The sequence below is a fragment of the Ruminococcoides intestinale genome, from assembly GCF_040095935.1.
Taxonomy (GTDB): Bacteria; Bacillota; Clostridia; order Oscillospirales; family Acutalibacteraceae; genus Ruminococcoides; species Ruminococcoides intestinale.
On the sequence record NZ_JBBMFQ010000002.1, the window covers coordinates 57,672 to 115,342 of the forward strand.

General features: G+C 46.3%; 56 protein-coding genes, 3 tRNA genes and 3 pseudogenes (2 of these 62 cut by a window edge). 11 read left to right on the forward strand and 51 right to left on the reverse strand.

What is annotated here, in order from left to right; all coding sequences use genetic code 11:
• The 6 genes from WMO31_RS03990 to WMO31_RS04015 all read right to left on the reverse strand — a co-directional run.
• A protein-coding gene (locus WMO31_RS03990) for a CD1845 family protein (protein ID WP_367999252.1) crosses the window boundary here: on the reverse strand, window positions 1-76 show its 5' portion. The gene continues 224 nt to the left of window position 1, outside the view; the window shows 76 of its 300 coding nt (coding positions 1-76); it begins with the start codon at window positions 74-76; the stop codon falls past the left edge of the window.
• Entirely contained in the window at window positions 73-375 is a 303-nt protein-coding gene (locus WMO31_RS03995; protein ID WP_007045794.1) for a hypothetical protein, read from the reverse strand. The genes WMO31_RS03990 and WMO31_RS03995 overlap by 4 nt, the downstream gene beginning before the upstream one ends.
• A 151-nt stretch (window positions 376-526) precedes the next feature.
• A complete protein-coding gene (locus tag WMO31_RS04000) occupies window positions 527-871 on the reverse strand; it encodes a plasmid mobilization protein (protein ID WP_425518628.1) in 345 nt (114 codons plus the stop codon).
• Window positions 868-1,686 (reverse strand): DUF3849 domain-containing protein, encoded by an 819-nt coding sequence (locus tag WMO31_RS04005; protein ID WP_367999253.1) that lies wholly within the window; start codon window positions 1,684-1,686, stop codon window positions 868-870. Before WMO31_RS04005 ends, WMO31_RS04000 begins: the two co-directional genes overlap by 4 nt.
• Before the next feature lies 1 nt (window position 1,687).
• Window positions 1,688-9,232 carry a helicase-like domain-containing protein gene (locus WMO31_RS04010; RefSeq protein WP_498371335.1) on the reverse strand — a complete coding sequence of 2,515 codons (7,545 nt, stop codon included), beginning with the start codon at window positions 9,230-9,232 and terminating at the stop codon, window positions 1,688-1,690.
• A gap of 110 nt (window positions 9,233-9,342) precedes the next feature.
• Window positions 9,343-9,699, reverse strand: a complete 357-nt coding sequence (locus tag WMO31_RS04015) for a TnpV protein (protein WP_081016879.1) — start codon at window positions 9,697-9,699, stop codon at window positions 9,343-9,345.
• Between WMO31_RS04015 and WMO31_RS04020 the strand changes: the two genes are divergently transcribed.
• Window positions 9,686-10,453 (forward strand): hypothetical protein, encoded by a 768-nt coding sequence (locus WMO31_RS04020; protein ID WP_367999254.1) that lies wholly within the window; start codon window positions 9,686-9,688, stop codon window positions 10,451-10,453. The genes WMO31_RS04015 and WMO31_RS04020 overlap by 14 nt on opposite strands.
• A gap of 96 nt (window positions 10,454-10,549) precedes the next feature.
• Here the strand turns inward: WMO31_RS04020 and WMO31_RS04025 are convergent, their stop codons facing one another.
• The 24 genes and pseudogenes from WMO31_RS04025 to rplM form a co-directional block, all read right to left on the reverse strand.
• Entirely contained in the window at window positions 10,550-10,765 is a 216-nt protein-coding gene (locus WMO31_RS04025) for a transposon-transfer assisting family protein (RefSeq protein ID WP_002576226.1), read from the reverse strand.
• Between the two features lies 1 nt (window position 10,766).
• Complete coding sequence (locus WMO31_RS04030; RefSeq protein WP_367999255.1) at window positions 10,767-14,051, reverse strand: YodL domain-containing protein; 3,285 nt, start codon at window positions 14,049-14,051, stop codon at window positions 10,767-10,769.
• Window positions 14,052-14,057: 6 nt separating this feature from the next.
• On the reverse strand, window positions 14,058-14,336 hold the full coding sequence (locus WMO31_RS04035; protein ID WP_004798047.1) for a hypothetical protein: 279 nt from the start codon (window positions 14,334-14,336) through the stop codon (window positions 14,058-14,060).
• Complete coding sequence (locus tag WMO31_RS04040) at window positions 14,333-16,441, reverse strand: type IA DNA topoisomerase (protein WP_367999256.1); 2,109 nt, start codon at window positions 16,439-16,441, stop codon at window positions 14,333-14,335. Before WMO31_RS04040 ends, WMO31_RS04035 begins: the two co-directional genes overlap by 4 nt.
• Window positions 16,428-16,631: a hypothetical protein gene (locus WMO31_RS11285; RefSeq protein ID WP_118077803.1), complete on the reverse strand. Its 204-nt coding sequence runs from the start codon at window positions 16,629-16,631 to the stop codon at window positions 16,428-16,430. The genes WMO31_RS04040 and WMO31_RS11285 overlap by 14 nt, the downstream gene beginning before the upstream one ends.
• Window positions 16,628-17,392: pseudogene (locus tag WMO31_RS04050) on the reverse strand (DUF4366 domain-containing protein). The gene WMO31_RS11285 and the pseudogene WMO31_RS04050 overlap by 4 nt, the downstream one beginning before the upstream one ends.
• Window positions 17,382-17,639: a DUF4315 family protein gene (locus WMO31_RS04055; RefSeq protein WP_002576231.1), complete on the reverse strand. Its 258-nt coding sequence runs from the start codon at window positions 17,637-17,639 to the stop codon at window positions 17,382-17,384. The pseudogene WMO31_RS04050 and the gene WMO31_RS04055 overlap by 11 nt, the downstream one beginning before the upstream one ends.
• A gap of 28 nt (window positions 17,640-17,667) precedes the next feature.
• A complete protein-coding gene (locus WMO31_RS04060) occupies window positions 17,668-19,404 on the reverse strand; it encodes a C40 family peptidase (RefSeq protein WP_066562193.1) in 1,737 nt (578 codons plus the stop codon).
• Window positions 19,397-19,780, reverse strand: a complete 384-nt coding sequence (locus tag WMO31_RS04065; RefSeq protein WP_040005130.1) for a DUF3851 domain-containing protein — start codon at window positions 19,778-19,780, stop codon at window positions 19,397-19,399. Before WMO31_RS04065 ends, WMO31_RS04060 begins: the two co-directional genes overlap by 8 nt.
• Window positions 19,777-22,176 (reverse strand): VirB4-like conjugal transfer ATPase, CD1110 family, encoded by a 2,400-nt coding sequence (locus WMO31_RS04070; protein ID WP_367999257.1) that lies wholly within the window; start codon window positions 22,174-22,176, stop codon window positions 19,777-19,779. The genes WMO31_RS04065 and WMO31_RS04070 overlap by 4 nt, the downstream gene beginning before the upstream one ends.
• Window positions 22,133-22,588, reverse strand: a complete 456-nt coding sequence (locus tag WMO31_RS04075; protein ID WP_367999258.1) for a PrgI family protein — start codon at window positions 22,586-22,588, stop codon at window positions 22,133-22,135. Before WMO31_RS04075 ends, WMO31_RS04070 begins: the two co-directional genes overlap by 44 nt.
• A gap of 20 nt (window positions 22,589-22,608) precedes the next feature.
• Window positions 22,609-23,478 carry a VirB6/TrbL-like conjugal transfer protein, CD1112 family gene (locus tag WMO31_RS04080; RefSeq protein WP_367999259.1) on the reverse strand — a complete coding sequence of 290 codons (870 nt, stop codon included), beginning with the start codon at window positions 23,476-23,478 and terminating at the stop codon, window positions 22,609-22,611.
• Between the two features lie 68 nt (window positions 23,479-23,546).
• On the reverse strand, window positions 23,547-23,765 hold the full coding sequence (locus WMO31_RS04085; protein ID WP_003525154.1) for a Maff2 family mobile element protein: 219 nt from the start codon (window positions 23,763-23,765) through the stop codon (window positions 23,547-23,549).
• A gap of 216 nt (window positions 23,766-23,981) precedes the next feature.
• Window positions 23,982-25,016 (reverse strand): annotated as a pseudogene (locus tag WMO31_RS04090) (VirD4-like conjugal transfer protein, CD1115 family); the annotation flags it as partial.
• 134 nt (window positions 25,017-25,150) lie between these two features.
• Window positions 25,151-27,058 carry a group II intron reverse transcriptase/maturase gene (gene ltrA, locus WMO31_RS04095; RefSeq protein WP_195509585.1) on the reverse strand — a complete coding sequence of 636 codons (1,908 nt, stop codon included), beginning with the start codon at window positions 27,056-27,058 and terminating at the stop codon, window positions 25,151-25,153.
• 706 nt (window positions 27,059-27,764) lie between these two features.
• Window positions 27,765-28,562: pseudogene (locus tag WMO31_RS04100) on the reverse strand (type IV secretory system conjugative DNA transfer family protein); the annotation flags it as partial.
• Window positions 28,559-29,059 (reverse strand): PcfB family protein, encoded by a 501-nt coding sequence (locus WMO31_RS04105; protein ID WP_007886614.1) that lies wholly within the window; start codon window positions 29,057-29,059, stop codon window positions 28,559-28,561. The gene WMO31_RS04105 and the pseudogene WMO31_RS04100, both read right to left, overlap by 4 nt.
• A gap of 98 nt (window positions 29,060-29,157) precedes the next feature.
• Window positions 29,158-29,469: a DUF5720 family protein gene (locus tag WMO31_RS04110; protein WP_008728385.1), complete on the reverse strand. Its 312-nt coding sequence runs from the start codon at window positions 29,467-29,469 to the stop codon at window positions 29,158-29,160.
• 50 nt (window positions 29,470-29,519) lie between these two features.
• The gene (locus WMO31_RS04115) at window positions 29,520-30,380 is read right to left on the reverse strand and encodes a DUF6017 domain-containing protein (RefSeq protein WP_007886611.1); all 861 of its coding nucleotides are present in this window, start codon (window positions 30,378-30,380) and stop codon (window positions 29,520-29,522) included.
• Window positions 30,381-30,447: 67 nt separating this feature from the next.
• Entirely contained in the window at window positions 30,448-30,738 is a 291-nt protein-coding gene (locus WMO31_RS04120; RefSeq protein WP_118217502.1) for a DUF5720 family protein, read from the reverse strand.
• Window positions 30,739-30,750: 12 nt separating this feature from the next.
• Window positions 30,751-31,680, reverse strand: coding sequence for a ParB/RepB/Spo0J family partition protein (locus WMO31_RS04125; RefSeq protein ID WP_367999260.1), 930 nt, complete (start codon window positions 31,678-31,680; stop codon window positions 30,751-30,753).
• Window positions 31,637-32,458, reverse strand: a complete 822-nt coding sequence (locus WMO31_RS04130) for a ParA family protein (RefSeq protein WP_367999261.1) — start codon at window positions 32,456-32,458, stop codon at window positions 31,637-31,639. Before WMO31_RS04130 ends, WMO31_RS04125 begins: the two co-directional genes overlap by 44 nt.
• A gap of 467 nt (window positions 32,459-32,925) precedes the next feature.
• Window positions 32,926-33,327 (reverse strand): 30S ribosomal protein S9, encoded by a 402-nt coding sequence (gene rpsI, locus WMO31_RS04135; RefSeq protein WP_015522999.1) that lies wholly within the window; start codon window positions 33,325-33,327, stop codon window positions 32,926-32,928.
• 19 nt (window positions 33,328-33,346) lie between these two features.
• Window positions 33,347-33,775, reverse strand: coding sequence for a 50S ribosomal protein L13 (gene rplM / locus WMO31_RS04140; protein ID WP_015523000.1), 429 nt, complete (start codon window positions 33,773-33,775; stop codon window positions 33,347-33,349).
• A 316-nt stretch (window positions 33,776-34,091) separates the two neighbouring features.
• Here rplM and WMO31_RS04145 point away from each other — a divergent pair, with 316 nt between their 5' ends.
• Window positions 34,092-34,505 (forward strand): adenine nucleotide alpha hydrolase family protein, encoded by a 414-nt coding sequence (locus tag WMO31_RS04145; RefSeq protein ID WP_046432338.1) that lies wholly within the window; start codon window positions 34,092-34,094, stop codon window positions 34,503-34,505.
• A 274-nt stretch (window positions 34,506-34,779) separates the two neighbouring features.
• On the opposite strand, the gene WMO31_RS04150 is transcribed toward WMO31_RS04145, so the two are convergent.
• The 7 genes from WMO31_RS04150 to guaB all read right to left on the reverse strand — a co-directional run bounded on the left by WMO31_RS04150 (window position 34,780) and on the right by guaB (window position 38,614).
• The gene (locus WMO31_RS04150) at window positions 34,780-35,304 is read right to left on the reverse strand and encodes a GNAT family N-acetyltransferase (RefSeq protein WP_337606641.1); all 525 of its coding nucleotides are present in this window, start codon (window positions 35,302-35,304) and stop codon (window positions 34,780-34,782) included.
• Window positions 35,286-35,447, reverse strand: a complete 162-nt coding sequence (locus WMO31_RS04155; RefSeq protein ID WP_021883900.1) for a hypothetical protein — start codon at window positions 35,445-35,447, stop codon at window positions 35,286-35,288. Before WMO31_RS04155 ends, WMO31_RS04150 begins: the two co-directional genes overlap by 19 nt.
• 245 nt (window positions 35,448-35,692) lie before the next feature.
• Window positions 35,693-35,780, reverse strand: a tRNA-Leu gene (locus tag WMO31_RS04160).
• Window positions 35,781-35,789: 9 nt separating this feature from the next.
• Window positions 35,790-35,864, reverse strand: a tRNA-Glu gene (locus WMO31_RS04165).
• A gap of 5 nt (window positions 35,865-35,869) precedes the next feature.
• Window positions 35,870-35,946: transfer RNA gene (locus WMO31_RS04170), tRNA-Met, on the reverse strand.
• Between the two features lie 183 nt (window positions 35,947-36,129).
• The gene (locus WMO31_RS04175) at window positions 36,130-37,080 is read right to left on the reverse strand and encodes an ROK family protein (RefSeq protein ID WP_367999262.1); all 951 of its coding nucleotides are present in this window, start codon (window positions 37,078-37,080) and stop codon (window positions 36,130-36,132) included.
• Between the two features lie 55 nt (window positions 37,081-37,135).
• The gene (guaB, locus tag WMO31_RS04180; protein ID WP_337567072.1) at window positions 37,136-38,614 is read right to left on the reverse strand and encodes an IMP dehydrogenase; all 1,479 of its coding nucleotides are present in this window, start codon (window positions 38,612-38,614) and stop codon (window positions 37,136-37,138) included.
• 235 nt (window positions 38,615-38,849) lie between these two features.
• On the opposite strand from guaB, the gene WMO31_RS04185 reads away from it, so the two are divergent.
• Window positions 38,850-39,665, forward strand: a complete 816-nt coding sequence (locus WMO31_RS04185; protein WP_117931264.1) for a hypothetical protein — start codon at window positions 38,850-38,852, stop codon at window positions 39,663-39,665.
• Window positions 39,666-39,780: 115 nt separating this feature from the next.
• Here the strand turns inward: WMO31_RS04185 and WMO31_RS04190 are convergent, their stop codons facing one another.
• From WMO31_RS04190 to rpmH, 14 genes are all read right to left on the reverse strand, one after another.
• Window positions 39,781-40,179 carry a DUF2752 domain-containing protein gene (locus WMO31_RS04190; RefSeq protein WP_367999263.1) on the reverse strand — a complete coding sequence of 133 codons (399 nt, stop codon included), beginning with the start codon at window positions 40,177-40,179 and terminating at the stop codon, window positions 39,781-39,783.
• 3 nt (window positions 40,180-40,182) lie between these two features.
• Entirely contained in the window at window positions 40,183-40,536 is a 354-nt protein-coding gene (locus WMO31_RS04195) for a DUF4234 domain-containing protein (RefSeq protein ID WP_155130423.1), read from the reverse strand.
• A 143-nt stretch (window positions 40,537-40,679) separates the two neighbouring features.
• Window positions 40,680-41,960: a serine--tRNA ligase gene (gene serS, locus WMO31_RS04200; RefSeq protein WP_367999264.1), complete on the reverse strand. Its 1,281-nt coding sequence runs from the start codon at window positions 41,958-41,960 to the stop codon at window positions 40,680-40,682.
• Between the two features lie 24 nt (window positions 41,961-41,984).
• Window positions 41,985-42,833, reverse strand: a complete 849-nt coding sequence (locus tag WMO31_RS04205) for a ParB/RepB/Spo0J family partition protein (protein WP_021883894.1) — start codon at window positions 42,831-42,833, stop codon at window positions 41,985-41,987.
• Between the two features lies 1 nt (window position 42,834).
• Window positions 42,835-43,602: a ParA family protein gene (locus WMO31_RS04210; RefSeq protein WP_046432327.1), complete on the reverse strand. Its 768-nt coding sequence runs from the start codon at window positions 43,600-43,602 to the stop codon at window positions 42,835-42,837.
• Between the two features lie 286 nt (window positions 43,603-43,888).
• A complete protein-coding gene (locus WMO31_RS04215; RefSeq protein ID WP_367999265.1) occupies window positions 43,889-44,710 on the reverse strand; it encodes a ParB/RepB/Spo0J family partition protein in 822 nt (273 codons plus the stop codon).
• Window positions 44,711-44,870: 160 nt separating this feature from the next.
• On the reverse strand, window positions 44,871-45,584 hold the full coding sequence (rsmG, locus tag WMO31_RS04220; RefSeq protein WP_367999266.1) for a 16S rRNA (guanine(527)-N(7))-methyltransferase RsmG: 714 nt from the start codon (window positions 45,582-45,584) through the stop codon (window positions 44,871-44,873).
• A complete protein-coding gene (gene mnmG / locus WMO31_RS04225) occupies window positions 45,584-47,458 on the reverse strand; it encodes a tRNA uridine-5-carboxymethylaminomethyl(34) synthesis enzyme MnmG (RefSeq protein WP_367999267.1) in 1,875 nt (624 codons plus the stop codon). The genes rsmG and mnmG overlap by 1 nt, the downstream gene beginning before the upstream one ends.
• A gap of 8 nt (window positions 47,459-47,466) precedes the next feature.
• The gene (gene mnmE / locus WMO31_RS04230; protein WP_303806752.1) at window positions 47,467-48,834 is read right to left on the reverse strand and encodes a tRNA uridine-5-carboxymethylaminomethyl(34) synthesis GTPase MnmE; all 1,368 of its coding nucleotides are present in this window, start codon (window positions 48,832-48,834) and stop codon (window positions 47,467-47,469) included.
• A gap of 42 nt (window positions 48,835-48,876) precedes the next feature.
• Window positions 48,877-49,686, reverse strand: a complete 810-nt coding sequence (jag, locus tag WMO31_RS04235; RefSeq protein ID WP_242956369.1) for an RNA-binding cell elongation regulator Jag/EloR — start codon at window positions 49,684-49,686, stop codon at window positions 48,877-48,879.
• A gap of 4 nt (window positions 49,687-49,690) precedes the next feature.
• Entirely contained in the window at window positions 49,691-50,698 is a 1,008-nt protein-coding gene (locus tag WMO31_RS04240; RefSeq protein WP_015523011.1) for a YidC/Oxa1 family membrane protein insertase, read from the reverse strand.
• Window positions 50,699-50,707: 9 nt separating this feature from the next.
• Window positions 50,708-50,947 (reverse strand): membrane protein insertion efficiency factor YidD, encoded by a 240-nt coding sequence (gene yidD / locus WMO31_RS04245; protein ID WP_015523012.1) that lies wholly within the window; start codon window positions 50,945-50,947, stop codon window positions 50,708-50,710.
• A gap of 4 nt (window positions 50,948-50,951) precedes the next feature.
• Window positions 50,952-51,293: a ribonuclease P protein component gene (rnpA, locus tag WMO31_RS04250; RefSeq protein WP_015523013.1), complete on the reverse strand. Its 342-nt coding sequence runs from the start codon at window positions 51,291-51,293 to the stop codon at window positions 50,952-50,954.
• Between the two features lie 66 nt (window positions 51,294-51,359).
• Complete coding sequence (gene rpmH, locus WMO31_RS04255; RefSeq protein ID WP_015523014.1) at window positions 51,360-51,494, reverse strand: 50S ribosomal protein L34; 135 nt, start codon at window positions 51,492-51,494, stop codon at window positions 51,360-51,362.
• 407 nt (window positions 51,495-51,901) lie between these two features.
• Here rpmH and dnaA point away from each other — a divergent pair, with 407 nt between their 5' ends.
• The 8 genes from dnaA to gyrB form a co-directional block, all read left to right on the forward strand.
• Complete coding sequence (gene dnaA, locus WMO31_RS04260; protein ID WP_015523015.1) at window positions 51,902-53,260, forward strand: chromosomal replication initiator protein DnaA; 1,359 nt, start codon at window positions 51,902-51,904, stop codon at window positions 53,258-53,260.
• 229 nt (window positions 53,261-53,489) lie between these two features.
• Window positions 53,490-54,596, forward strand: a complete 1,107-nt coding sequence (dnaN, locus tag WMO31_RS04265; RefSeq protein WP_015523016.1) for a DNA polymerase III subunit beta — start codon at window positions 53,490-53,492, stop codon at window positions 54,594-54,596.
• The gene (locus tag WMO31_RS04270; RefSeq protein WP_015523017.1) at window positions 54,586-54,798 is read left to right on the forward strand and encodes an RNA-binding S4 domain-containing protein; all 213 of its coding nucleotides are present in this window, start codon (window positions 54,586-54,588) and stop codon (window positions 54,796-54,798) included. The genes dnaN and WMO31_RS04270 overlap by 11 nt, the downstream gene beginning before the upstream one ends.
• Before the next feature lie 20 nt (window positions 54,799-54,818).
• Window positions 54,819-55,916, forward strand: a complete 1,098-nt coding sequence (gene recF, locus WMO31_RS04275; protein ID WP_295245449.1) for a DNA replication/repair protein RecF — start codon at window positions 54,819-54,821, stop codon at window positions 55,914-55,916.
• The gene (remB, locus tag WMO31_RS04280; RefSeq protein WP_015523018.1) at window positions 55,916-56,188 is read left to right on the forward strand and encodes an extracellular matrix regulator RemB; all 273 of its coding nucleotides are present in this window, start codon (window positions 55,916-55,918) and stop codon (window positions 56,186-56,188) included. The genes recF and remB overlap by 1 nt, the downstream gene beginning before the upstream one ends.
• A 26-nt stretch (window positions 56,189-56,214) precedes the next feature.
• Entirely contained in the window at window positions 56,215-56,946 is a 732-nt protein-coding gene (locus tag WMO31_RS04285) for a hypothetical protein (RefSeq protein WP_046432312.1), read from the forward strand.
• 11 nt (window positions 56,947-56,957) lie between these two features.
• Window positions 56,958-57,353, forward strand: a complete 396-nt coding sequence (locus WMO31_RS04290) for a hypothetical protein (protein WP_101105802.1) — start codon at window positions 56,958-56,960, stop codon at window positions 57,351-57,353.
• 149 nt (window positions 57,354-57,502) lie between these two features.
• On the forward strand, window positions 57,503-57,671 hold the 5' end (the start) of the coding sequence (gene gyrB / locus WMO31_RS04295; RefSeq protein WP_242956377.1) for a DNA topoisomerase (ATP-hydrolyzing) subunit B. 1,763 nt of this gene lie beyond the right edge of the window; the window shows 169 of its 1,932 coding nt (coding positions 1-169); its start codon is at window positions 57,503-57,505; the stop codon falls past the right edge of the window.

Consider the following 57,671-nt stretch of genomic DNA (forward strand, 5'->3'; position numbering starts at 1 on the left):
AGAGCCAGACAAAAAGCGTCAACACCAAAACGACCGGTGCAGTTACGATCATCAGTAGACATTTCAAAATCTTCATTCCTGTTCCTCCTTCCAACGCTCCAGATGCCGTTTGCACAGGGCATCCGCTTCTCTCTCATCATCTTCCGTCACTTCCCGTTTTCCTTTGGTCAGTTCAATCTCCAGATAAGTCCGGTAATCATCGGCTAAGAGGTCGAACAGTTCCTTGGGAGTATGGCACACCTCGCCAGAGCAATAGTGAAAATCTTGGTCAAATTCAACTCTTACACATCCATGGCGGCTGATATAAACTTCTATGGTCTCGTCTGCGGTCAGGTAATCCGCAAAAATCTCCAGCACCTTTTCAAAGGTCAGCATCTGTTTTCACTCCTTTGCTACGCTTCTTATTCTACTCATATTATCCGGTACGGACAGGCAAAAGACAAGGATACAGACAAAAAGAAAAAGCGGAGGAAGGTGCGGCGAAGAAACGCCGTTCCTCCCTCCGCAAATGGAGTATCTATCCCTGTTATGAAAGTTTGGAGAGTTGGGTAAGGATTTCCTTTACACCCTCCCACAGTTGTTCCTGCCGCTGGGATATATCCTCCAAGTCAGCATTATAAACCCGCCCGGTCTCATGCACTTTGCGGGTCAGCTGGTTCAAGTTGTTGCTGCTTCGGCGCATCAGGGAGACCAACTCCTTCAGCTCTGGCAGTTCCAGCTTGACCACATAACCATCCAGCGCCATTTTCCGCAGATAAGCGCTCAAATTCTCTGTCCCGTATTGCTGCATCTTTTGATGGATCAGTTCCAGTTCTTCTGCGGACACCCAAAACAAAACCGGCACATCCCGCTTGCGCTTTGCCATGGTTATCGCTCCGGCTCCCGTTTTTTCGGGGCGGCAGACTTATGGGCGGGCAGCTCCTGTTTGAGCTTATCCCGTACTGAGGGACGGGACGGTTCCAGTTTTTCTCTCTGGGTACGGCTGCGCTGCTGTTCTTCACGCACCAGATCAATAAAACCATCCAGCACAGCAGGGTGGCTGTTTAAGGCATAACCACAACGGACGGTTTCGGGATTCTCATTAGGAATGGTCTTGGCCCATTCTTTGTTGCGTCGGGAGTAGCGCCCATCCCAGTCCTGAAGCTGGACGGTGTTAGCCAGAACCATAGCCACACGCTCCATGCCATAGGTCTCGATCACACCCTTTGCCGCATCGTGGCTGAGATACATTCCGTCGAAGTGTTCCCGCACCGCCGCTTCAATGGACTCCTTGCATTGGAGATTTACATTGTTGGAAGCTCGGTACTGCTCCAGCTCCCCATGTTCTCTCGCATAGGCAGCTGAATGGGGATAGACCGGTGTTGTTCGCAGTTCCTCTTTAGCTCTGCACACATCGTCGGCACGGTTCTCAATGCTGTCCCGGATCACATCCATGTGACCGGTCTCCAGCTTTTCAAAGTAGCTGTACACATCCGCCAGCGGCGAAGAAGATTCCAAAAGCGCCTGTGCCTGGGCATCGGTCAACTCCAATTCCTCCATTGCCATCACGATGTCCTCGCGGATGGTGTACTCATAGGCATGGTTTAAGACTTCTTCCGGGGACTGGCTTTTCAGCCAGTCCCGGAACTTGTCCTGTTCGGCAGTCATCTTTTCAAAAAGGGCTGTATTCAGATCGTTGGTATTCATGTTATCGCACCTCCTCATGCTGTTTTGGTTTCTTGTCTGTACTGCGGGGCGTCGCCGGACGCTTCAGGCTGTCCAGCACCGAAGTCCGTGTGCTTTTGGCAACAACAGCCTCTGCGTGCGCCTGTCCCTTTCCGTCGATGTTGAGCAAAGTATCCAGCTCCACCAGACGGGCATTTTTGCTTCGCAGTTCTTCTTCATAAAGGAATGGCTTTCCGACTTCCTCCTTTGCGGCAGCCTGCTGCTGATAGAGGTTATCCAGCTGGGCCTTTGCCGCCTCCAGACGCTGGGGCATCTGGGCGAGGGCATTGTCGATACGGGTAAGATTTCCGCGAGGGTCTATACCCAGGGTTGCCCGGTGGGTCATCTGTCCTTTCAGCAGGAGCGTATACTCCTGTTTCCATGCGGAAAATTCCACGGATATGGCATAGCCCCGGTAGCTGCCGATCTGCACTGGATCGGAGGTTTTGACCTCCTTGCAGGCATCCAGAAGTGCTGCGCCGGCATTCTCCTTATCGGTCAGCAGATCACCTCGGATTTCCATACCAGCAAAACCGTCCTCCGGGTGCGGGTGCGCTGTCAAAACCTCCAGGTCAGATTCAAAGCCCTTGATAAAACCTTTGTGCTTTTCAATCTCCTCCGGGAAGTATTTGAGCAGCTGGTCCTCCAAACGATATTGCTTGCTCTGGTGGTCGGCTTTCATCAGCTTCAGGCGGGATACCTCCACATCCAAATCCATACGCTCCTTGATGCGGGGATCTCCGGCACACAAAGCCTTGATCTCGGCAAAACTGAGGGCTGTTTCATCCACATCATCGCAGGAGCGCACCGGCGATTTAGAAGTCATGATCTGGCTGATGAATTTTTGTTTATTCTCCACCGTCTGCCAGAGGTATGCGTCAAAGGTTCCTTCGGTCACATAGCGGTACACATGGACAAGAGGATTCTGGTTACCCTGGCGCTCGATACGGCCCTTGCGCTGGGCAAGGTCTCCCGGTCTCCACGGACAGTCCAGGTCATGAAGTGCCACCAGACGGTCCTGCACATTGGTGCCTGCGCCCATCTTGGCGGTGCTGCCCAAAAGGACACGCACCTGACCGGTACGGACTTTAGAGAACAACTCCTTTTTCCGCACTTCGGTGTTGGCTTCATGGATAAAAGCGATCTGGTCGGCAGGCATTCCCTGAGCAATGAGTTTCTGACGAATATCGTCATATACCGTAAAGACCGGTTCCTGCTCCGGCAGAGGCACAGCGCCTTCCAATGCGTGAAGCAGTGGATTATCCAGCGTTTTCGCCGCCTTGCTTGCAGGAGCTTTTGCCTGCGGTGTAGAAATGTCGCAGAACACCAGCTGGGTCAGCTTGTCAGCTTTGCCATCCCGCCAGATCTGCATGATGTTGTCCACGCACTGATTGACCTTTGTGCCAGGTTCATCCGGCAGCATCTGGTTGACGATTCTCTGGTCCAGGCCCAGCTTACGGCCATCCGAGGTAATCTTGAGCATATTGTCCTGGGACGGGTCAACGGTTCCGCTGTGTACCAGCGATGCGCGCTCCGAAAGGGTCTTGACCATTTCCTGCTGATGTTCGGTAGGCTGCGCCACGATGTTGTGGTATTCCACCTCCGGGGTGGGCAGGTTCAGTTGGTCGGCGGTCTTGATGTCCGCCACTTCTTTGAACAGGTTCATCAGCTCCGGCAGATTAAAGAACTTGCTGAATCTCGTTCTTGCCCGGTAGCCGGTGCCTTCCGGTGCCAGTTCCAATGCTGTGACGGTCTCTCCAAATCGGGAAGCCCAGCAGTCGAAGTGGGTCATGTTCAGTTCTTGCAGGCGTTCATACTGAAGATAACGCTGCATGGTGTAAAGCTCGGTCATGGAGTTGCTGACCGGGGTGCCGGTGGCAAAAATCACGCCACGGTTTCCGGTGATCTCATCCATATAGCGGCACTTGGCGAACATATCGCTGGACTTTTGGGCATCGCTGGTGGAGAGACCTGCCACATTCCGCATTTTTGTGTATAGAAACAGGTTTTTATAGTTGTGGGCCTCGTCCACAAACAAACGGTCCACGCCCAGCTGCTCGAATGTCACCACATCGTCCTTGCGGCCCTCAGCCTGCAATTTCTCCAATCTGGCTTCCAGAGATTTGCGGGTGCGTTCCAGCTGCTTGACAGTAAAACGCTCGCCGCCGCTGGCCTGTACCTCTGCAATCCCCTCGGTGATCTCGTCGATCTGTTCATAGAGAAGCCGTTCCTGACGCTCCCGGCTGATGGGGATACGCTCAAACTGACTGTGTCCCATGATAATGGCATCATAATCACCCGTCGCAATACGAGCGCAGAACTTCTTTCGGTTATGGGTCTCAAAGTCTTTTTTTGTGGTGACTAAGATATTGGCGGAAGGATAGAGACGCAGAAACTCCGACGCCCACTGCTCGGTCAGATGGTTTGGAACCACAAAGAGAGATTTCTGGCACAATCCCAGGCGTTTGGCTTCCATCGAAGCAGCTACCATCTCAAAAGTTTTGCCTGCGCCTACTTCATGTGCCAACAGGGTATTTCCTCCATACAGCACATGGGCGATGGCGCTTTTCTGATGTTCCCGCAGGGTAATGGCCGGGTTCATGCCCCCAAAAGTGATATGGCTGCCATCATACTCGCGGGGACGGATAGAGTTCATTTCTTCGTTGTACTGGCGCACCAAAGTCTGGCGGCGCTCCGGGTCTCTCCAGATCCAGTCCCTAAAGGCTTCCCGGATCGCCTGCTGTTTTTGAGCTGCCAGGGTGGTCTCCTTGGCGTTCAGAACCCGGCGCTCTTTTCCGTCTGCGTCCTCTATGGTGTCATAGATGCGGACATCCCGCAGGTTCAGGCTGTCCTCTAAAATCTTGTAGGCATTGGCACGACTGGTCCCATAGGTGGTATAAGCTGCCACATCGTTGTAGGATACAGAAGATTTCCCCTTGATCTGCCATTCAGCGGTAAAGGACGAATAGTTGACCCCGATACTGCGCTGGAGATAAAACGGGGTATTAAAGGTCTCATACATAAACTGCTGGATATATTCCTTGTCAATCCAGGTAGCGCCCAGACGCACCTCAATCTCCGACGCATCCAGGTCTTTGGGCTGGGCGGCGGTAAGAGCTTCCACATTGACTGCATAAACCGGGTCCTGCTGTGCCGCCCGCTGCGCCTGACGCAGTTTTCGGCGTACATTGCCAGAGAGGTATTCATCAGCAGTCACATAATGGGGCGTTCCGTCCTGCTCCAACTGTCCCGGTACACGGAAGATTACGCCTTGCAGCTCTCCGGCCAGTTCTTCTTTTGTTTTTCTGGTAAGCTGGCTCATATAGTCCATATCCACGCAGGCTTTTTCCGAGATGGACACCGCCAGTGCTTCACTTGCCGTATCCACCACAGCCACCGCCTGATGGGGCTTAATGGTCCGCTTGGTGAACATATCTGCCTTGCGTTCCAGCTTTCCGTCCTCGTCGATGACTTCCAGCGCACAGAGCAGGTAATAGGAAGAATCGTCTGCATAGGCCAGACGGTTTGCACGGTCATTGATGAGACCGTATTTGGAAGAAAAGCTGTCATAGAGACTGTTCAGTTCCGCCTGCTTCTCCCGAATGGTGCTGTCCGGAACCGCTGCATCCATCTGAAGGTCGATCAGTTCCTGCACACAATCACGCAGTCCCACAAGACCTTTTACACGGGCTTCGGCGGTGGCGTTGAGGTCAGGGCGCACCATACGGCTGTTTTCCCGGTAGTACACCTGCCCATCTACAATGGCATAGGAATAGTTCTTCACATTGGGGTCGGCAGGAATGGAGGTGTCAATAGCTTCGCCTTCGCCCAGCTCCGGCAGCTCTGCCTCCTGATAAGTGCCATGAATGTACTTCACCGCATCATGCAGCTGGTCGGAAAGCTCCAGTCCCTCGATAGGGTTCACGGTGTAGTCCATACCATGAGCAGTGCTTACCGGTTCCTGTCGGCCCAGCACCATTTCCGGGTGGTCCAGGAAATAGCGGTTGATGGCAAAGCCGTCCTGCGTCTGTCCGGTCTGGGTCCACTCTGGTGCAATGTCCAGCGGACGGTCACGCTTTTGCAGGAAAATGATGTCTGAAACGACCTCTGCACCAGCGTTTTTCTTGAAAGCGTCATTGGGCAGACGGATGGCTCCCAGCAGCTCGGCACGTTGAGCAAGATACCGGCGCACGGTGGAATCCTTGGCGTCCATCGTATAGCGGCTGGTGACAAAGGCCACCACGCCGCCGGGACGCACCTGGTCGAGTGCTTTGGCAAAAAAGTAGTTGTGGATGCTGAAATTCAGCTTATCATAGGCTTTATCTCGAACCTGATACTGGCCGAAAGGCACATTACCAATGGCAAGGTCATAGAAATCTCGCCTGTCGGTGGTCTCAAAGCCTCCTACTGTGATGTCCGCCTTGGGATAGAGCTGCTTTGCGATGCGCCCGGAAACAGGGTCCAGCTCCACGCCGTACAGACGGCTGTTTCGCATTTTCTCCGGCAGCATACCAAAGAAATTGCCCACACCCATAGACGGCTCCAGAATATTTCCGGTCTCAAATCCCATACGGTCCACCGCTTCATAGATGGCCTGAATGACCGTAGGGCTGGTGTAATGGGCGTTGAGGGTAGAGCTTCTGGCGGCGGCATATTCCTCCGGGGTCAACAGTTCTTTTAGCTGGGCATACTCTAAAGCCCATACCGGTTTCTCCGGGTCAAACGCATCAGAGAGACCGCCCCAGCCCACATATCGAGAAAGAACCTCCTGCTGTTCGGGGCTTGCCTGCTGTCCGGCAGCTTCCAGCTCTTTCAGCAAACGAATCGCATTGACATTTGCCTGGAACTTGGCTTTCGGACCGCCTTCGCCCAAATGCTCATCGGTAATGCGGAAGTTTTTTGCATTGCGGCGCAGGTTAGCCTTATAATCCTCATAAGATGCTTCCTCGGCAGCTTTGGCATTGGGGAAGGTCTGCCACTGGCCATTGACCTGAATGGAAACCGGGTGTTCGTCCAGCACTTCTTCAAAGGTTTTCTCCGGCTCAGTCACAGGGGCTGGCGGCTCCGGCTCCTCGATATGCAGTCGTTCCACCACCACATCATAAGGCAGATTGTTCTTGTCTCCTGGATAGACGGCCACGGTCTCGGAATGGAAGGCCGGGGATTCGGCAGACGGTTGGGGCTGTTCCTGTCCAAAACCGTCCTGCTGACGGGCATACATCCCGCGCAGCAAAGGTGCAACCTCATCCCAGCGGAAATATAGCATAGCCAGACGCTTTTCCTCTGCATCCATGACTTCCAGCTCTATGCCCTGTGCCGTGGTACGGTAATCGGCAATATCGCCGGTCTCCAGATTCAGTGTCTCGATCTCACCGGAATAGGCTCTGCTCAGCCAGTAGGCAATCTCGCTGTTGCTCCTGCCGGATTGCAGCAGCGTGTAAATCTGCTTTTTATCCGCTTCATCCATCAGTCCATGAGCCAATACATCCCGCAAGTCCTGATCTGCCTTGTCCGGGTCACTGGGAAAAAATTCGGTATAGTAAGCATTGCGGCGGTCTGCCCGAAGCAGCTGCTCGAACTGTTCTTTACGCTCTGCCCGGTAGATGGGATATACCATACCGGTGGGCAGAAGCTGCACGGTGTCATTCCGCAGCTCTGTGATCTGATAGGTGGCATCCTCGATATACACGGTATCGCCCACGGCATAGACCGGGGCAGCAGGGTCATAGGATGTTCTTTGCGGAGTAGGGCGGCGAACTGCATCATATTCCTCATCGGAAATGGAAACTTCGGAAGTCTGCTCTGTCTCGGCATCTGCGATCTGCTCGGCATCTGACATCACCTGTTGGATAAACGGGGCATTGTCCAGTTTTTCCGGGTCTGCCACCTGGCCGTTGACGATCCCTCTTTCCTCCAGAGCTTCCCGGATGGCGATGGGGTCGATGTTGTCAAAACGTTCCTGTTCTTCTTCGGTATAGAACCGGTCCTCCTGAATGAGCTGGGCAATCCGGCGCTGTACCTTCGGCCAGGGCAGCTGCGTTTCCTCCGGACTTCCGGCACGGACAACGAACGGGATGTTGCTGCCACTGTATTCCTGAGCCAGCCATGCGGCGGTATCTTTTTCTCTTGCATGGTCTTTCATATAGCGGACAACAGCGTGTTTACTCTCGATATTGCCGTTCCATGCACAAAGGGCAGTATCAATATCTTCCTGAGAAAGAGGGCGCAGAAGCTCATGGAGCTTTGGATAGGTCTCGTCGATCACTTCCCGGTGTAAACGCTGACGGAACTCCGGCGCATCCGAATAGAGTCGGATCAGCTCCATATCCTTAGAACCAAGGACTGCACGGCGCACAGCGGCATTACCCTCGATGACAGCATTTTCACGGTCAGAATGACCGCAGGCATTGCGATATGCGGTATCCTCGGAAATGGCGGCAGTCACCACAGGCTTATACTGCTCAAACTGCTCCCCAAGGGTAGGCTTTGGCGTTTCTTTCTCCACCTCCGGCTGCTGTGCTTGAATGGCATCTTCTTCTGCCAGTTCCTTTTCAGCCTGGATCTTGTCATACTGCGCCTGTTCCTGTTCGGTAAGATAGCGGTCTTTCTGGACAAGTGAGGTAATGCGCTTGGCAACCTTTTCCCAGTTCAAGTGAACATCCGGGCAGTCCTGCTTTTTATAGTGCAGTCCTTTCCCATCGTGATCTTCGCCGCTGTGTGTTGCACCGGACAAGGCATGAGAGCGTCCGCCAATGCCATACTCGTCTTTGAGGAATCTTACTTTCTCCTTATCCGTATGGTTTTCCATGAAGAACGCATAGATACGGCCTTTTCCTCCGGCGAAACTGCTTCCGCCGGTCATGGCGGCGTCGATCTCATCCTCGGTAATAAAGTGCTGGACGGTTGGCACTTGGGAAAGCTCTGAAGAAAAGGTCCTGCGGGGCAGGTCAAGGTCCTTCAGGTTCTCCCAGATCTCCCTCGGTCTATGATAGTGAAAACGCAACAGGTCACGGTCCTGCTGATAGGCAGTCCAGAAGGCAGCGTATTCTTCCTTGAGGGTCTGGCGGAAAGCCGGGTCACTCAGCTGCTCCGTCAGGCGGCGGGTCTCCTCTGGGAAACCATTGCCTTTGATCTCTGACAGGCAGGACAAATATCCGGCTTTTCTGGCGTCCTCACTGAGATCGTGATACAGATGCCAGAGCTTTTCCGAGAGGAGGGAGCGTTCATAGCCTGCCGCTTCTGCAAGCTCCACATTGGAGGCAAACTGACCACTTTCCAAAAGCTCCCCGATACGCTCTGCGGCGCTCTCCCAGGAAATGACCTGGGCAGACCTGTCATAACGGACAGACTTCCCGTGGGAAAGATGGATACCATCCTCGGCATACCATGCACTCACACTGCCAAGGCCGTTGCCACCGTGGTACAGCGTTTTCAGTATCTCGGCAATCTCAGCGGTGGTTTTCTGCTTTTCAAAGGCCGCAACCACACGCTCCCTCTGACGGTCTGTATTGCCTCCCAAACGCAGCATATGGTCAATGTCATTTTGGGCAAAAGAAAAAGCAGAGGATGTATGCGCTACATTCTCTGCTTCATCTATGGATTGGATCTGTTCCGCTTCGGAGAGGAACAGGTTTAGAGTCAGCTGTTGATAAGCTCCGCCATCAGGATTTCCTCGGCCTGGGCTTTGCAGGTGTTCATCAGCCCCACCCACTTCATGGGATCGCTGGCTTTCAGTTCCTCGGTGGCTCCCGCTTCCTTCGCCAGCTGGGGCATCATCTGCTCCAGTCTGCTCTGGGCGGTCTCGTCGATCTCCAGAAGGTGCGGGTACAGCTTCTCGCTCAGCAACATCTGGTTGTAGAGGATGGGACGGTGTTCCTTCAGGTAGGTTTTCCTCATCCTTCCGTACTTGCCCAGGGGTTTCTCCGGCTGCTGGCTCAGCTTCAGGTCGGGAATCAGATAGTCTCCGTTCTGGATATAGGTCATGGGATTGTTCATCTTGTTTGCTCCTTTCTTGGTTGGCTTCGCGCTCTGCATTTCGGACGGTAACGCCGATCTGCCGCAGCACCTGCTGGTTGATCTGGCTGACCGCTGTTCCCAGCGCTCCGATGGTTGCCGGAGTATTGAAATCAAAGATCGCCATGAAATCTTCGTGGTCGAAGTAGCGTTCCGGCTCCAGTCCACAGCGGGACATCAAAGCGTAAGTGATACTGACGGTGGCTGCTGCCTTGAACTGTACTCCGATGTTAAACTCATCATATTCCTCCAAAAAGGAACCGTCAACGATATAGAAGAAGTCCTGCTGATGCTCCGTCCAGTATTCCTCAGCCAGTTTTCCGGCTACCTCGGTGAGCTGTCCGGCAAGGTCATCACCGGAAACATCATAGGTGCGCTCAAGCATGGCCTGCACCGAATCCAAATGGCGCTCCTCCAGCTGCCACAGCCAGGGAGTGCGGGAATGTTCACGGGTTCCGGTGTCGGAAATATCAAAAACATAGCGCAGGCGAGGCCTGTCCCCGGAATCGTCCACCAGAGCAATTCCCTTGGAGCCGCGCCTTACATACCGGCCCATCTTTTCATTCCACAAATCGTACTCTGCACAGGCGGTGGCGTCCGGACGCTGGGCGTAGATCATCAACTGCTCATGGAACGGGTACTTGTAAAGGCGGGAAGCAGTGGTGAGAAACCCTGCCCATTCCTGCCAGCTCCCCGTGAGCTGCGTTGTTACCTTCTCCGCCATCTGTGCATATAGTTCAGCTTTGGTTGGCATAGTGTTCTGTCCTCCTTTCAGTTTTGGGGTAAAAAGGTGGGGTGGCATATTGCCACCCCATCCCTGCGATTATAGTGTTTACTGGTCAAAATCCGGATACAACTCCAGCTCGGCAAACTCGGCATCACTCATGGCCTGGAGCTTGCCCAGTGCGCTGTCTGTCAACTCCCGCAGCTCGGTTTCCTCCGGGGCCAGCTCGCCGCGCATCTCACGCAGGCTGTCGATCAGTCCGGTGCGGCTGCCGGTATTGTAAATGCACATCAGGTTCATTTCCTCAAAAGTAAAGTTTCCCATATCAAATCTCCCTTTCCGCACTCTTTTTTGGCGCTATCTTTTTGTGTTCTGCCTTGGGCTGGCTTTTCAGCTGCTCCATGACGGACTTTTTCTTTTCCCGTTCCTCCCGATGGGCAGCGGTAGCCAAATCCATGAGGGAAATGGGCTGACCGCTACGGGCCTGCTGTTCCAGCTCTGCCACCGTAGGCTCTTTTGCGCCATTGTTGATGATACCGTCGATCATGCCGTAATCGTCCTCCACGGCCATCTCCGCATTTTTCAACGGATTTTCCGGCAGGAATCCGGGGATCTGGGTAAAACCAACACTGTCACAGTAATGACAGGATACCTTACCGTCCTGCTTGATCGCAACGATGTCACTGACACTCATAGAAGGACTGTGAAAATCCGCCGGCTTTTGCAGATTAAACTGCTCATATAGTTTTTCCAGCTGCTCCGGTACCGTGCCAGACTCCCTCAGCGGAGCTGTGTAAATGAGGTCATAATTGCTGCGGTCTATGGAAATGTCATGGGACTTTAACCAATCCAGATTCATAAAGCGCACATTCTGCGGATCGTCACGGCTCACCTGATAGATAGCAAAGCAATCTCTGTTCTGGGATAGAAATGCCTGTTCGCGTTCCTGCTGATGTTCCTGACGCTCCATGACCTTTTCGTGGAACTGAGGGCTTTTCTCCCATTCCTCACGGTCCACGCCAAAAAGACCGCCATGATCCATGATTTCCTGCGGGTCAAACACCATGCTCTCCGTATTGTCCTCATGCAGCACATAAACGGTCAAACCGGCAGCATCCAGTTCCAGCGCCCGTTCTCTGGTAACAGGGAACATCCCATCATAGGAGTAGCCGTATTCCTGCATATCTGGTGTGGAGACCTGCTCATCCGGCATGGGGTATTCATCCAGTGCCTGCTCCTGTGCTTCCGGCAGCTGGGAAGAAGCAGCCATCTGACTGGCCTCTGCCTGCATCTGCTGGTAGGCAGCTTCCTGCAAGGTCTCAATCATGGACAACGGTGCGTATTTTACCGAGTCTCTGCCCAAATCGTTGTCATCACAAATCTGGAGAACTGCCTTCATGCGGGAAATCTCCGGCATATCCAGCTGACCACCATCCAGCTCTTTCATGGATGCGGCATCGTAAAGGGTATAGTCCCAGCCGCTGTCACAGGACTGGATATGAAGATAGGTGGCATTGTCGATCAGAAACAAAGCCTCCTGCTGATTGGCGTCCGCCCCCAGCACTTCCATTTCCGGCATTGCCGCAGCCAGTTCCTTTACCGCTTTTTGCACCAGAGGATTATCACGGTAATAGTCGATTGCCTGGATGGTGTCTAGGTCAATGGTCTGGCCGGTCAAAATCGGAAAAGGTCCTTCATAGTCGCTTCCGTCTTTCAGCTCAAAACCAATGCCCTTGATCCCGTTCATTCGTTCTGCCGGAATCTCCTGATAAATGCGGATTGCTTCCTCCAAAGACAGGTTATCGTGGTATTCTCCGAGGTTTGGAAATTCCATGCACTCTGCTACATAGTAGGTCAGATCGCCGGTCTGCTGTCTATCAGATACCTTAGCGGCATCTTCTGGCTGCTCTATCGGGGCGGGTTCCGGCTCTACCTTTGCATGAGGGTCGATTCCGCGCTCTTTGCAGATTTCCTTATAGTGGCGCTCAATATCGGAGATCAAAGTGCCGGAGGTTTTGTTGATGGTCTCCAAACTGGCTCTCAGTTCTTTCAGCTCCTTGCCCTGACTCCAACTGGCAATATAGCCAAAGCTGTTTTCTCCTGTCTCAATTCCAAAATATTTGCAGACTGCATAGGAGATGCTTTCAGCCTCCACTTCTTCCGTGTGACGGTTTTTGATTGCCTGTTTTTCTGCGGTTGCATCTTCCTCAACTGCAAGACGCCATTCAAACTGATTTTCGTCCACATAGCGCCAATCCATATCAGAAGCAAACTGTTCGGCTTCTTTTTCTGTGGCAAAATCCAGCTTGAAATCATGCTTAGTTCCACCTTCACTCTCCAGCACAACCTTCCATGACGGTAGCATTTCATATTTTTTAGGGTCATGGAGCTTGCTGTGAGCAATCTCGTGAACCGTGGCCGAAACCGTCTGCACCTCGCTCATGCCCTGACGAATGGCAATTTTCTGATGATCAGCAGAAAAATAGCCGTCCGTATCGGCGGCCATTGCTTCAAAAGTAATCGGCACCGGTGCGCTGCGGCGCAGGGCCTCCATGAATGCCTCATAATTTGGCACATTGCCGGAAAGGGATGATGCAAGCTCAGGCAAAGGTTTCCCGTCGGTCTGGCTCACATCAAAGACCTTGACAGGGCGAAACATGGGAATCTCGATTTCTTTTTCCTCTGTGACGATCTTTCCGTCTTTATCCAGAATCGGAGCCTTGGTATCTGGGTCCAGCTTCTGCTCCTCGATTTTCTTCTTATACGGTGTGGGAGCGATGATGGTAATGCCATGCTCGCCCTTTTTTACATGACGCTCAAACTGGTCTTTCCACTTATTGTATCCGGCTACCAATGTGGCGTCCGGCTTCTGCATATAGATGAGCATGGTGTTGTTTACCGAATAGCGGTGGAAGCGGGACATAACGGACAGATAGCGCATATACTTTTCACTCTCAAACAGTTCTTTGATGCCCTGCTCGATGCCATCTGTGATTTCCCTTAGCCGTTCTCGGTTGGTGGGTTTGTTCTCAGCCATGATTTTCAATCTCCTTTCCAAGTGTGTGATTTCTGCTGTGTGTTCTGCAATCCATGCCTTTTGTTCTTCTTCACTTTCATAAAGAAAAAGGTCCAGCAGGTACTCTACATAGGCTTTCTTCTGGATTGCTTCCACAAAACGGGGGTGCGGTTCTTCCTCCGGTGTCCTGGGAGAACGGTCGGCTTCCCATTTTTTCAACAGATAGTAGTAATCGGACAGTACACGGTAACAGCGCTGTCGATCCTCCCGAAACTTCTGTGCCTCGGTTTTTTGCCGGACATATCTCCTGCGGGGCGGGGCCTGACTGTCATAGATCAGGCCAAAGTCCTGTGCCAGTTTCTCTGCCGCTTCTTTTGGGGAGAGGTTAAAGAGCTTTGCGGTAAAGTCGATCACATCCCCATCTGCACCACAGCCAAAGCAGTGGAACCGCTGGTCTACCTTCATGCTGGGATTCTTATCATCGTGAAAGGGACAGCAGGCCATGCCAGTTCGACTGACTTTTATCCCGTAAAACTCTGCCGCTTCTCTGGTGCTGACCGACTGCTTGACCGCTTCAAATACATTCTCTGCCATGTGCCTTTAACTGCCGGACTTTTTCACAGGGGGCTGGTATCCGGCGGCTTTTGCTCGCTCACTGGCAGCTTTGCGGCGCTCGGCGCTGTATGGCTCCCGGACTGATACACACCGCTTGGGGACAGTAAAGTTATGAGCGTCCTTTCGGGTGATCTGGTCGGGGTGCTTTTTTGCCAGCAGTTCCAGCTTCTCCATCAGACGGGGATCGTGGGTGTAGACCTCAGCCATTGGTTCTGCCTGGTTATAGAGGAGAATGGTTTCCCGTTCCACTAAAGAGAGCTTCATCGGCTGCCTCCTTTCCGCTGGTCAAATTCCAGCTTGAAGTTGGCATACTGTCCATCGTCCTCCAAAACCACAGTGGCATCGTAGGTCTTGCCGGTTTTCTCCGAATATAACCCCGTCACACGGACATGGCCATCGTTCAGCAGCGCAGACACCACAGCCTTGGTCGGCTGTTTTTTCTTGGCAGCCCACCATTTGTTGTTTTTCCAGATTGCAAATCTGCAAGAATCATTCTGACAGAAGAAGCCTTTTTGCAGTTCTGCAACTCCCCCACCGCAGCGAGGGCATTTGCCCACCACCTCGTGGGGCGGAGTGAACAGGTACTCAGTTCCCTTGATGACCTGATAAGTCCCCACCAGATCTTTCAGCATGGTGCTGATCCCGGCCAGAAACTCCTCTGGGGCAAGCTGCCCGCGCTCGATCTCTCCCAGGCGGTACTCCCACTCGGCAGTCAGAAGCGGCGATTGCAGTTGTTCCGGCAGCACTGTGATAAGGGAAACTGCATCGTGGGAAGGGAGAAGCTGCACCGTTTTCCTGCTCTTTTTTCGTTCCAGAAAACCGGCAGATACCAGCTTTTCCAAAATACCGGCACGGGTGGCCGGTGTCCCCAGACCTTTTCGCTCAGCATCCTCTGGCATATCATCTTTCCCGGCAGTCTCCATTGCGGACAATAGGGTGTCCTCCGTAAAGTGCTGAGGCGGACTGCTTTTGCCTTCTTTGACGATTGCCGCAGCAACCGAAAGGGTCTGGCCTTCGGTCAGCTCCGGCAGAGCTTTCTCTGCGCCCTCTTTTTTCGTCTCTGCATCCTTCATTTTGGCACGGTAAGCGTCCTCCAGTGCTTTCCATCCGGGATGCTTCACCGTTTTTCCTTTTGTGGTAAACTCCCCACCGGCACACGCTGCAATCACAACAGTTTCCGAATAGATATGGGGCTGGGCTACGGCGCACATCAGACGCAGGGCCACCAGCTCCAGCACCGCTTTTTCTCCCGCAGGAAGGGCAGAAAGGTCTGCATCCTTGAGATTTCTGGTAGGGATTACTGCGTGATGGTCGGTTACTTTCTTATCGTTGATGACCGTATGCGGATCACAGGTAATGGCGATCCCTTTGCGAAACGGCATAGCACTGGCAACCAGATTCACCAGCATCGGCAGGCTGTCTGCCATATCACCAGTCAGATAGCGGCTGTCAGTACGGGGATAGGTGCAGAGCTTCTTTTCATACAGGCTTTGTAGATAGTCCAGGGTCTGCTGGGCTGTAAATCCAAGCAGGCGGTTGGCATCTCTTTGCAGGGTAGTCAGGTCATAGAGGGCAGGCGGCTTTTCGGACTTTTCCTTGCACTCCACCTTTTTGATTGTGACATTTGCACCCTGACAGGTTTCTTTCAGCTGCTCAGCAGCGGCCTTATCCGCCATGCGCTCCCCGGATACGGTAAGACCGGGCAGCTCCAGCGCCACGGTATAAAAGGGAACCGGCTTAAAGATGTCGATCTCAGCTTCTCGCTGGACAATGAGCGCCAGTGTTGGGGACATCACGCGCCCGATGTTGAGGGTACGGTGATACAGCACGGAAAAAAGCCTTGTGGCATTGATTCCCACCAGCCAGTCGGCCTTGGCACGGCAGAGGGTAGCATCTCGAAGTCCGTCATAGTCCGCACCGGGGCGCAGGTTTGCAAAGCCTTCCCTTATGGCGGAGTCCTCCATCGAAGAAATCCAGAGCCTTTTCATCGGCTTCTTGCAACCTGCCAGCTCATAGACGCTGCGGAAGATCATCTCGCCCTCGCGTCCGGCATCACAGGCATTTACCACTTCCGTCACATCCGGGGCATTCATCAGCTTTTTGAGAATATCAAACTGCTTTTTCTTATCCTTTCCCACTACCATCTGCCAATGCTCCGGCAGAATAGGCAGATCATCATATCGCCACTTGGCATACTTGGGATCATAGCTGTCTGCATCCGCAAGACCGGCCAGATGACCCACGCACCAGCTGACACGCCAGCCGTTACCCTCCAGATACCCGTCCTTACGGACGGTTGCGCCGATCACCGCCGCCAAATTCTGGGCAACTGATGGTTTTTCGGCAATTACCAATTTATGTTGAGCCATGATGGTTCCTCCTCTCTTTGAGCCATCGGGACATTTCCCGGTGACAGATACCTACGCAGGGTCTTCCATAATTCCCGCAACCATAGCAGGGGTGGCTGTGGGGCAAAGAAGGAGGACGGGAAGTTTCCTTCCCGCCCTCCGGCCTGCGCGTCATCATGCGTTCATGGGGACTGTCTGTGAAACGGGTCATTTCACACTGTCCTCATCATCTTCTTCTGTGCTGCCCCCGTCAGCATCCGGTTCTTCCGACTCCTCACCCTCGGTTTCCCATTCCTCGGAATCTTCCTCTCCATAATCATAATCGTCCAGACTGTCATTGCCCTTGGTCTTAGGCTTGTTCTTAACGAGCTTCAAGTAGGCAAATACGCCACCGCCACCAAGCAGAGCCAGCAAAAGGACCAGCGCAGCCGGGTTCAATCCGGCAGGCTTCTCCTTTTCCGGCTCCGATGTTTCTGCCGGAGGTTCCGGTGCTTTGCCCGTACATTTACTCTTATCAGTTGCGCAGACCGGGCAGGCCGTATTGACTGCCCCTGCTTCACATTTTGTTGAACAGCTACACACAGCAGCCGGCTCCTCTTTGACATTTTCATCTTCCATCAGTGCCATCAAATCCGCTTCATCCACCTGGTTCAGAAAGTGAACAGCAGTCTTTTTATCCTCATTAGCCCTGTCGATCAAAATGTAAAAATAGTTGCCAGCCTTGGTGGTAACGGTAATGAGCTGCTTATTGCCACCAAAATCATCCACCAGAGCGGCATTGCCATCTGGTGTAAGTGCCGGTGCCGGTTATGTTTCTTCCACAATCACATTGCTGTCATTGGTAGAATCCTCTGCCGGTGCCGCCGGAGCCTGTTCTGACCCCTGTGCGAAAGCAGGGATCGTAAAGCCAAATGCCACAACCATTGTCAGGCAAAGGGCGGAAAGTGTTTTGCAAATTCTTTTATTCTTCATAAGCGGTAGCCTCCTGATTATTTGATTCCGACAGTGCTGTATCTCTGCCGTGGTTCATTCCACCGGAAAGCATAGCGTTCAGCTGTGCTGGAGTCATGCGTAGCGCACGAACCATCTGAACGATTTCCAGATTCTCTGCCTCCGTTTTCTGTGCTTCCAGGGTCTTGAGCTTTTCCTGATATTCCGCAATCTTCTCACGGGTTTTCTCAATTTCCTGGTCGATACGTTCAATTTTGTTTTTTGCCATAACCGTTCACTCCTTTCCACAAAGTCTGTTACCAGTTCATCAGACCATAGCCTTTAATGCTTTGATAATTCAGGTCATAACTTTTGATCTTGCAGGCATCGCCGGAATTTCCCTCCACGGTATAAACGCGGCTGCCATCCGTACCGATCACGATACCCACATGGTCTGCTGTCCCATCCAAATCCCAATCAAAGAAAATTGCATCTCCGGGAGCCAGATTGTTATAGCCTCTTGCACCCCATTGTCCATGAGACTGGAACCACGGAACACCTTGCCACTCACAGCCAGCAAAACGCGGCTCACTTTTTCCAGCCTGGTTATAACACCAGGATACAAAGCAGGCGCACCACTCCACGCGGCTGTCAAAGCCATACCAGCTCCAATAAGGATAGCCGCCCACATTGCCGACCTGACGCTTGGCCAGCTCCACCAGCTGCGGATTTCCGGGACGGGTTCCATTTACGAACTGCACACCGGTCAAGTCCTCGGAATTGCTCATGTCAGGGGAACCACCGCCAAACAACAGCGGCTTATTGCCCATGGTCTGCCGGTAAACCTGATACATTTCCATCTGCTCCGGGGTCAGTAACTCCGACGCCACAGCGGAAATGGGCTTGCTGGTGAGTTTCACATTCAAAATGTAATACTCATAGGGGACTTCTTCTGAGGTGGTCTCGCCGGTCTCCGGGTCGGTGGAGGTCTCCGTGCGGTAGCGAATCTCCACTTCCTCAGTAAGCGTCAGCTGATACTGTGCTGCAAACACACGCGCCAGCTCTGCCTGAGCGCTCTGCCGGGTGTAGCCTTGCAAAACGGCAGACAGAAATGCTGCCAGCTCATGAGGGTCATGACCGATCATACCAAGGTCATAGCGATACTCGTCATACCCTGGGTGGCTGCTTTCTATGTTGTCGATTTCCTCCTGCAACTGGGCTTCTCTGGCTGCATAATCTGCCTCCACCGCCAGCATTTCCGGGTCATCCGACGGATAGGTGGTGCCGGAGAGAACGGAACCGATGCTCTGCGCCATCATGGAGCAGGAGGACATGGTATTCATCAGCATACAGGTAATGAGGAACAAAACCCCTGCCATCAGGAAACCCTTCTTGTGGCGCATGACGAATGCCCCTGCCTGCTGTACCTTTTCTTTTACCGTCCTTGCGGCTTTTCCGGTTTTGGATGCAGCCTGGGCGGTATTTCCGGCAGTCTGACCGGCGTGTTTGGCGGCGGCATACTGCTTTTTGATGGCCTGCTTTTGCTGCCAGCGGGAAAGAGGGTTGCTGGCAAACTGGGGATTTTCCTGCAAAGATTTCTGGTACAGAACATTTACATTTGCCTTTTCCAGTTGACGCTCTGCCTGGGCTGCTTTGCGGTACGGCTTCAGCTTGTGGCTGCGATAGCCCTCCCGCACCAGATAAGCGCCGGTCTCCACCGCTTCCTCGGACTTGTGGGCGCTTTCCACGCCCACATTGTCCTGCTCTGTTTCCCGGATCTCTTTGTGGAGCTTGCCTGCGACCAGATGGACGGGAGCTTCCCTGACTCCTTGAGAAACTTTGGAAGGTGGCTTTTTCTTGTCCTCAAAGGTCAGCTTCGAGGTCTTTTTTCCGGTATCCGGGTCAATGACCGTCTGCCTGACCTTTTTCTTTGGGATATTGGCCTGCGCCTTATCTGCTCTGGCCGCAGCTTTCTCCGCTTTACGGATCGGCTTTTCCAGTGCAGGATCAGACCGTTCCTCATCAGTAAAGCGCAGGCGCGGCTCTTTATTCAAACCATTCTCCCAGCATGAGGGAGGACATCATGTAGTGCAGCTCTGCATAAATGGCCATTCCCACAGGATCGTTGAACATACAGCCGGACAGGTAGGCATAAAACTGTGCCACCACATCGGACAGGATCTTCGCCTCTGTTCCTTCCAGAATCAGGCCGCCCATACCTTCTTTAGCACGAATGGCGCTCCAGACCTCTGCCAGACGGAGAAGCCCCACCTGACCGGTCTCATTCAGTTCGGCTGCCTGATCTGCCGCCGTGCGGCACTCACTTACCGCATCGGCCATGACCGTAAGCAGCTGGCTGCGCTGGGCATTTACCGCCCTGTCAAAAAACATCAGCGGGTTTTTATTCAAAATGTTGGGGTTCATAATCATTCATCCTCCTTTTTCAATTCTTGAGGTTTGGTGGTCATAATGCGGTAAAGTTCGGTGTTCTTCGGGAAGTGGTCTACAAACGGCAGGATCGTGGAGCCATAGAACAGCAGGCCCTCGCCCTCACCGGAGTGGGTCACATAGCTAAGCTGGTGCGTGGAAATCCCCAGTTGCTTCGCCAAAATCTGACGGTCTCCGCCTGCCTGGTTAAGCATATACACGAAGTCCGAGTTTTCAAAGATGTTCTCTACCTCGCGGCTGCTCAAAAGGTCTTTGACATTCTGGGTGATACCTGTCGGAATACCGCCCCATTTTCTGAATCGCTTCCAGATTTCCACCGTATAGGCGGCGGTCTGCTCCTCCTTCAAAAGCAGGTGCATCTCGTCGATGTAGTAACGGGTGGACTTGTGGGCGGCACGGTTGATGGTAACGCGGTTCCATACCTGATCCTGAACCACCAGCATACCGATTTTTTTAAGCTGCTTGCCCAGTTCCTTGATGTCATAGCAGACAATCCGGTTATCAATGTCCACATTGCTCTGATGATTGAACACATTCAAAGAACCCGTTACATAGATTTCCAATGCCGTTGCAATGTACTGAGCTTCTTTTTCTTCCTGCTCCCGCAACAGGTTATAAAGGTCCTCCAAAATCGGCATATTCTCCGGCTTCGGGTCATTGAGATATTCGTTGTAAACCAACCGTACACAACGGTCAATAATGGTTTTCTGCACCGGCTGCAAGCCCTCCTTACCGCCCACGATCAGCTCACACAAGCTGAGGATAAAGTCAGACTTGAGTGACAGCGGGCTTTCATCATCCGAATAGTCCAGATTCAGATCCATCGGATTGATATAGTTGGTTGAAGTAGGTGAGATCTTGATGACCTGCCCATGCAGACGCTCAACAAGAGGTGCGTACTCCGCTTCCGGGTCACAGATAATGACATCATCGCTGGTAAGCAAAAAGCAGTTGGCAATTTCTCGTTTTGCGCTGAAGGACTTACCGGAACCCGGCGTACCCAGAATCAGGCCGTTGGGGTTTTTCAGCAGCTTTCTGTCCACCATGATGAGGTTGTTGGACAGAGCATTGATGCCGTAGTACAGAGCTTCTTTCCCGTTCTGGAACAGTTCCTGCGTAGTAAAGGGCACAAAGATAGCTGTGGAACTGGTGGTCAGTCCTCGCTGAATCTCAATCTGATTGAGACCCAGAGGCAAACAGCTCATCAGCCCTTCTTCCTGCTGGAAGTCCAGCCTGGTCAACTGACAGTTATACTTCTGGGCAATAGAGCCTGCCTGAAAGATGTTGTTGCCAAGCTGACGGGGATTGTCCGCTGTGTTCAGCACCAGAAAAGTCAAAAGGAACATTCTCTCGTTGCGGCTCTGCAAATCCTGCAAGAGTTTTTTCGCTTCACTGCCGTAGGTAGCAAGGTCAGATGGAATGATGTCCATGTCGTATCCGGCACGGACTGCTTTTTTCTGTTCCTCGATCTTGCTGCGGTCCAGGTCGGTAATCTTTCGCTTTACCGTTTTGATGGCTTTCACCTGATCCACCGACTGAATGTGCATACTCACAATGAGCGAGCTTTCCATATCCAGAAAATCAGCCAGCAAACGGTCATTCAGTTCCGGTGCGAGAATCTGCAAAAAAGAAACAGCCCCGTATTTCTTACCCATACGGAACTGCTTGCCGGTGCGGAACTCAAAGGAGCTTGGTGCAATAAAATCCTTTGTGGACAGACCGGAAGGAGCCAGCCAGTCCCATTCAAACTGAAACGGGAGTTGTTCATCCATGTGGAATACCGCATGAAGCTGAAAAAGCCTTTCTTTACCGTCCAGCGTTCTGGCAGCTACACCAAGACGCTTAAAGTTATTAAGTATATCGGTCTCAATACGCTCCAGACGGGGTTTGGCGGCTTTGATGCTGTCCGCGTCGATACCAAAGGTCAGGTATTTGGTCTTGATGAGACCGTTGTTACCTCTGGCCAGCTGATTTTGCAGCATTGTGGTGTATTCCTCGCGGATACTGTCAAAGGCGTCCCTCTGGGGCGGGATGGAAATGGAGTTAGCAAAGGTCTCCTCCGATGCCGCAAGGTTCAAAAAAGACAGCTGGAAATGAATCGAGCTGTCAAAATAATTGAGAAAATCACACCACCCCTCAAAGATTGCCGTCTTATCTTCGTTTTGGGAGAGCTGATAGTTGATGTCCTGAAACTGGATGGTCTTTGTGTAGTGGCTGTCCGATACGCGGCAGATTCCGTCCGGCCACATCCGTTCATAAGAGATACTGTCCTGCGCAGATTTTCCTTTTTTGTCCGTGCGGTTAGCGCGGGCAATGGCCGCTTCGATCTGCTTCTTATCGGCGCGGGACAGCTTTTTCTTTGTCTTTACCGGCTGCACAGTTTTTTCCTCGGTTTTTCCGAACATCCGATGCAGCCATTTTTTTATTGCGGTGAACAATGTCATACACCTCCTTATCGAGCATTTCCTGCCGCTTTAATACGGCATAAAAGTTGTTGGTCTGGTAAGGTCGCTGCTTTGGACGGATCACAGCTACTTTGAGAATGTTGCCCACGATCTTTTCCAGGGGCTGTCCATGCTTTTCGTACATAGCCAGCATAAAGAAGGGCAGCATAACCAGCATCATACACATAGCCGCTACACTGTTTCCGGTAGGGTTTCTGAGCAAAAAGAAAAGCGGTACGCCAATAAGCGCTCCGCCCGTGAAGCAGATAAGCTGCCGCTTGGTCAGATTGAACATGACCTTTGTTTTGACTTTTGTTAAGTCCTTGGGTACGGGTACATAAGCCAATGTGGAAACCTCCTTCCGTTTTAGTGTGCCTGAAAGACTGATTTTGCGAGACTGCCGGTTTTGAACAGCGTAAAACATAGCAGTACGGTGTAGCCCACGCAGCTCCAGATTGCCATGATGATGTCATCTTCCAGAGCGATGTTCTGCACCAGCACAGCATAAATTGCCACGCAGACGATAATGAGAAACGCCTGAAAGCCCAGTGCCAGCAGAGATCGGAGGTAATTCTGTCCCATACCGCCCCATTCTTTGCCCATTATTGCAGCCATTGGAACGGGAGCCACCGAAGTTACAAGGTAGATCTCGATCATACGGCCATAAATAACGATAAAGATACAGATATACAACGCCCACATGGTAATGCCAATAAAGAGGGATTGGAACCACAGTCCGAACAGCGGTCCCAAATCCATTTCCATCAGCCTCGGTTCCAGATCGGTCATAACTGAGGAAATGTCAATGGACGCATCCGAATTGATAATCCCTGCCGCCTGCGCCACCACGCTCTGCGCCATATCAAAGACGCCCATCACGATATTCCATGTGTTTGTGACAATGAGGATGGCGGCAGCTGATTTGAACACCCACTTGAAAATCATCCAGGTATCCACATCATGCAGGTTGTTCTTGTCTGCAATCATCTGGATCAGGTCTACGGTCATCACGATAGCCAGGATCACACCTGCAATCGGCACCATGATGGAGTTTGACAGATTCTCAATCATATTGAAAATACTGCCATTCCATCCCTGTGGGGTCTGTCCTACCTGTACGGATATATCCGCGACCTGTTGGTTTACGCTGTCAAACATCCCCGAAAGGTTACTCATAATACCGCCCACCAGCATTTCTTTCAGCCAATTTGTCAGGGCTTCAAGTAAGAAATCCATACGGTGTCAACCTCCTTTCCGCCGCCCCGCAGAACTGCGGGAGCGGCAAGGATTTCATGCAGGAACGCTTAGACAGAGAACAGCCCGGAGAGCAGAGGTACAAGAACCATACCAACAACGGCTACACCAGCACCGGCCATAAGCTGCTTCATTCCCTGAGACTTGGCGCCAGGGTTGTCGTTGCCGTAACCTTCCAACAGGTTGATGACACCCCAGATACCAAGACCAGCACCCAGAGCGATAACGAGAGTCTGAAGAACGGTAATTGCCTGTTCAAAAAATGCCATAAATAATATTAGCCGGAATCATTTGAATGATTAGTTAGGTTTGTTTCATAAGCGCACAAAAGCCGGAACAATCTGCCCTCGATATATGAGAGCCTGATTCCGGCTGTCCTCCTTTTTCATTATTTTGTTGATGATTGCCCGCTTTGTACGCCAATGGCCTCAACAGAGGCAGTTGCGGCAAATAGATACGATCACTCCTTTCTCAGCGGAACCGTATTACACACCCTCCGTGTCTACTTCATATACATCGCAGACCTCATCAGGCTTGAGTTTTAGTCTGGCAGACAAAAATGCTTCAATATCAAAGATATTTCGCTTGTCTGCATCAGCTGTGTATTTGAAATTAGGGTGTCTGGTAATGTCATACTTGTCTGAAAGAAACGGACGCACACCGCGCAACTGCAAGATGCACTTGCCGCCATCCATAACTGCCAGCTCGTCCTGGCTCATCAGCTCTTTTCCCAATTTCTGATAGTTGAGCGAGTGGGAGGTCTCCCGTCCCCGGCTCTCTCCTGTGTTGTAAGTGTCTATGGTCTCCTTTCCCAGAACAGCCGCCAGCTCTTTCAGCGTTGTTGGCTCTTTGCCACCCAGGAAGATGGAAGTATCCATATTGCCGATGATGGTATCGGCATTATCTTTGTAAATTGCCTTGAGCTGGCTCTGTGCCTGCAACACCAGACAGGCAGAGATTTCACGGCTTCGGATGGTGGCCACCAACTTTTCCAGCTTCGGAATCTGCCCGATGTTGGCACACTCATCAATCAGACAGCGCACATGAACCGGAAGCCTGCCGCCATACACATCGTCGGCCTTTTCACAAAGCAGGTTGAATAACTGGGTGTAGCACATGGAAATGAGAAAGTTAAAACTGTCATCCGTATCACTCATAATGAGGAACAGAGCCGTTTTTCTGTCTCCCAGCGTATCCAGTTCCAACTCATCGTAGGATGTAACCTCGCGCAGCTCCGCAATATCAAATACGGCAAGGCGCGCACCGCAGGAAATCAAAATTGACTTGGCTGTTTTGCCGGCTGCCAGCTTATATTTCTTATACTGCCGCACCGCAAAGTGGTTTGGCTTTTCCGATTCCAGTGCATCGAACATCAAATCCACAGGATTTTTGAACTCCTCATCATCCTCCCGGACCTCCATCGCATTGATAAACTCAATCAGTGTGGAGAAGTTTTGCTCCTCCACCGGAGCTTCATAGTGGATATATCCGATCAATGCGCAATACAGCAATGTTTCCGCCTATAGTGATAGGTAAGGTTTTGATATTATCTCCACCTTTTCCCCCACTTCACACCGGACATGCGACTTTCACCGCATCCGGCGCTCCATCGATTGTCTTCACGAGACATTTAATCAGTCACCAAATTTAAGTTTTATATTATTGCTGACAGGTTCGCCTGCTCTCGCAGACTATTGATTTTCACGAGCATCTTTTTTGTGATATTGAGTGTTTTTATCAGGTCTTTTATTACTGCTTGGGGCAGTTCTTGTAACAGAATCAGGTATTTTTTATGAATCAGAACCATGTTTTTATATCTTTCAAATCCACCAAGTGCTCTTGGTACTTTGAGCCATACAGCTACATGTTCCGCATCTGCGAATTCTTCTCCACTGATTGCACATTTTCCCTTTTGAGCAGAAAATAAAGATATTTTACTGTCATGGTATTCTGTGCTATGACCAACGGATATTTTTTCTCTCAGTCCTTTCAGAACATACTGATTAAGGTTAAGTTCTGTATGAATCGGAGCACGACCTTCTTTTGTATAACTACAAACGATTGATCTCTTCGCCATCGGTATTTTATTTTTGATGAATGCAATCGGATAGATCATCTGGTCAATTCCTGAAACATATCGAATCATTTTTGACTGTCCGAATCTTTCCTTTTCTGCTTGGGTGATAGTTCCACCCTCACGTTTTAGCATACTTCCTGTTTCTGTATTTAACCTGTTCGTCAAAACTGTCATTACTCGCCTATGGAATTCTCTGCAATCAATACTGATACAGGTGGCAAGCTGATAGTAATTCTGTATGCCTAACACCATAGAGTTATATAGCTGAATTTCTGATAAACAACTTTTTTTCTCTCGGGGTTTTGCGATGTTTTTCGCTTGTTCCACTAGCTTTGCTCTTTCAATTTCAACCTTTTTGTCACAGATTGCCGACTGCACCACATATTTATGATGCTTCAACCTTACCCTTATTTTGAATCCAAGAAACTCTGACCACCGTTTTCTGGTGTTCACAATCCTTGTTTTCTCAGGGGACACCTCTAATTTCAACCTCTCTTCAATCCACGCCGTAACCGCTTCTTTTGTCCTGACTGCGTCCTCTTTCGTTCTACAGAAAATCCTAAAATCATCCGCATACCGAATGATATGCATTTCTTTCATTTCTGTGTTTTTCATAATCCTATAACCATGGCTTTTATCAAAAACTTTAGTTTTTCCGATTATTCTTTCTCGCCCTCTGCTTATAGCAATCGGATTTTCCTCCCATTGACTAGCTATCCACCAATCCAATTCATTTAGGACGATGTTTGCCAGTAGTGGTGAGATAATTCCTCCCTGTGGTGTACCCTTGTTGGGCAGTACCGTTGTATTATCGGGCATTTTAATTGGAGCTGTTAGTATTCGCTTGATAATAAAAATCAGCGTTTTATCATGGATACCCAGCGACCATATCTGTCTGATTAACTTGCTATGATTTACGTTATCGAAAAATCCTTTAATATCAAACTCAATAACATAATGAAGGTTCATCATTTGAAGCATGGTGTAGGTTCTGTTAATGGCATGTTCAACGGATCTATTCGGACGAAATCCATAACTGTTATTGCAGAACTTTGCTTCGCAGATTGGTTCCATGATCTGCTTGATACATTGCTGTATCAACCTATCCCATATGCATGGGATTCCCAGCGGACGTGTTTTTCCGTTTGGTTTCGGGATATCTTTCCGTCTTACAGGCTTTGGTCTGTAGCCGTGTTCGCTTCCCGTAACAATAAATCTCACTCTTTTTACCACATCATCAGGAGTTTGACTCCCAATATCTGTGATGTTCTTTTTGTCTGTTCCTGCCGTGTAGCTGCCTTTGTTCGCTTTGATGTTTCGGTACGCAAGTAAAATGTTATCCCTGCTCAGTATCAAATCCATAAGATTCTCAAATACTTCACCGTTCTGACTTTTTTGATATAGTTCATCAAAAGTACCTTGCATTCCGTAGTACTCCGCATGACGCAGGTCATCTACACATAATGTTTTACTTTTCTTTGGCATAAGGCATCACCTCCTCTCGAAAGTGACCCTTTTGGTCTTACTCGTAATCCTTATCATTAGACTGAATAATGCCTGTTTATTTCAACCGACTTGTGACCATTCCTCCGAGTTCCTCTTTTTCGCAGAACTCATCATAAGTTCGATCACGGCTTTTCAGCACCAGTTCACCTGCTTATTTTCTTCGTCAGGCTATCCCCTAATGGAATCTGGTGCCTTTCCACGTTCCGATAATCCTATCTGTACATATATCCTTAGATCTCTGCTATAGTCCTGTCAGCTTGGATGTGCCTGTAACACAACATGGTCGTTCGTAGGGCGAATTTCTACTGAACCACACTGACTGCGCTTTAACGCACCCATACATTTCTATATGGTCTTCTTTTAGAACCGTACATTCGCAGTTTTCGTCAGTTTACTCGCCAAAGTAAACATTCTAATCATAGATATTTTATAGATCCTAGACCTATAGGTAGCGCACCCCACCTCTGGGGCGTTTTCGAGAATCTTTTGGCAGATTCCTACGACTACTCTCGGTCGTTGTCACGGAGCTTCTCACCCCAACCATTACAGCTGACGCAAGTCCGTCAAGGATAGACGTTTCAGGGCGTTACCCCATCATTCCACCTATCGGATTACCAGTTCACAGACTGGTTATTATTTAATAAACCAACACTGTGCGCAGACTTTTTACCGCCTGCGAACGTGTCGCACTGACCCAGAAATCATCTCCGGCCTTGCCCTCGCCTTTGGTATTAGCGATCAGCGTTGTCACCAGCTTCAAAATATCCTTTTCCGAGTGGATGTATGCAAAGGGGTTATAGTGCATGGACTTCTTGAAGTTGATGGTATTTAGAACCTTGATGCGGTAAGACTCATAAATGACCTTGCCATGCTTATCCTTCATGGGCTTTCCGTCCTTCCCCAGCTTGGGTGCACCCCTTTGGAGCATTTTTCCGCACTCCACCAGAATTGTTCCCTTCGGGTCCGTCACAACATAGGAGCTGTGCATCTGCATCAGGTTGGGTTTCAGCCAGAATCGGGTCTTACCGGAACCGGAGCCGCCAATCACCAGTACATTTTTGTTTCTGGCAGTCTTGGGGTCCTTGGGGCGGCTGTTCATGGTCAGGCTCTCCGTTTTCGTCAGAATCACATTGTTCTGAAATACAGGATCAACGTAAGGTGCAATATCCTCACGGGTTCCCCAGCGGGCCGAACCATATTCCAAACCATGTCGATATTTCTTGGCGTTCTTGCTTTTAAGATACACCGCCAGCCTCAGACCAACACCGCAGCACAGCCCTACCAACAAGTCCAATGGATGCAGGCTTGGCCAGAAACTTTGCAACGCCCCAGGCAGAACCGCAACCAGCGAAAGAAACTTTTCTGAAGCATCCTCCCCTTGTGCCATTCGCCATGCCTCTCCAAAATTGGTAGCAAACAGCCCCAGCAGGATATACGGCATATTCAGCAAAATGAGCTTTTTGATGTCCAATGTCTTTTTCATCGTTCCAGCTCCTTTCGCTTGGTGCGATCCACCACAGCATTTTTAACCATCTCTTTGAACTGGTTAAGTTTTGCCAGTACGGACGGGCGCTCTGTTTTCGTTGCCTTTTTGACCTTTTTGTTGGTGTACTCTGTAAAAGCTGCTGTCAGAGCATCTGCATCACGGCCTTTGAAAAAAATCAGGTACTTTGGCGGAGAACTGCTGCGGTCCTTTTTCACCGCATAATCCACACCATATTTCCGGGCGATTTTCTCAAACTCCTTGATAGAGGGGTCTGTGATCTCAATGTTGGATATTCCCTGATTCTGCCCGACAAGCTGCTTCACAGTCTGTTTTCCATGCGGAACAACCGGCGCATCACGGCTTCTCTGTTTTTCCAGCTTCTTTTCCTTTCGATGTGCCATGTACTTGCTTATGGCAGCCTTAAACATTCTGCCGGTAAACTTTGTTCCACTGACAACCAGCGTCAAAGTTCTGTTTTCCACTTCTTCCTGCATTTTCTCGCCTCCTTTCCACGAAGTTTGCAGGGAATCTCTTTTTTTGCTAAGGCGGAACCACCAGCCGCCGCAGAAGATAACGCTTCATACCGCCCTCCTTAGCGTAACTGGTCAGAACGGTCATAGTGCAGATTGCCCTGACGTACCTTTGCGTGGCTCAAAATCTTAATCTGCCCCTTTTCCTGACTATCCAGTGCTTTTTCATAACCGGTATCCGACAGGAACAGGCGGGTTCGTTCGCCTTTCCAGCCAACAGGGGAATCGTTCGTCAGCACATCAAAAATAATCATGTGCCGGGTGTCCTCCGCAAAACGCTGGAGATCCATATATCCATGACCGTGATAATTCTGCGCTCCTGCCTTTGCCCGCATTTCTTCCATCAGCTGCCCTATGGTCTTTCCCTCAGACATCATGCTTGCTCCTTTCTCCCGGCAGTTCCGGGCAATAAAAAAGCGACCATTTACCAGCCGCCATACAGATCGTGATTTACTTGTGAGGTGTAATGATTGCTTATCGTGGTCGGTGCATTGAACAGAACGGTCAGAAGATACTGCTTCATGTTACGAATTTCCGTGGTGTTCTTCTGTAAACAGTCCATGACAAACTCAATGTGCGAGTTATCCAGCTTCAAGAACCTGGAACGAACAATTTCATGCGGAAAATCACTTCCTGCAATACGGGTGGTCTTTCGCTTTGCACAGACCGTTTCCACGATTAGCTCCACAATCTCATCCAAATCCTCCCGATAAGTTTCATACTGCTGACACAGGTATTCATACCCGATATTCTCCTGAATCAATTCCCGATAACTCTCTATCTCTGTGAGTGACATCGCATCCCTTCCTTTCCGTTCCGGCAGACAATCTGCCGCGCAATCCCGGAAGGGAATGGAATCGGTACTTGATCCATAAATATTTTGTTTTTGAGTATTAGATTTCTCTATATTTAATTCTGCGGGCTTTTCCGTATCCGGTTTATCCATATACGGGTTTTCCGTATCTGGTGAATCCGTATCTGGTTTTCTGAGCTGTGGCTGCTCATATATGACATACTCCGTATCACTGATGCGTCCCTGGCGGTCACGCAGTTTGTGCCGCACAATGTAACCGGCAGCCTCCAATTCCCGCAACGCGGCACCTATGGCATCCACACCCTCCTTACAGATCTTTGCAAGACCACGGGTGGTGTAATTCCAGTCTTCTGGCAAAGACAGCATCATGGAAAGCAGCCCCTTGGCTTTTAACGACAGGTTTGCATTTCGTAAATGATGATTGCTCATCACGGTATAATCACGGGTCCGTTCAATGCGAAAAACGGCCATCGACCTCACTCCTTCCGAATTTTGGGTACAAAAAAAGCCACAATCCCAAATCAAAGAATTGTGGCGTTCAACTTTCTCTATATTTTCTTGTGCGTTTCTTTCCCGGCTTAAAGTCGAGGATGTGTCCCTCAACAACACGGGCATACCGCTTGATTTTGATTTTCCGGCGCTGCTGGTCTTGGAGAGCATTCTGATAGCTGTCCTCTGCAAGAAACAGACGCATTTCATCACCTCTGCTCCCGTAAGCACTACACGGATGGAGAACAACAAACTCAATCATCCATCGGGTGCTGTCCTCAAAGCGTTCCACGGCAAGAATGTTATGTCCTTTCAGCTCCCTTGCTGAAATATCTTTCATAGGCGGCTCCTTTCATCGCTCCTGGTCTCTCTGACGCTTTTTCTGCCATGCCTCCAGCAGCTTGATGATGGTTTCCTGCATCCGCTGGGGCGTATAGCTTTTAGGGAAATATTTCCGCAAGGTGTCAGAGGTAAATGTCACTCGGTCCAGATCGCTTTTCTTTTCCTCACCCATGATGACACGCATCATATCGAGGGTCAGATGCCCCTCCTGACTGTATTTTTTGAGCCGCTGGGCTTGAGAAAGAGAAGGGGTAGCCTGTTCGCTGTCCATCGCGTCCAACAGGTCTACCTGTTCCTCCTTTTTGAGAAAGGACAGCTCATAGGCGGGATTTAAGGCAATTTTCTTTTCATCCACCATGTCCAGCAGTTTGGGAATCAGCTCAGTCAAGCGAATAAATCTCTGAACCTGCCTTTGACTTTCTCCTGCTTGATTTGCAACCAGCTGAATTGATGTCTGCGACTTCTCGCCAACTTGGCGAGAAGTTAAATCTGAGCGTTCTCCCTGATGTTTTATAGCCTCCAACTTCATTTTATAGGCAAAGGCCCTCTCACTTGGAAGCAGGCTTTCTCGTTGCAGGTTGCTGTCAACCATAATGATCGTGGCGGCATCATCGTCCAGATCACGGACAATTACCGGCATGGTCTCTTTTTCTGCCAGTTCACTTGCTCTGTGCCGTCTGTGTCCGGCCACCAGTTCATAACCGCCCTCCGGGTCCGGTCGAGCAATCGCCGGAACCAGAACGCCATACTGCTTGATACTGTCAGCGGTCTCCATCATGGCTTCGTCATCCTTGACTTTGAATGGGTGGTTCTTAAAGGGATGCAGTTCAGACAGCGGAATCTCCTGAATCTTTTCCAGCTTTGCATCCTGACGGCCTTCTTCGGTGGAGAACAGATCATCTACCGAGGCCAGCTCTATTTTTTTCGCGCTGCTTTTCAAGTTTCAACACCTCCTTCGTCAGATTTCGATACCCCTCTGCCACCTTGCCTCTAGGGTCATGGGCGAAAATACTTTTTCCCTCTGCACTAATTTCCTTTGCCCGGACAGAATGGGGGATTTCCGTTCCAAAGACTTTGATTTTACTTCCATAGGTGTCCCGCAGCAAAGCAGCAATCTCTTTGGCAAAGTTGGTGCGGTTATCCACCATCGTCAGCAGGATACCGTCAATCTGGAGCTTTGGATTGATCTGCCGTTTCACCTTACTGACCGTAGATAGAAGCTGTTCCAGCCCTTTGGCGGGCAGATACTCTGCCTGAACGGGAATTATGATCCTGTTCGCAGCCGCCAGCGCATTGACCGTAAGCATCCCCAACGAGGGCTGACAATCAATCAGGATATGGGAATATTGTCCCTTCAGTGTGTCCAGGTATTGCCGTAAAATTGTTTCACGGCTCATGGCGTTTACCAGAGAAACCTCCATACCGGAAAGCTGAATATCCGCAGGCATCAGGTCAACGCCTTCTGCATGATGCAGAATACCTTCTCCGGGGCGTATAGGATGATCCATCAGAATTTTGCCCATTGCATCCGACAGTGTAAATGGCAGCTTGTCCGGTTGCGGATTTCCCAAGCTGATTGTCAGGCTTCCTTGTGGGTCCCCGTCGATCAGAAGCACTTTCTTTCCGGCCTGTGCCAGACCTATTCCCAAGTTCGCACAGGTTGTTGTTTTGCCAACGCCGCCTTTCTGGTTGGCGATGGCGATGATTTGTGTGTTCATGACTTCACCTCATTTCTGATTGTTGCTGTTGTTTCTGGAAATAGAAAAAGCCGCCACTTCAAAATCATAAAGTGACGGCCCTTTCTAATGCCGGAATCTCTGAAACAAAAAAAGCACCCAGTTATTTGTTACTGAGTGCCTGCATTAGAATCGTATTTAATTGTTCAGATTTGGTCAGATTATGCCAAACCCTCCAGCGAAAAATCCGGTGTCTGAGAGTGCCAAATCACCCTCAAAAATACCCCCGAAATTGCTCTCTGGTTGTCCTATTTTTTAACCACTAAGGCCGTTTTTTGACCCCATTTTTGCCGGTTGTCCTATATTTAACCACTAAAAATTGGGTGAAATCGGCTCTCGTTTTGCCAAATTTGGTCAAACCATATCAGCCCGTTTAGATATAGCAAAAGCCCGGAAAACCTTGATTTTCCGGGCTTTTTGAACCATTTTGATATAGTCTGAGCAGTCGATTATCGTTTGCTGAACTGCGGAGCGCGACGAGCTGCTTTGAGACCGTATTTCTTACGCTCTTTCATTCTCGGATCACGAGTTAAGAAGCCTGCCTTCTTGAGTTTGCCACGGAGATTCTCTGTGTCATACTGAAGAAGAGCTCTTGAAATACCGTGACGGATAGCACCGGCCTGGCCTGTTACGCCGCCGCCTGATACTCTGCAAACGATGTCGAACTTCTCGTCTGTTTCTGTAAGAGCGAGAGGCTGTCTTACGATGAGCTTGAGTGTTTCAAGACCAAAGTAATCGTCAATGTCACGATCGTTGATTGTGATTTTGCCTGTGCCCTGATAAAGTCTTACACGAGCAACAGAACTTTTTCTTCTGCCTGTACCGTAAAAATAAGGTGTCTTATCGTACATTATCTTTTGCCTCCTTCAATTAGTCTTCAATCATTGCAGGCTTCTGAGCCTGATGATTGTGTTCTGCACCCTCAAAGAGTCTTAATCTTAAAAGAGCTGCTCTGCCGAGTGTATTTTTAGGAAGCATACCCTTAACAGCAAGCTCCATAGCCTTTGTAGGCTTTGTTGCCATAAGTGTATCGTAACGAGTTTCCTTAAGATGGCCGATATAGCCTGTGTGGCGCTGCCACTTCTTCTGTGTGAGCTTGTTACCTGTAAGAACAGCGTCCTTGCAGTTGATGATGATTACATGATCACCACAGTCAACATTGGGAGTAAAAGTAGCCTTGTTCTTACCTCTGAGGAGAGTAGCTGCCTGAGCTGCTACACGACCGAGTGACTTGCCGGCTGCATCAATTACATACCAGTTGCGCTCAACTTCGTTTGGTTTAGCTAAAAAAGTTGACATAACAATATCCTCCTGTATTTTTTCACTGTGAGATTGATTATATTACAATTTATGCCCATTGTCAACACTTTTTTGAAAAAATTTAATTTAGCTTTGAACAATCTCTCAAATACGCTTGTTTACTCTCATATACTCTCGTATACTCATATACTATTTTTAAAATAATTTTCTGAAAATGCTGATAAATACTGAATTTTTTAAATTTTGCGCACATTTATTAAAAAAGCAAAAATTCACAATAAGTTCACAATATGAATATTTTTCCGTCAAAAACGGCTGTTATGATATAGTCACAATAAAAAAGGAGGTGAAAAAATTGAAAAACACGAAGTCGGCAGTTCTTGCCTGCGTCACAAGTCAGTACAACTGTGACAGAATTATCCGAATTGCCAAAGAAATTGCCGACAGCTCTGATTGCGAACTCAGAGTTATGAGCGTTTTAAAACCGATGTCAGACTATTCGTCAGTAAGTGATGAAATCGAGTATCTTTACCTTATTGCAAAGGAATCGGGTGCAGATATGACCGTAATGTTTTCAGATGACGCACCAAAGGTTACTGCCGAATTTGTAGGTGATAACAATGTTGAACGCATTGTAACGGGTATGCACGACGGAAAAGACAACAGCTTTCTTGTAAAGTTTAACGAGCTTTCCCCCACAACCCCCATAACCATGGTTTCTAAGGACAATATGGTTTACAGCATGGATTTGTGCAGATCCTATTCATAAATTTTTTTGATACAAATTTCCTTTCTCTCCACCAAACATACACAAATACAATTTTATTAACACCGAAGAATCGTATAAATCTTTCTTCTTAAAATATACTCTCTCCGAAAATGACCTGCTGTTTTTCAGTAGGTCATTTTCATATATATCTGCCATCGGCGAACTATGTTTGCTACGCAAGCTATACAGAAACTGTTTCAACATAAGTTTATGTTGCCAACCAAATTATAAAAGCCTTGCAATTTTTTTACTTGCAAGGCTTTGTTGTGTTTAATTATAATGTAAAAAACATCGGAATACACCCGTCAATATAGTTGTAAGAATCCTTTTTCATAAACTCTGTAAATTCACAAAATCCATTTCTTTTGTAAAAGTTTACAGCCTCGGGTACTGAATACAATAAGATATAATCAAAAGAAATTGCTTCTTCGGAAATCTCAATCAATTTTTTCAAAACCTCACACAACATTAAATCGCTGAATTTAAAATCATCGTCATAAGATTTATGCTGATAGGTTCTATCTATTGCAAAATATTTTATTTCGGCTGCAGGATAAGTTATTGAATCATTTTCATAAGCTTTTTTCAGTCCTGATGCACAATAGGTACAATATCCGATTATCTGACCATTTGTTTCATCCAGAAAAACAAATGTAGTTCCCTCGTCATTTTCTTTCATCTGTATAAGCTTTTTGTCAAGTTCTTCTAAACCACAAGAAAATTCCTCAATTAATTCAATGTTAATTGAGGAAATTCTTTTAAATTTATATTTAAACTTTTTTACTTTTTCAAATCCCACTCAACATCACCTTTGTTGTGCTTTTTCAACCTATCCTGAAGAAGATGTTTTCCGGAATGCTCTTTTGCTTTTTTATCGAAATTTTCAACCTTATCAACAGCAACTTCAAATGTTTTATCCATTGGTACTGCAAGAACAGCCATATTAGTTTCCTCCTTCGTATTATTAATAGCACACCACACCCTTTTCTTTAGCATACAAATATCTGTATGCAACAAAAAAGTATTTATACTATCTGCTTTAATTTTAAACTAATAAACATATCTTGTCAATGATATATTCACAAATAATCAAGAAAGACCATCCAAAACGGATGGTCCTTAAACAGCAACAACTATACAATTAAAAAATCACCGAAACGAAAAAAACAGCCCTCGTGGCTGTTTTTTGGTGCCGGTGACCGGACTTGAACCGGTACGGTCGCAATGACCGAGGGATTTTAAGTCCCTTGTGTCTGCCTATTCCACCACACCGGCAAATATATTTGGTGACCCGGACGAGAATCGAACTCGTGTTACCGCCGTGAAAGGGCGGTGTCTTAACCGCTTGACCACCGGGCCAAATATGGTAGCGGAAATAGGACTTGAACCTACGACACTTCGGGTATGAACCGAATGCTCTAGCCAGCTGAGCTATTCCGCCATGTAATACATGAGGATTTCTAACCGAAATCAGCAAGATTTATTATAGGGCAAAAAGGACGATTTGTCAACACTTTTTTTAAATTTTTTCAAAAAAGTTTTTATTATTTTAAGGATCCGCTTTTCGGGCAGAAAATACATTTTTCCGCCCGAAATCACGAAGTAAATTTTAACAGTTTGTCAATTATTCAAGAAAAGCCGCACCGATAATGCCTGCATCATTGCCAAGGCTTGCCTTGCAGATGATTGTCTGCTTATCGTTATGCTTTGTATATCTTTCCTTTTCAACAATCGTACGGAGTGGAGCAAGAAGATTCTCGCCCTGATTTGAAATACCGCCGCCGATACAAAGGATATCCGGCTGGAAAATATTAATAATATTCACAAGACCGCAAGCGAGATAACCGATATACTCGTCAATTACGGTTTTGGCATTTGCATCACCTGCAAGAACAGCATCAAACGCAGTCTTGCCTGTAACCTTGTTAATATCACCGTCACATGACTTGAGCATATAACTGAAGTCGAAGTTTTCCTTGAGGATTTCCTGCTTTGTGAGGTTAATAAGACCTGTTGCAGACGCATACGCCTCCCAACAGCCCTTTCTGCCGCACGCACATTCCTTACCGTCTTTAACGATAACCATATGTCCAAGCTCAGCACCTGCATAGTTAGAACCGCTGTAAATCTTGCCGTTAATAATGATACCGCCGCCGATACCTGTGCCGAGTGTTATTGCAATCGCATTTTTTGCACCCTTTGCACTGCCTGCAAGATACTCGCCGAGGGCAGCAGCGTTTGCATCGTTTTCAACGCAAATCTTTGTATTGAGTCTTTCCTCCATCATCTTGACAACCTGCCAGTTATGGAAGAAAAGATTAGCCGAATACTCTATAACGCCTGTTTTCGGATTAACCGCACCCGGTACACCGATACCGATTGACTCAATATCATCAATTGTGAGTTTTGCTTTTTCAATTGCCTTTAATGCAACATCTGCCATACTGTCGCAGATTTCGCTTTCGGGACGGGGTACATTTGTTTTACAGCTTGCCTTTGCGATAATTTCGTAATTTTCGTCAACAACACCGGCTACAATGTTTGTTCCGCCCAGATCAATTCCGAGTCTGTACATAAACTGTCGGCACATCCTTTTCTTTTATTTTATGCAAATATTTATGATTTATCAATTATGAATGATAAGAGTAGTTAGGAGCTTCTTTTGTAATCTGAATATCATGCGGATGGCTTTCACGCAGACCTGCACCTGAAATCTGAACAAATCTTGCCTTTTCATGAAGATCCTTGATTGTTGCACAGCCTGTGTAACCCATACCTGCACGAAGTCCGCCGAGCATCTGATAAATTGTGTCTGAAAGCGGTCCCTTGTAAGGTACACGACCTTCAACGCCTTCGGGAACAAACTTGTTGTTACTTGCCTGGAAGTATCTGTCTGCACTGCCTTTGCCCATTGCTCCGAGACTGCCCATGCCTCTGTAAACCTTAAACTGTCTGCCCTGATAGATTTCGTTGTCTCCGGGGCTTTCGGCACAACCTGCAACAAGTGAGCCGACCATTACAACACTGCCGCCTGCGGCAAGTGCCTTAACGATATCACCGCTGTACTTGATACCGCCGTCTGCGATTACAGGGATACCGTACTTTGACGCTTCACAAGCGGCGTCATAGATAGCTGTAATCTGAGGAACACCGATACCTGCAACGATTCTTGTTGTGCAGATAGAGCCCGGACCGATACCAACCTTAATAGCGTCTGCGCCGGCGTCAATAAGAGCCTTTGCTGCTTCTGCCGTAGCAATGTTACCTGCGATAAGAGGAAGGTTCGGATATGCTTTCTTAACCTTTGCAACAGACTGAACAACATTTGAGTTATGACCGTGTGCTGAGTCAAGAACAACAACATCAACCTGTGACTCAACAAGAGCGGCAACTCTGTCAAGAACATCCTTTGTAGCACCGATAGCGGCACCGCAGATGAGTCTGCCCTTGTCATCACGGGCAGAGTTGGGATACTGAACGCTCTTTTCAATATCTTTAATTGTGATAAGTCCTTTAAGACTGCCGTCCTTGCCGACAATCGGGAGCTTTTCGATTCTGTGCTCACGGAGAATCTGCTGAGCCTGCTTAAGAGTTGTGCCGACAGGAGCGGTAACAAGGTTTTCGTGCGTCATAACAGCAGAAATCGGCTGTGCAAAATCGGTGCCTGTCATAAAACGCATATCACGGTTTGTAATAATGCCGACAAGCTTGCCGTCACGGCAAATCGGAACACCTGAAATTTTGTACTTACCCATAAGTTCATCTGCATCTCTTACTGTGTTCTCGGGAGAAAGGAAGAACGGATTAACGATAACACCGTTTTCACTTCTCTTTACTCTGTCAACCTGATCTGCCTGCTTTTCAATTGACATATTCTTATGAATAATACCAACGCCGCCCTCACGAGCCATGGCAATTGCCATATCTGTTTCGGTAACAGTATCCATAGCGGCAGTCATAAGCGGAGTGTTAAGCTTGATTGTCTTGGTAAGATGAGTTGACACATCAACATTCTTGGGTTCAACATCTGATTCGCCCGGAATAAGGAGAACATCGTCGAATGTAAGGCCCTTCTTGCCAAATTTTTCGTCATAACTTGTATTCAGCATATTATTCCTCCATACTACAAAATTCGATTTTTATTGTTACCTATTATTATAACAAATCGACCTGTGATTATCAAGACAGAAAAAGTTTTTTTAAACAAAAAATTTGTAATTCATTTTTCTGTATTGACAATATGTTCCGTAAATTATAAAATAGTATTGTATTGCCTGTTTTACTGAATATTTGCTTTATTTTGGTTACCGTGACAGGCTTATTATGTGATAACAGAGGTATAAAATGAACATAACAAAACAGATTTTCAAAAAAAGCGTTTTAGTCGGTACAATCGCTCTTTCGATTGCAGTATTTGCAGGATGTTCCGACTCGGCAAATTCTTCAACAGCTGATACCACAAAACCCACTGAAGCTCAGACAACCGTACAGGCTACTGAAGGCACTGCAAAATCCGGTACGACGAATGAATCGTTTGACTTAAAATCATTGCATACCTGCAAAGAAAATGACGAAGATGACCTTGTAGGCACATGGCAGATAACCTCGGGCGAGGGTTCGCAGTATGCAAGCTTTTACTATATGTTTAACGGCGAGGGCAAGTCTATACTCATCAGCGGAACTTCGGGATATTTCGGCAAATACAGCTACGATACCGATGATGACAACAATCCGACATTTACCACAAAGCTTGTTTTCGGATTGAACGGAACTTACACCTACAAGCTTTCAGATGACAAAAAAACTGCCGAGCTGACAAATACGGATACAAAGGCGGTTTCAACGCTCAAGAAAACAGACGATCCCGACTTTATTCCCACCCCCGACAAAGACGCATCAATTGATGATAAGCTTGTAGGCTGTTGGAAATCAGAAAGCGGTGAGTATCTCTGCTTTGACAAGAGCGGAATTATGTATCAGAATCTTTTTGACTATATGTTTGCATATTCAAACTACACGGCAAGCGAAGGTAAAATTGTTTCAACATACACAACCTCCGACAAAAAAACAACAGATAAATACACATACTCTGTTGACGGCGACACTCTTACACTCAACAATGATACATACTCAAGAATTTCTTTCAGTGATTTAAAGTGATAAATCACCGTTGATTCAATGTTGAAAACTTCTCGTATTTTCTTAACATCATAACAACAATCCCCGAACACAAAAATGTTCGGGGATTTCTAATTTTCAGAAAGTTATTAACATTTTATCCATACGGTCTTAAAATGTCAAAAGGCGGAAGATTTCTGACAACTCCGAAAACGAGCAGTATTCCTATCAGCACAAATGTCAGAACCGTGTCGAATTTTTTCAGAGTAAGTCTGCCGTACCTTATGTAGCCGTAAAGCATTTTTCCGAGCAGATACAGAATGAACGGTGAGATTACAAACAAAACCTGATTGCACTCAAAAGCACCTTTAAAATCAAGCCGCAGAATATGTGTAAGCATACCGGTTACACCGCAGCCTGGGCAATAAAGTCCCGTTATTTTGCGAAAAACACAAGGAATTGCAAAGCCTGTAAACGAAACAATTAAATAATATAAAACACCGGCTGCGACCAAAATAATCGCAGCCGTTGAAAATTTTAATAATCTTTTTTTCATTGATTACTGTGGAGGAAGCATCTTGTTAAGCTCACTCTGCATAAGAGCATAAGAAACAATGCTAAGACCAAAGATTGAAAGAACAAGATAAATTACAGATGCACTTGTATCAATCATAATGCCTCTCTGCATTTTTGCCTCATTGAGTTTTTCGCCCTGCTTGTAGCACCAGTAATAACCGTAAATACCGCAAGTTACAAGTGTAAGCAGAAATACGACTCCGCCTGATGTGCCGTCCTGCTGATGACCTGAAACATAGTTTGTTTCGTCATTGAGCATAATGAGCCAGTAAATTCCGTAAATACCGCAAGTGATGATTGAAAGAAGGATTGCAATACCTACACTTCTCTGTTTCATAATAATTACCTCCGTTAACCTCTTTCAAGGGATTTTAGCAAGGTAAATTATACCATTAGTACGGTACAATGTCAATATAATTTTATAATTTTGTTTTAATATTTGATATAGTTTGCTGAACTTTGGGCAGATGCCGCATAAGATTATTTAATAACCTCCATACCGCCCATGTAAGGACGAAGAGCCTCAGGAATCCTGATTGTGCCGTCTTCGTTAAGGTTGTTCTCAAGGAACGCAATGAGCATTCTCGGAGGTGCAACAACCGTGTTGTTAAGAGTATGTGCAAAGTATTTCTTGCCGTCCTCGCCTGTAACTCTGATTTTAAGGCGGCGAGCCTGTGCGTCACCGAGATTCGAACATGAACCAACCTCAAAATATTTCTTCTGACGAGGTGACCAGGCTTCAACATCAAGTGAACGAACCTTGAGGTCAGCAAGGTCGCCCGAACAACATTCGAGTGTACGAACAGGAATATCCATTGAACGGAAAAGGTCTACTGTGTTCTGCCAAAGCTTGTCAAACCACATTTTGCTGTCCTCAGGCTTACAAACAACAATCATTTCCTGCTTTTCAAACTGATGAATTCTGTAAACGCCTCTCTCCTCAATGCCGTGAGCACCCTTTTCTTTTCTGAAGCAAGGCGAATAGCTTGTGAGAGTGTAAGGAAGATTTTCTTCCTTGTTGATTGTGTCAATGAACTTACCAATCATTGAATGTTCGCTTGTGCCGATAAGATAAAGGTCCTCGCCCTCAATCTTGTACATCATTGAATCCATCTCGGCAAAGCTCATAACGCCTGTTACAACATTACTTCTGATCATAAAAGGCGGTACACAGTATGTGAAACCTCTGTTAATCATAAAATCACGGGCATATGCGATTACTGCACTGTGAAGTCTTGCAATATCGCCCATAAGATAATAGAAACCGTTACCCGCAACCTTTCTTGCAGAATCAAGGTCGATACCGTTGAATTTTTCCATAATTTCTGTGTGATAAGGAATTTCAAAATCAGGTACAAACGGATCGCCGAACTTCTCAATTTCAACATTCTGACTGTCATCCTTACCAATCGGAACAGACGGATCAATAATATTAGGAATCTGCATCATGATTTCCGTTACCTTTGCAGAAAGGTCTGATTCCTTCTTTTCAAGCTCTGCAAGCTGTTGTGCCTGCTTTGTAACTTCTTCTTTAAGAGCCATACCCTCTTCTTTTTTGCCCTGAGCCATAAGAGAGCCAATCTGCTTTGAAATTTTGTTTCTGTTTGAACGGAGTTCATCAGCCTGTTTTTTAACGGCTCTGCTCTGCTCATCAAGCTCAATTACCTGATCAACAAGCGGAAGCTTGTAATCCTGAAACTTCTTTTTGATATTTTCTTTTACTGCGTCGGGATTTTCTCTTAAAAATTTAATATCTATCATTTTAAAATACCTCTTTATGTAATGTTATTTAAGTTTGTTTGAAAGCTCTGTAAGTTCTTCGTCCGAATAGAATTCAATCTGAAGAACACCGCCCTGCTTGCCCTTGCTCTTTGAAACGCTGATTTTTCGTCCAAGGCTTTCCGAAAGTGCAAGTTCAACCATGCTGTAGAACGAAGGCTTTTTTTCAGGCTTCTCTTCCTTCTGAACTGTCGGTTTTTTCTTGCAGATTTTCTCAACCTGTCTTACCGAAAGATCTTTTGCAACAATTTCATCTGCAAGCTCCGTCATAAGTTCTTCATTCTCAAGCGTAAGCAATGCTCTTGCATGACCTGCCGAGATTTTGCCGTCTTTGAGATATTCCATTATGTTATCGGGAAGTTTAAGAAGTCTTAATGCATTTGCAACTGCGGGACGGGATTTTCCGACCGACTTTGCAACTTCTTCCTGTGAAAAACCATGTTCATCAATAAGAGCCTTGTAGCCGAGAGCCTCTTCAACAGGGCTTAAATCCTCACGCTGAAGATTTTCAATAAGAGCAATCTCCATTGTTTCGGTATCGGTAAGCTCCTTTATTATAACAGGGACTTCGGTAAGTCCTGCCATACGGCTTGCTCTGTATCTTCTTTCACCTGCAACAATCTGATAACCGCCGAGTGTAAGCGGACGAACAAGCAACGGCTGTAAAAGTCCGTGCTGTGAAATACTCTCTGCAAGCTCCGACAAAGCCTGTTCATCAAATTCTTTTCTCGGCTGAGTGCGGTTCGGTTCAATCTCCGAAATTTTAAGTGTTACTGTTCCGCCCTCTGTTTCGGAATCGTTCTCTATAAATATTGCGTTAAGGCCTTTTCCAAGACCACCGAGTTTTTTTGCCAAATCAGCCTCTCTCCTTTCCGACTATTTCCTCGGCAAGTGCCGTATATGCCTGACTGCCCTTACAGGATTTGTCGTAGTAGATAACAGGCATACCAAAGCTCGGTGCTTCGGAAAGTCTTACTCCCCTCGGAACAACTGTTTTGAAAACCTTTCGTGGGAAGAATTTTTTCACTTCATCTACTACTTGTTGTGTAAGATTAAGTCGTCCGTCATACATTGTTAGCAGAACGCCTTCAATTTCAATTGATTCGTTGTACTGTCTTTTTATTCTTCTTACCGTATTGATAAGCTGTGACAATCCCTCAAGCGCATAATATTCGCATTGAATCGGCACAAGAAATGTGTCGGCAACCGTCAATGCATTTGCCGTGATAAGTCCGAGTGACGGAGGACAGTCGATAATTATGTAATCATAATACTGCTTTATCGGGAGCAAAGCATTCTTTAAAAGTGCCTCTCTGTGCGGTTTTTCTGCAATTTCAAGCTCTGCGGCAGCCAAATCAAGGCTTGACGGAAGAATATGCAGATTGTCATACGGGGTTGTAAGAACACATTGTTCGGCTTTTGCACCGTCAACAAGAATTGAGTAAGTTGAAAACTTAACTTTACTCTTATCAATGGCGACACCGCTTGTGGCATTTCCCTGTGGATCAGCGTCAACAAGCAATGTTTTCTTTCCCATTTTTCCCAGACAAGCCGCAAGATTAACGGAGGTTGTGGTCTTTCCCACACCTCCCTTTTGGTTTGATATTGCAATTATTTTTGCCAAAAAATCACCTTGTCTTTTGTTTTTATGATTTTTATATCTTTTACTTTAAAATTATATCATAATGCACACCATTTTTAAAGCTATTTTGAAGATTTTTTGGGATTTAATGCAACTTTTTTTCTTAATCAAAAGCAAATGTTTCACGTGAAACATTTCCTGTGTAACCAAAAAATAAAAACTATACAACGCAAAAAGCCGCACATTACTGTGCGACTCTTTGCAAGGGGTTTAGATAAGGAAATGGGTATGAGTGGAACGGATGCTTTCGCACCCTCTGAAAAGTGAATTAAGCAGTTTTTTCTGCATCAGGCTTTTGATATCTTTTAGGAATCCGAATTGTGTATTCAATAAAATTGTCTGTGTCTTTTTTGTCTGATTGTGCGTCGATTCCTGCAAGACGCATTGTATCAATAGCCTTGTTGATTGTGTTAAGAAAAATTCGTAAGTCTTTTATCACCGCTTTGCTTGTACCTTTGGATTTTGTTGTTTTTGGTACTGAATTAATTAAAATGCTGACGAGTTCATCAGTCTGACTTGTGTTGAGATTCTCCGAAATTATTTTTGACAGAGCCTCATGTCTTAAAGCGTCATCTTCAATTCTTAAAAGAGCCCTTGCGTGTCTTTCGCTCAATCCTGCATTTACAATCCATTCCTGCTCCTCGTATGTAAGACGAAGAAGTCTTAGCTTGTTTGCAATTGTTGATTGGCTTTTGCCCAGTCGGTTCGCTGCCTCCTCTTGGGTAAGACCGTAGCGCCTGATCAGCTTTGAAATCCCGCGAGCTTCCTCGAATATACCGAGGTCGCTTCGCTGGAGATTTTCAAGGAGAGCATAAATGGCTGACTCTTTTTCCGAACACTTTAAAACGATGCACGGCACCTTTCGTAATCCTGCCAAAACCGATGCCCTGAGGCGGCGCTCACCTGCCACAAGTTCATACTCCGCAGCCGAGATTTTTCTCACCGACAACGGTTGCAAGATACCGTTTTCGCTGATTGATGCAGAGAGAGCGGCAAGTTCGGTTTCGTCAAAGGTTTTGCGAGGTTGTGCTTTGTTCGGTCTGATTTTAATAATCGGAATCTCTAAAACTTTGTTATCGTTTTTGAGCATAAAATTCAACCGCATCGCCTCAATGTTCGTTAGCATCAGGGGTTGTCCCTGTGCTATTATAATAACATAGACACGGTGCGGTTGTTGTCGCTTTGTGAGCAACTTTTTTAAGAAGTTTTACCACAAAATGGTAATTTATTAAAAAAGCTGTCGATATTTATCACAACGGTTGTGACTTTATTTTGCCCGAAATTCTCGGGTATTGTTTTGGTGTAGGTTTTACCTTTTTTATTACAATGATTGTACGCTCGCCCTCGTCACACGGAAGATTAAACTTGTGAACCTTTTCAACCTTACCGCCGAGTAATTTCAAAGCATTTTCTGCTCCGTCAAGTTCTTCATCGGCATTTGGTCCTTTCATTGCTACAAACAAACCGCCAACCTTGACATACGGCAAGCAGTATTCGCAGAGAACATTCAGCCTTGCAACTGCTCTTGAAACGGCAATATCAAACTTTTCACGATAAAGCTTATTTTTACCGCCCTCCTCTGCCCTGCTGTGAACAAGCTCGGAATCAAGTCCTGTATCGTTAAGAACTGTGTCGAGAAATGTAAGTCTTTTGTTAAGGCTGTCAAGAAGCGTCAGCTTAATGTCAGGTCTTGCAATTTTAAGCACAACACCGGGAAAACCGGCACCTGTTCCCACATCAATAATGCTTGCATTCTTCTTTACATCAACAAAGTTGTAAAGTGTAAGGCTGTCGGCAAAATGCTTGACCGCAACACCGTGTTCATCGGTTATTGCAGTAAGATTCATCTTTTCGTTCCACTCAACAAGCAATTTAAAGTAGATTTCAAACCTTTGGAGCATTTCATCGTCAAGTTTGGTTTTAAAACCATCAGTAACGGTAGTAAGAGTATCTTTAATTGCCATTACTGCCTCCTGTTGTTCTGAGCAAGCCAGATAAGAAGTACGCTGATATCCGCAGGAGAAACGCCCGAAATTCTTGACGCCTGTCCGATATTGAGCGGTTTAATCTTATTAAGCTTTTCCCTTGCCTCAAGTCGAAGTCCTTCAATTTCATTGTAATCAAAGTCCTTTGGCAATTGCTTAACTTCAAGCTTTTTCATTTGTTCAACCTGTTTAAGCTGTTTTTGAATATAGCCCTCGTACTTAATTTCAATTTCAACCTGTTCAAAGATATTCGGATCAAGCTCCGGTCTTGTTTTGTCAATGTTCTTGAGTGCATCATAACCAAGCTGAGGCCGTTTCATAAGGTCAATAAGTCGCACACCCGAAGTAATTTCAGATGTTTCACGTGAAACAAGTATCTCATTTACCTCATCAGTAGGTGAAATCACCGTACTTTTAAGTCTATTAAGTTCTTCTTTTTTAAGCTCCTGTTTTTTAAGAAACTTTGCGTATCTTTCGTCGCTTATAAGACCAATTCTGTGACCGAGTGGAGTCAGTCTTTCGTCGGCATTATCCTGACGAAGTACAAGTCTGTACTCACTTCTTGAAGTCATCATTCTATATGGCTCATTTGCTCCCTTTGTAACAAGGTCATCAACAAGTGTGCCTATATAGCTTTCCGAACGGTCGAATATAACAGGCTCTCTGCCGAGAACCTTCATTGCGGCATTAATTCCTGCAACAAGTCCCTGAGCCGCTGCCTCCTCATATCCCGAAGAACCGTTGAATTGACCGGCACCGAAAAGTCCTTCAAAATCTTTAAATTCAAGCGTCGGGTTCATTGCAAGCGGATCAACACAATCATATTCAATTGCATAAGCAGGTCGCATAATAAGGCAATGTTCAAGACCTTTTATTGTGTGATAGAATTTAAGCTGAACTTCTTCCGGAAGTGATGAGCTCATTCCCTGAAGATACATTTCCTCGGTATCAAGTCCGCACGGCTCAATAAAAAGCTGATGTCTTGGCTTATCCTTAAAACGCATAATCTTATCTTCAAAGCTTGGACAATAACGGGGACCAACACCCTCAATTTTGCCGGCATAAAGCGGAGAACGGTTGATATTTTCAAGAATAATCTGCTTTGTTTCGTCATTTGTCCAACTGACATGGCATTCAACCTTGTTTTCACCGAGATTCTCAGTTTCATAAGAGAACGGCTGGGGAGGTTCATCACCTTTTTGAACTTCAAGCTCAGAAAAATCAATTGAACTTTTCAGAACTCTTGCCGGAGTACCAGTCTTAAATCTTCTCAAAGGCAGACCGAGTTTTTTAAGGCTTGAACCAAGAAATGTGGCGGGAAAAATTCCGTCGGGACCGCTTTCATATGAAACCTCACCGACAAAAATTCTTCCACCGAGATATGTACCCGTTGCAATAATAACGGTCTTGCACTTAAATACGGCAAGCATTCTTGTAGTAAGATTATAACCGCCCTCCATCTTTTCAATATCCGTAATTTCAGCCTGACGAAGGTCGAGATTTTTCTGTAATTCAATCTTATGTTTCATAACGGAAGAATATTTTCTTCTGTCAATCTGTGCTCTCAGCGAATGAACAGCCGGACCTTTTCCCCTGTTAAGCATTCTGGACTGCAAAAAACATTCATCGGCAGTCTTTCCCATTTCACCGCCGAGTGCGTCAATCTCACGGACGAGATGTCCTTTTGCTGTTCCTCCGATTGACGGATTGCAGGGACAGTTTCCGACCGCATCCATATTTATGGTAAATATTGCAGTTTTACAGCCAAGCCTTGCCGCCGCAAGAGCCGCCTCGATTCCGGCGTGACCTGCACCGACTACTGCAACATCATATTCACCCGCAAAATAATTCATAATATCACCTATTTTCCTACGCAGAAGTTGTGAAACACCCTATCCACAACCTCATCACTTGTTCTCTCACCCGTTAATTCAAGTAAGTGTGAAATTGCATCCTCAATTGAAACTGTTACTGCGTCAAATGTCATACCGCATTCAAGTGCGTTCATTGCCTCAATAACCGAATCAAGTGCATTTTTAACGGCAATTCGCTGTCTTTCATTTGAGAGAACGCCTTCACTCGGATTAAAGTTTTGAGTTCCTGCAATTTTTTCAACAGCCTTTGTTAATTCATCTCTGCCGTCACCACTGATTGCAGATATATATACTATATATTTTATATTTTTACTGATATATTCTATATCAAGCTTATTATCAAGATCAGTCTTATTAATTACAGCAATTGAAGGCACAAGCTTTGCAGACTCAATGAGTGCATAATCGTCCTCGTCAAGCTCTCTGCTGTTATCAAAAACAGCAAGCAAAAGACCGCATTGCTCAAGTCTTTTTCTCGCTCTGTCAACACCGATTTTCTCAACCGTATCGTCAGTATCACGAAGTCCTGCCGTATCGCTGAGATTCAGAACAACATCGCCCACAGTTACCGTATCTTCAACAATATCTCTCGTAGTTCCGGGAATATCGGTTACAATACTCTTTTCATATCCCGAAAGCAAATTCATAAGCGTGCTTTTTCCTACATTCGGTCTACCGGCAATTACGGTATCAATGCCTTTTTTTACCGCCTGACCGCAGTCATAGCTGTCAAGTAAAGACTTAAAACACTTGATTGCCTTGTCACAGGTTTCAATTACGGAATCAGCCGTAACCTCGGCAATATCCTCCTCGGGATAATCTGCCCACGCAGAAAGGTGAGCCGCCATTGAGAGGAGGTCATTTTTTACACCGTCAATTTTCTTACGCAAAGCACCCTCTTTTACACAAAGAGCAGACCTTGCCGCACCCCTGCTTTTAGCACTTATAATATCAATTACAGCCTCAGCTTCGGTGAGGTCGATTTTGCCGTTTAGGAATGCTCGCTTTGTAAATTCTCCTGCCTGAGCCGGAACGGCGCCGGCATTGAGAACAGCACGCAGAACTCTTTTTGTAATGTAAAGTCCGCCGTGGCACGAAAGCTCAACAACATCTTCACCGGTATAGCTGTGAGGCGCCTTAAAAACAAGTGCAACCGCCTCGTCAATATCTTCACCGTCTTCTGAAATTTTTCCGAACGATGCCGTATAGCCTTTCATCTCAGTAACCTTTTTACCCGAAACGGAGTTGAAAATTTTGTCGGCAATCCGAAGTGCATCGTCACCCGAAATTCTAATAACGCCGATACCGCCCTCGCCCTGAGCGGTACTTATTGCGGCAACTGTATCGTAATTCATAAAATCACCAAGAAAAAAGGGCGGTTAAAAACCGCCCTGTAATTATTTGTCTATTCTTCCGTAAAGACCTGTTGCACCGCCCTCGTTAAGGGGCTTTCTGTCAGGATTTGCGGGAGTGTTATGCTCGGAACGGTTTGCGCTGTATGGGCGTCTGCCGCCTCTGCCTCTGTTGTTATAACCGCCGTTTCTGCGAACGGGCTTTGCCTTTGGATCAGGACCGATAACAACATGGCGGTTTGCGTTTTCGCCTTCGCTCCATGAAATAGCACCGTTTACCTTCTGAACAGAAGTGTGAATAATTCTTCTCTCATAAGGATTCATTGGCTCAAGATTTGTCTTTCTGCCTGTTTTAACAGCTTTGAAAGCAAGCTTTCTGCCGAGAATTTCAAGAGTCTTTTCTCTTTTTTCTCTGTAGTTTCCGGTATCAATAGTTACCTTAAAATAGCTGTTGTCAGAGTGGTTGGCAACAAGGCTTGTAAGGTACTGAAGTGAGTCAAGTGTTTCACCTCTTCTGCCGATTACAAAACCGACATCCTCACCCGAAAGATTGAACTCGATACCGCCTTCAATTTCTTTCTTCTCTATCACAACGCTTTCAAGCTTCATATTATTGAGAACATCTCTCAAAAACTGTTCAGCTTTTTCTGCAGGAGTTTCTTTGAGAGTAACCCTAACCTTTGCAGGCTGACCTCCGAAAAGACCGAATTTTTTCTTTTCGGCTCTCTGAATAACCTCAAAATCAACCTCTGCATTTTCGTCAAGACCAAGCTGCTTTTTTGCATCGTTTAATGCGTCAACTTCGTTATCGCCAATGCCGATAGCTTCTTTAATCACAATATCACCTGATTTCAAACTTCTACTTCTTTTTCTTCTTTTTGGAATTTGTATTTTCTTCTGCACTCTCTGAAAGACCGTGCGGAACATAGTTATACTGAACAAGAGCCTCCTGCTCAAACATAAGAGCGGCGTGTCTTGCTTCGGATGTTGCTGTCATTCTCTGAGGGCTGAAAAGCTTGCCCACGATAACCGACTGAACAAGGCTTACGAGTGAAGATACAATCCAGTAAAATGCAACGGCTGACGGAACAATGTAGGCGATATATGCCGAGAAAAGCGGCATTGCATACATCATAACCTTCATACAGCCCTGCTGTTGCTGCATAGGATTGTTCTTTCCGTTGATTCTCATTGTGATAAACTGTGTAAGTACGTTTGATGCAAAACATATTACAGGGAAAAGAATCATCGGACTCCAAAGACCGTAGTCCTGCGGAATTGCGAAAAGGTTCATACCGAATGTATTAAATCCCTTTTCAAACATAGTGATTGTATTGAGCTGGTCGGCAGAAAAAATCTGCTGAATGGCGTCAATATTTTGGAAACAGCTGAAATCCTTCAAAAAATAAATTTCCTGATATGTGGCATTGGTTGCGCCCGACGCCGCAGTATATCCGGGAATTGTATTTACATAGTTAAGAGCTTCGGTTACCTTTGCGCTGTCGATATGAAGTGTGTTTGTAAGCGGATATGCAACAGCGTAGAATACTCCGAAAAGAACAAGGAACGGAACAATCATCGTAAGACAGCCGCCTGTCGGCTTTACGCCCTCTTTTTCATAGAGCTTAGATATTTCTTCCTGTGCCTTTTGTCTGTTATTTTTATATTTTTCCTGAATTTCCTTTTGTTTTTTGGAAAGTCTTGCGGTACCTGCCATTGATTTTTGCTGTTTGATTGTAAAAGGAAACATACAAAGTCTTACAATAATTGTAAAGACGATAATTGACAGTCCGAAATCTTTAAGAAGATAGAAAGCTCCCCACAGCACATAGCCGAGCAAGCTTCCAAGAAAACCAAAGATCTGCATACGGTTACCTCACTTTAATTTCTTACTCTTTGGCTTTTTTTCCGGAACGGGATCATACCCGCCCTTTGAAAACGGATTGCAGCGCAGAATACGCCAAACGGTAAGCGCTGTGCCCTTGAGTGCACCAAACCTTTCAATTGCCTCAATACCATATTGCGAACAAGTCGGAATGTATTTACAATGACTTGCCGTCAACGGAGAAACTGAGGTCCGGTAAAACCTGATAATTGCCAGAAGAATTCGTTTCATAAAACTATCCCTCTTTAAGAACACCTGCAAGCGAAAGCTGTTTTTTCATTTCCTTGTAAACAACAGTGCTTTTAACATAGGGTGTTTTACCTCTGGCAACAAAAACAAAGTCATATCCTTTTTTTATATCGGGATAAAGTTTGTAATAAGCCTCTCTTATTACCCTCCTTGACCTTGTGCGCCTTACGGCTTTTCCGATTTTTTTGCCGGTGGTTATTCCAAAACGCAGGTTATCGGATTTGTTCTTTAACACATAAGTTACCAAAACAGGACCAACAAAGGATTTTCCACGTCTGTAAAGTCCGGAAAAATCCCTGTTATCCTTCAAAGTGATATATTCACTCATAAATTTACCACCTTGCAAACAGGTGCATTAAAAAAGAAAGACCACCGGTTAAAAGTGGTCTTCTCTTTAATAAGACAACCTTTTTCTACCTTTAGCTCTTCTTCTGGCTAAAACTTTCTTGCCGTTAGATGTAGACATTCTCTTTCTGAAGCCGTGCTCCTTTTTTCTGTGGAGCTTCTTAGGCTGATAAGTTCTCAACATAATGAAAACCCTCCCTTCAAAATATAACCTTGCAATATAGCATTATATCTTAATTTCAGCCCGTAGTCAACAAAAATTTTTATTTTTTTATTTTCTAAAATGAAATTTAAAATTTTCTTTTGATTTTGAAAAACAGCAGCAAATTATTTTTCTTTATCGGTAAATACAATATATTGCAACACAGAATTTAACACACACTATATATCCGAATCATTGTAAAATTTACACCCTGTTTGCGCACTTTAATAATAATAAAGTATAAATTACAATAAATTACAAATGGCTTTTTGTAATTGCAATTTTAAATTTGTTGCGTTATAATAAAGCAGAATGGTATTTTATCAAAATGGGATAATTATGGAAAATGGGTGCAGTGTGTTGCACCGTGGAAGGGAAAGATTAAATTAATGGACTCCTTTGAAGACGCATGGAAAGTTATAAGCGATTACTGTAAATCTAAAATTACCGACATCGCCTACAATACATGGATCAGCAGAATTCAGCCAGTTGACCTTGACTTTGACAACGGAACCGCTTATCTTCTCGTGCCAAATGACTTTCACGCCCAAACATTGAGGAGATGCTATATGTCGCTTCTCAATGAGGGATTTGAAGAGATTTTCGGAACAAAGTTCAATATTGAGTTCCGCACACCGGCAAATGCGCCGAAAAAATCAAAGCCGTCTGCGGCGGCATCAATCACAACATCGGCGGCAACCGCTCCTCTTTTGCAAAGCCCCGACAGCAGTTCTTACGAATACACCTTTGACACATTTATTGTCGGCTCGTCAAATAAGTTTGCTCATGCAGCCTGTCTTGCAGTTGCAACAAATCCGTCACATGCCTACAACCCCCTCTTTCTTTACGGAAACTCGGGACTCGGCAAGACTCACCTTTTGTATGCAATCGGCAATGAAATCAAGAAAAACGATCCGTCAAAGGTTATCTGTTACATAAAAGGCGACGATTTTACCGTTGAGCTTGTTGAGTCGCTCCGTCTTGCCAAGATGAATGAATTCAGACAAAAATACAGACAGGCGGATATTCTGCTCGTGGACGATGTTCAGTTTATCGGCGGTAAAGAAAGTACACAGGAAGAATTTTTCCATACCTTTAACGCACTTTATGACGCAAGAAAACAGATTGTTCTCACATCAGACCGTCCTCCTAAGGAAATCAAAACTCTTGAGGATCGTTTGCGTTCAAGATTTGAGCAGGATCTTATTGCAGATATCCAGCCTCCGGATCTTGAAACAAGAATTGCCATTATAAAAAGAAAGGCAGAACTTGACGGAGTTGAAATTTCGGACGAAGTCTGCGAGTATGTTGCATCTAAAATCAAGGCAAATATTCGTCAGCTTGAGGGAACAGTTAAAAAAATCAAAGCCAAATACTACCTTGACGGTGAAAAACCGACAATTAATTCGGTTCAGGGCATAATTTCCGACATTCTCAACAATGACGCTCCGCCCGAGGTTACCGTTGAACGCATTATTGACGAGGTTGCAAGAACCTACGGCGTTTCGGCAGACGAAATTCGTTCACAGAAAAACCGCAGTGCCAATATCAGCAACGCAAGACATATTGCAATATATGTTACACGAGAGCTTACAACGCTTTCAATGGTTGCAATCGGTGAAGAATTCGGCAACCGTCATTATTCCACCATTATATATACAATTCAGAAGGTTCAGAAGATGATGGAAAAGGACAGAAAGGTCAAAGAAATCATTGACGATACCATCAAAAATATCCGTGACAGATAGGCTGAATTATTTAACATATTTTTCAACATTCCATAAACATTCTTCAACCCGATGTTGAAGAATGTGCTAAAAAATATTTTTGTCAACAAAAGCAAACAAATCGAAAAAATCTTTTGTTTATGCTTTTTTTCAGTGTCAATGCGGAATCTCACCGCTTTTTGACATTTTGACATCCCCTACTACTACTACAATAAAAATATTAATAAAAAGACAGGAGAGAATGCACCCGATGAAAATTTCATGTTTGCGCTCCGATTTGGCAACAGCCATATCCAATGTGTCAAGAGCTGTGTCAACAAAGGCATCAATTCCTGCACTTGAAGGCGTTCTTATAAAAGCATACGGTAACACACTGAATATTTCAGGTTACAACCTAGAAATCGGTATAACAACCGATATTGAGGCAACAATCAAAGAAGAAGGCGAAATTGTCGTAAGCGCAAAGCTGTTTCTTGATATTGTACGCCGACTTCCCGAAGAGATTGTCTTTATCGAAACCGATGAGCGTATGGTTACATACATTGCCTGCGGAAAGGTTAATTATCAGATTGTCGGTATGTCATCTGTTGAATATCCCGACCTTCCGTCATTTGAACAGACTGACAGAATCACTCTCAACGCAAAAATTCTGCGTGATATGATCAGACAGACAGTCTACGCAGTAAGCGAAAACACGGCAAAGCCTATTTACACAGGTTCACTTTACGAAATTGAGGACGGTGTATTCAAAATTATTGCCATTGACGGTTACAGAATGGCAATTCGCAGTGAAAATGTAGACAGCGAAAGCAAAAACCGTTTTGTTGTTCCGGGAAAAACTCAGCATGAGGTGCTTAAACTCCTCACCGATGACGAAGAAAATACGGAAATTATCATCGGTCAGCGACATATCACATTCAAAATCAAAAATTACAGAATTATCTCCCGTCTTATCGAGGGCACATTCATAGAATACAAGTCTGCAATTCCGAAAGAGACAAAAACTGAGGTAGTTATCAATACAAGAACAATTATTGATGCAGTTGAAAGAATGTCGCTTTTGAACAACGATAGAATCCAAAGCCCGGTAAGATGCATTTTTTCGGATGATGAAATTAAACTTTCATGCACATCCGCAGTAGGCAGAGCCAATGATGTAATCTCTGTTCCTATCATCGGAGAGTCGGTTGAAATCGGCTTTAACAACAGATACCTTCTTGACGCTTTAAAAAATGCCGATACCGATGAGATTAAGCTTATTCTCAACGGTTCACTTACGGCAATGATTGTAAAACCCGTTAAGGGTGACAGCTATCTGAGCATAGTTGTTCCGATGAGGTTGGCAAATGAAAACTGAGAAAATTAAAATTGACAGCGAATACATAAAATTGCAGGATTTACTTAAACTCGGCGGTGCGGTTGAAACCGGCGGACAGGCAAAAGTTGTAATTCAGAACGGAGATGTTACCGTAAACGGTGAGATCTGCACAATGAGAGGCAAAAAAATGCGTGTCGGCGACACGGCTGTGTTTGACGGTCTTGAAATAATCGTTGAATAACTTTGGGATTGATGAAGTAAGTGAAGGTAATTGCTCTTAAATTTGAAAATTACAGAAATTTAAAGGACAATATAATCACTCCTTGTGACGGAGTAAATATAATTTACGGTGACAATGCTCAGGGAAAGACAAATTTGCTTGAGGCACTGTGGTTTTTTTGCGGAGGTCACAGCTTCAGAGGTTCAAAGGACAGCGAAATTATCAATTGGGATGAGAATTTTGCGAGGATTGAGATGCGTTTTCTCGGTCAGGAGCGTGAGCAAACAGCAAAAATTCTTTTCAGGGGCGGAAAAAAGTCCGTTGAAATCAACGGTGTGCAGAAAAATTCAGCCGCCGCACTGATTGAACGGTTTTGCGCCGTTGTATTTTCTCCCGAACACCTCAGCCTTATAAAAAGAGGTCCGGGTGAGCGGAGAAAATTTATTGACAGCGCAATCTGTCGTGAAAAGCTCAAAAATGCGGTTGTTCTCTCAAAATACAACAGGATTCTCAATCAAAGAAATTCGCTTTTGAAAGACATTTACAGGCGGCCGTCACTTGCGGACACACTTCCCGTATGGGATGAACCGCTTTTGAAAAGCGGCGCAGTGCTTGTAAAAAACAGAATCGACTATGTAAAAATGCTTTCCGACCGTGCCGTTGAATATCATAACGGAATTTCAAAAGGCAAAGAAGAGCTGAAAATCCGTTATATGTCGGGATATGAAGCCTCCGAGGATGATACGGTCGGTGAAATTTATGAAAAACTCAAGTATAAACTTGAAAAACACAAGAGTGACGATATAAGGACGGGTTTTACAAATTACGGTCCTCATCGTGATGATATTGAAATTATAATAAACGGTAAAAATGCCAGAGCTTTTGCATCTCAGGGACAACAGCGAAGTGCGGTTCTGTCGCTGAAGCTTGCCGAGGCGTCTGTATTGCGTGAAAGAATGGGCGAAGAACCCGTTATTCTGCTTGATGATGTGCTTTCTGAGCTTGATGCAAAAAGACAGGATTTTTTACTTAACGAACTTCACGGATGTCAGGTGTTTATTACCTGCTGTGAAAAGTCGAATAAAGAACAGCTTAAAGACGGAAAAATCTTTCTGCTGAACAACGGAGAGGTGAGCTGATGTACCTTCATCTCGGACAGGACACCGTTATCACAACCGAAACGGTTATCGGAATTTTTGATATGGACGAGTGTACAGTGTCAAAAAAGACAAGGGATTATCTTACTGCCGCCGAAAAAAGAGGCAGAGTTGTAAATGTTTCGTTTGAATTGCCGAAATCCTTTGTTGTCTGTGAAAAGAACGGCAAAATTACCGTTTATATCAGCCAGCTTTCATCAAAAACACTCATAAAAAGAAGTCAATCTCCCTATAAGGAGCTTATGTACCGTTGATACGGATATAAAAAGGAGTTCTGTGTATGAAAATGAGAAAATGCCCCTACTGCGGAAGAAGAATTTCATATACCTCATCGTTTGCAAGCAGAAGAAAAGCAGAATATATCTGCCAAAAGTGCGGAAAAGAGAGCAAGGTTGCAGTTGATAAGAAGGTAATTTTGTTTTTTATTGTTGCTGTGGTAATTTCTCTTGCAATAATGGCAGGTTGGATTCTTGCAGGCCTTGTGAGCAATCCTCTCGGAATTTTACTCGTTGCGATTCCGCTTATAATTTTTACGGCAGCTTCACCGAACTTCGTTCACTATGAGCCGTACAAGAAATACCGTAAGTCTATGGAGGCAAAAAAAGCAGGCATCGCTTATTCAGACAATCTTCTTACCTCGGAACTTGACGAGGATGAAAACTATACTTTTCCGAGTATCACTCCTCAGCAGAATGATACCGATGATAATTTTGAAATTAACACGGATGTATTTAATAAAATCAGAGCCGAAAGAAATGCCGCAAGACAAAGACTTGATTCAAATGAGATTTCTTCCGATTCATCGTCTTTTGAAAAGCAGGAATATGTTTCCGTGATTAACAATACAAGCGAGAATCATGCGTCAAGCGGAGCAACACTCAAAAAGATTCACTCCGAAATGCCCCAGCACCATACGGTGAACAGAAGCAGACACTACATAAATTCCGAGGAAGCTTCAGAAAATAAAAAAACGGATGACGGCAACCGTTATTCCGTGAACAGAAAGTTTTAACGGGTGATATTGTGTTCAGACTGCCCGTATGCCCGCATTGTCACGCAATTTATCGTTACGGTGATGTAAGGAAGAGCTTAAATACAAAAATTCACACCTGCTATCACTGCAAAAAGCAGTTCAAAACCTCATTTTCGGGACTTTGGATTTTATTTTTGATTGCAGTTGTGATAGGAATTTTCGTCAATATCTTTGAAATGACGGCTTTTTCAGGCACAAATGTGATAGCGTTGATGATTACAAATATCGTACTTATACTGTTTTTTCTGCTTTTTGTGCCGTTTTTTACAAAATTCAGAAAATTCGGAGCAGACGCTCAAAAAAGCGAAAATATTCAAATATCAAAAAAACAGCAGAAAAAACAAACGAACAAAAACGCTGTTCGTTCATCGAATAAACGGAGGTAAGTGTTTTGGATAATCTTGAAAACAACGAAAATATGAATGAAAATATTGATGAAACCAACGAAAATATAAACGATGAAGCCATTGATGAAGCCTACGAAAAAGAGATTGAGGCTGAAAAATTGGTTGAATTTGACGGCGAATCCGAGGGTATGGAGCTTTCAAAGGTTGAACAGGAATACGGCGCAGATGAAATTCAGGTTCTTGAAGGACTTGAGGCTGTAAGAAAGCGTCCCGGTATGTACATCGGTTCAACAGGACCGAGAGGACTTCACCACCTTGTTTACGAAATCGTAGATAACTCAATTGACGAAGCACTTG

Bases quoted from the DNA above. Each gene is read 5' to 3' on its own strand.
- rplM (WP_015523000.1), bottom strand. From the start codon at position 33,775: ATGTCAACTTTTTTAGCTAAACCAAACGAAGTTGAGCGCAACTGGTAT.
- WMO31_RS04080 (WP_367999259.1), bottom strand. From the start codon at position 23,478: ATGGATTTCTTACTTGAAGCCCTGACAAATTGGCTGAAAGAAATGCTG.
- ltrA (WP_195509585.1), bottom strand. From the start codon at position 27,058: ATGCCAAAGAAAAGTAAAACATTATGTGTAGATGACCTGCGTCATGCG.
- WMO31_RS11285 (WP_118077803.1), bottom strand. From the start codon at position 16,631: ATGACCCGTTTCACAGACAGTCCCCATGAACGCATGATGACGCGCAGG.
- remB (WP_015523018.1), top strand. From the start codon at position 55,916: ATGTACCTTCATCTCGGACAGGACACCGTTATCACAACCGAAACGGTT.
- WMO31_RS04270 (WP_015523017.1), top strand. From the start codon at position 54,586: ATGAAAACTGAGAAAATTAAAATTGACAGCGAATACATAAAATTGCAG.
- WMO31_RS04015 (WP_081016879.1), bottom strand. From the start codon at position 9,699: ATGAACAATCCCATGACCTATATCCAGAACGGAGACTATCTGATTCCC.
- WMO31_RS04130 (WP_367999261.1), bottom strand. From the start codon at position 32,458: ATGAACACACAAATCATCGCCATCGCCAACCAGAAAGGCGGCGTTGGC.
- WMO31_RS04155 (WP_021883900.1), bottom strand. From the start codon at position 35,447: ATGGCTGTTCTTGCAGTACCAATGGATAAAACATTTGAAGTTGCTGTT.
- WMO31_RS04025 (WP_002576226.1), bottom strand. From the start codon at position 10,765: ATGGGAAACTTTACTTTTGAGGAAATGAACCTGATGTGCATTTACAAT.
- WMO31_RS04035 (WP_004798047.1), bottom strand. From the start codon at position 14,336: ATGAAGCTCTCTTTAGTGGAACGGGAAACCATTCTCCTCTATAACCAG.
- WMO31_RS04115 (WP_007886611.1), bottom strand. From the start codon at position 30,380: ATGGCCGTTTTTCGCATTGAACGGACCCGTGATTATACCGTGATGAGC.
- WMO31_RS04240 (WP_015523011.1), bottom strand. From the start codon at position 50,698: ATGCAGATCTTTGGTTTTCTTGGAAGCTTGCTCGGCTATGTGCTGTGG.
- guaB (WP_337567072.1), bottom strand. From the start codon at position 38,614: ATGCTGAATACAAGTTATGACGAAAAATTTGGCAAGAAGGGCCTTACA.
- WMO31_RS04085 (WP_003525154.1), bottom strand. From the start codon at position 23,765: ATGGCATTTTTTGAACAGGCAATTACCGTTCTTCAGACTCTCGTTATC.
- mnmG (WP_367999267.1), bottom strand. From the start codon at position 47,458: ATGAATTATTTTGCGGGTGAATATGATGTTGCAGTAGTCGGTGCAGGT.
- mnmE (WP_303806752.1), bottom strand. From the start codon at position 48,834: ATGAATTACGATACAGTTGCCGCAATAAGTACCGCTCAGGGCGAGGGC.
- WMO31_RS04040 (WP_367999256.1), bottom strand. From the start codon at position 16,441: ATGGCTCAACATAAATTGGTAATTGCCGAAAAACCATCAGTTGCCCAG.
- WMO31_RS04020 (WP_367999254.1), top strand. From the start codon at position 9,686: ATGGGATTGTTCATCTTGTTTGCTCCTTTCTTGGTTGGCTTCGCGCTC.
- WMO31_RS04005 (WP_367999253.1), bottom strand. From the start codon at position 1,686: ATGAATACCAACGATCTGAATACAGCCCTTTTTGAAAAGATGACTGCC.
- WMO31_RS04110 (WP_008728385.1), bottom strand. From the start codon at position 29,469: ATGTCTGAGGGAAAGACCATAGGGCAGCTGATGGAAGAAATGCGGGCA.
- WMO31_RS04190 (WP_367999263.1), bottom strand. From the start codon at position 40,179: ATGAAAAAAAGATTATTAAAATTTTCAACGGCTGCGATTATTTTGGTC.
- WMO31_RS03995 (WP_007045794.1), bottom strand. From the start codon at position 375: ATGCTGACCTTTGAAAAGGTGCTGGAGATTTTTGCGGATTACCTGACC.
- rpsI (WP_015522999.1), bottom strand. From the start codon at position 33,327: ATGTACGATAAGACACCTTATTTTTACGGTACAGGCAGAAGAAAAAGT.
- WMO31_RS04105 (WP_007886614.1), bottom strand. From the start codon at position 29,059: ATGCAGGAAGAAGTGGAAAACAGAACTTTGACGCTGGTTGTCAGTGGA.
- serS (WP_367999264.1), bottom strand. From the start codon at position 41,960: ATGATAGATATTAAATTTTTAAGAGAAAATCCCGACGCAGTAAAAGAA.
- dnaA (WP_015523015.1), top strand. From the start codon at position 51,902: ATGGACTCCTTTGAAGACGCATGGAAAGTTATAAGCGATTACTGTAAA.
- WMO31_RS04120 (WP_118217502.1), bottom strand. From the start codon at position 30,738: ATGAAAGATATTTCAGCAAGGGAGCTGAAAGGACATAACATTCTTGCC.
- WMO31_RS04010 (WP_498371335.1), bottom strand. From the start codon at position 9,232: ATGCTGCGTTTGGGAGGCAATACAGACCGTCAGAGGGAGCGTGTGGTT.
- rnpA (WP_015523013.1), bottom strand. From the start codon at position 51,293: ATGAGTGAATATATCACTTTGAAGGATAACAGGGATTTTTCCGGACTT.
- WMO31_RS04215 (WP_367999265.1), bottom strand. From the start codon at position 44,710: ATGCTCAAAAACGATAACAAAGTTTTAGAGATTCCGATTATTAAAATC.
- WMO31_RS04175 (WP_367999262.1), bottom strand. From the start codon at position 37,080: ATGTACAGACTCGGAATTGATCTGGGCGGAACAAACATTGTAGCCGGT.
- WMO31_RS04195 (WP_155130423.1), bottom strand. From the start codon at position 40,536: ATGAAACAGAGAAGTGTAGGTATTGCAATCCTTCTTTCAATCATCACT.
- dnaN (WP_015523016.1), top strand. From the start codon at position 53,490: ATGAAAATTTCATGTTTGCGCTCCGATTTGGCAACAGCCATATCCAAT.
- yidD (WP_015523012.1), bottom strand. From the start codon at position 50,947: ATGAAACGAATTCTTCTGGCAATTATCAGGTTTTACCGGACCTCAGTT.
- WMO31_RS04065 (WP_040005130.1), bottom strand. From the start codon at position 19,780: ATGATTATGAACCCCAACATTTTGAATAAAAACCCGCTGATGTTTTTT.
- rsmG (WP_367999266.1), bottom strand. From the start codon at position 45,584: ATGGCAATTAAAGATACTCTTACTACCGTTACTGATGGTTTTAAAACC.
- WMO31_RS04055 (WP_002576231.1), bottom strand. From the start codon at position 17,639: ATGGCAAAAAACAAAATTGAACGTATCGACCAGGAAATTGAGAAAACC.
- WMO31_RS04185 (WP_117931264.1), top strand. From the start codon at position 38,850: ATGAACATAACAAAACAGATTTTCAAAAAAAGCGTTTTAGTCGGTACA.
- rpmH (WP_015523014.1), bottom strand. From the start codon at position 51,494: ATGTTGAGAACTTATCAGCCTAAGAAGCTCCACAGAAAAAAGGAGCAC.
- WMO31_RS04030 (WP_367999255.1), bottom strand. From the start codon at position 14,051: ATGGCAGAGAATGTATTTGAAGCGGTCAAGCAGTCGGTCAGCACCAGA.
- WMO31_RS04285 (WP_046432312.1), top strand. From the start codon at position 56,215: ATGAAAATGAGAAAATGCCCCTACTGCGGAAGAAGAATTTCATATACC.